We start from the raw sequence: 53,139 nt of genomic DNA, 5'->3' as shown, positions 1-53,139 counted from the left end.
GTCGGGCGGCCGCGCCAAGTGGATTATCGCAGTATTCCTGCGGCGGCCTTTACCCATCCGGAAATGAGCTTTGTCGGCTTGACGGAACCCCAAGCCCGTGAGCTAGGGGAAAAAGAAGGCTTTGAGGTACAAGTGGCACGTACCTACTTTAAGGGCAACTCCAAGGCACTGGCGGAAACGGAAACCGATGGCCTCGCCAAGGTGATCTTCCGTGTGGATACGGGCGAGCTACTGGGGGCGCATATCTTTGGTCTCCATGCTTCGGATTTAATTCAAGAGGCCGCCAATGCCATTCGCGATCGCCAAACCGTGAGCCACTTAGCCTTTAATGTCCACACCCATCCCACCCTCTCGGAGGTGCTTGACGAAGCCTTTAAGCGTGCCCACGAGATGGTGAGCCACCGCTGAACTTGCTACGATAAAGTTTGGAGTCTTTCAGGAGTGGGTGATGACACAGGCCACACAACCCGCCAAGGGAATCATGATGACCGAAGCTGCCCTCAAGCACGTGCTTGAACTCCGCGATAAGCACGGCAAAGACCTATGTTTGCGGGTCGGCGTCAAAGGGGGTGGCTGCTCCGGCATGTCCTACACGATGGACTTTGAAGACCCCGCCAATATCCGTCCCGATGATGAAGTCTTTGACTATGATGGCTTCAAAGTGGTCTCCGATCCCAAGAGTATGCTCTACATCTATGGCTTGGTGCTCGACTACAGCAACGCCCTTATTGGTGGCGGCTTTAAGTTTACGAATCCCAATGCCACCCAAACCTGTGGCTGTGGTACCTCATTTTCTGCCTAAGGAGTTCTGCCCTTGACCACATCTCAACCGGTGAGTGACGTTGAACGTCAATTTGAGGCGGCGATCGCCCGCTACAAAGAAGGGACACCGCCTGGAGAACTGATTCCCACCTTCAAAGAGATTTGCCAGCGTGCTCAAAAAAGTAGCGCCGCTTGGACGTGCTTAGCGTGGCTCTATCTCCTCGATGACAAGCCCCAATCTGCCCTGAAGGCCGCCCAAAAAGCGGTCAAGCTAAATCCTGAAGACCCCCAAGCGCGCATTAACCTTGCGGTAGCGATGCTAGAAACAGGCCAAAAGGGGGTTCGTCCCCACATTGAATTGGCGCAAACTGTGGTTGCTGCTGTCGCTGAGCTACGCCAAGAGGTCATCGATAACTTTGCCGACGGCCTGCAGCGCAAACCCGATTGGGAGACCCTTGCCCGCGTCAAACAGTGGGTATTGGGGGGATAGCTATGGCACGGCTGCGGGACGTGATCAATTGGCTCTTGGTGGCGGATACCTTCTTTGTCTTGGCTAGCTTTGGCTGGTTTGTGGTTGCCCTTGTAGGGCGCTCCTTGGCGCTACCCCTTGGCTTTGATCTCTGGATCAGCCTCTGGGAACCCCTCTTTATGCCTGCGATTGGCATCTTGATGGCCGCCGCACTCATTAACGGTGCCCTGAGTTATGTGCAAAACCGCTGGCTGCTGCGCTCTGTTGGCAGTGACTTGCGATCGCGGGATTAATCCCTAAACTTGCTCTGCTTCCACATCTACCGTGGTGGTGATGTTGGGCGATCGCCGGCTTTTAATCCGCTCCACCAGCAATTGCGTTAGCTCACTGGCAAGGATCACCATGACCGTGACATCATCCAATTGACCGATGATCGGCACTAGATCGGGTGAAATATCCAGAGGACTGAGCAAATAGATCAAGCTGGCGGCAATGATCAACCAGCGATATTTAGGATGCCGCAACACATTCCGATACCAGTTGTAGAAGCCGCTCATGGCGTATCAACCTTGAATCCTGCTCCTATTCTGGCATAGGGACTCAATGGCCCTAGGTGGGGAAAACCGTCCGCGGTTAATCAAAGTAAAAGAGCGTCACCACCTTATGCTGCTCTTCCGCCAGTTCACAGGTTTGCAGCAGTGTGTGGCTATCGTGAAAAGCAAAACAAATCAGTTGCTGGCAGCGGGAAATAATTTCCTGATTGCAGAGGGAACTGGCTTCTGCGAGGGGCAGGTGATCGTTTTCGGGCTTCTCCACCAAGTGCATCACCTTATCCAGTTGTTGGCGGGACTCGCGAGGCTGGCGCTCAAGACTTTGGGGCAAGATCACCGTTAGCAAATTGGGGTCTGCCCGCATGGCTCCCCGAATTGCCGCTGCATTGGTTCCCACCGCACCTGAGGTCATCAAGCGGTTACCCGCCAGCACGAGGGCATAGCTCATCATTTCAATGAGGTGCTGATGTGTAATCGGGACGTGACGCGAGCCAAGGAGCGCAATCCGCTTCGGACCAGAGTCTTGGATTGTCGCTAATTCCTGCAAAAACTCATCAATTTGGGGGGAATCAATGCCCGGAAGATTCGTCGCCTGCGTCAAGAGCGTGTCTCATATGCTACGGAACGACGCTATTTTAGCATTTTGGCCTTCAATTCTAGTAGGGGTGAATCCAGTTACCAACTGCCCGAAGCCCCCCCACCTGAGGAATGCCCACCCTCATCATCACTGCGGCTCGAGTAACTGTCGTCATAGCTGGAGGAACTATTGAAAATAAACTTGACGATCGCAGAAATGATGCTGGAAGGAATAAGAATGATCAGACCAACAATGATGAAGATGCCCGTAATAATGTCCCCGCCGGCAGTGCTGGTGTAAGTTGAGGGGACAGAGCTACTGGAGGTGGTCAACTGATTGGTCCCCAGTTCATTGAGCAGAGCACGCACCCCATTCATGATGCCCTGCGCCATCTGGCCCCGGCGAAAGTCCGGCAGCATATAGCGATCAATCACGGTTTGCATGCGTGGGTTCCAACCACTGCCATAGGCACTGCCCAATTCAATCCGCACCTTGCGATCGCCAGGGGCAACCAACATCATCACGCCATCATTGCGCCAACGGCTACCCACGCCCCGATGGTTAAATAAATCCGTGGCAAAGGCTTCAAAACTTGAGTGTTGGTTGCTGTAATCGCGATAGGAAGGAATCGTTACCAGTAGGACTTGCTGATTCGTGCGTTGATGAAACGCTTGAAGTTCGGAGCGAACCTGTTCCCGCTGAGGATCCTCTAACACCTTCACTAGATCGTTGACGTAGGTATCGGGTAAATCAGGGAAGCGCACATAGGCTTGAATCGGCGACGGCGCCAGCGTCAACATCAAACCGGCCACCACAGAAAGGAGCGGCAACAAAGGGCGGTTTCGCCAGCGCAAAGTCATCATTTTTTTGAAGGGAGTGCGTCTTGAATCACAGTATAGCTTTTCTGCTCAAAAACATTCTCAATAATGTGTGTATTGATGACTAATTTATGACTAAGTTTGGTTTAAGAATAGATTAATTGTTTTTGATAGATAATTGACGCAGGCACTGGTCTGAGAGCATTAGAGAAATTGACAGGGTTGACGAATTGCCTGTGCCAATAACTGCCGATACTCGCGATCGCTGACAACATACGCCCCAAAGCGCTCAAGATGGGGATTTTGCAGTTGGGCATCAAACAGCAGAAAGCCGCGACGCCGCAGATGCTCCACCAGTTTCACCATCGCCACTTTCGAGCCGTCGGGGATGCGATAGAACATGGACTCGCCGATAAATGCGCCGCCAATCACAATACCGAGAATGCCCCCTGCCAGTTCATCGCCCTGCCACGTTTCAAAACTTACTGCCCAACCTGTGCCGTAAAGCAGATGGTACACGTCCTTAAGACGGGGTGTTATCCATGTACTCGGGCGATCGGCACACCCCTCAACCACAGCAGCAAAGTCCCGGTTAATCGCAACTTGAAAGCGATTTTGATTGAGCACTCGCTGCAAAGACTTCGGATAGCAAAACCGCTCATCGAGGGGAATCAATGCCCGCTGGCGGCTGGTGTACCACTCTAGGTGATCGCCTTCCCCCATGAGAAAGTAGCCTTCGGCATAGCCATCATCAATAAAGGTATCGCGTACCCACTCGGCCTCAGAAATCTCCATGCTGATAATCTGAACAATAGACACTTCACATTAACTCTAGTGTTGCCTATGCTACTCTCATTCTCGGCTGTCACGACAACCATTAGCCGTTACTGGCGCTGGTGTGTAGCATTGCTATTGGCCATCCTGTGGATTCTGCTCACCCCCACGGGGGCGATCGCCGAAGATTACACGAAAGAAGCCCTGATCAATATGGATTTTTCCGGGCGGGATCTGCGGGGGTCGGAATTCACAAAAGCCAACCTCTTCCACAGTAACCTCAGCCACACCAATCTTCAGGGGGTAAGCTTCTTTGGTGCCAACATGGAAACGGCTAACCTTGAAGGTGCCGATTTACGCTACGCCACATTGGACACCGCACGGCTGACCAAGGCCAATCTCACCAATGCCATCCTTGAAGGTGCCTTTGCCTTTAATACCAACTTTGACGATGCCATTATCACCGGTGCTGACTTTACCGATGTGGAACTGCGGGAAGACGCCCAACGCAAGCTCTGCAAGGTTGCCAGTGGCACTAATCCTGTGACGGGGCGCAAAACATGGGAAACGCTCCACTGTGAAGACTTTGCCACTTAATCCGTCTGCGTTTGCTCAGGATGATCCCCACGATTGTCCGTAGAACACGCTGCGCGATCGCCCGTGTCGGGAATTCTGATAAAGTATTACAAAAGTTAAGATTTATGACTAGAGTTTTTCATGAACGTTTTTATTGTTGGCGGTACGGGTACCCTAGGGCGGCAAATTGTGCGCCGCGCTTTAGATGAAGGACATCAGGTCTATTGTTTTGTCCGCAGTCCAGCCAAAGCCACGTTTCTGCGGGAATGGGGCGCCACCATTCTTCAGGGAAACCTCTGTGCTGCTGACAGTATTCTTGAGGCATTGCAGTACGCCAAGGCCTCAGTGGTCATTGATGCCTCTGCCACTCGCCCCACCGATACCCTAACCATCGAAGCAGTGGATTGGCAAGGCAAAGTCAACTTGATTCAGGCTGCCCAAGCTGCTGATATTGAGCACCTGATCTTTTTCTCGATTATGGGAGCGCAGGACTATCCCCACGTGCCCCTGATGCAAATCAAACACTGTACCGAAGACTTCTTGCGCGAATCAGGGCTAAACTACACGATCCTGCGTCCCTGTGGCTTCTTTCAGGGCTTGATTGGCCAATATGCGATCCCGATTCTGGAAAATCAATCCATTTGGGTTTTGGGAGAGTCCACCGCCATTGCCTACATGGATACTCAGGACGTGGCCAAATTTGCCGTGCGTGCCATTGATCGGCCTGCCACCTATGGCAAAACCTTTGATCTAGCGGGCACCCGCGCTTGGACAGCCGATGAAATTATTAAGCTATGTGAAAATCTCTCAGGGCAGGAGGCAAAAATTACTCGCTTGCCCATTGGGGTTTTGCGAGCCGCACGGCAGGCCACCCAGTGGTTTCAGTGGACATGGAACATTAGCGATCGCCTTGCCTTTACGGAAGTGATTGCCAGTGGTCAAGTCTTCAATGCCCCGATGGAGGAAGTCTATCGCACCTTTGACCTCGATCCCAGCGAAACCCTGACCCTTGAGGCCTATTTACAGGACTATTTCACCCGAATTCTGCGTAAACTCAAAGAATTGGATTACGAAAAAGCCAAACAGAAAAAATCTGGACGCAAAAAACGCAGTCCCTTTAAGTCCACCCCCTAGGAGTTGCTGTGAAGGCGGGGATCATCTACAACGAAGGCAAACCCCTTGCGGTCGAATTGGCTACCCATGTCCGTCAAATCTTAGAGCTTCAGGGCTGGGAAGTGCACATGGCCACGGGGATTGGTGGCATTCTTGGCTATTCCCGTCCCGATAGTCCCGTCTGCCATACCCCCATTGATCAACTGGTGCCCCCCGGCTTTGATGCTTCCATGGCCTTTGCGGTTGTTCTTGGCGGCGATGGCACTGTGCTTTCTGCCTTTCGCCAGTTGGCTCCCTGTGAGATTCCGCTGCTCACCATCAACACCGGCCACTTGGGCTTTCTCACCGAGGGCTATGTCGCCGATTTAGAACCTGCCCTTGATCAAGTGCTGCGCGGCGACTACACGATTGAAGATCGCACGATGCTCACGGTTCAAGTTCTCCGCGATCAAACCGTTATTTGGGAAGCCCTCTCCCTCAATGAAATGGTGATCCACAAAGAACCCCTGACAGGAATGTGCCACTTTGAAGTGGATGTGGGTGCCCATGCCCGCGTGGATATTGCTGCTGATGGCTTGATTCTCTCCACCCCCACCGGTTCTACGGCCTATGCCCTCTCGGCGGGTGGCCCTGTGATTACCCCCGGTGTGGCGGCTTTACAATTGGTGCCCATTTGTCCCCACTCTTTAGCCTCCCGTGCCCTTGTCTTTGCCAACAGCGAACCAGTGTGGATCTATCCGGCGAACCCCTTCAAGCATCTCATTCTGGTGGTGGATGGCAATGCGGGCTGCTACATTCAGCCGGAGGATCAAGTTTTTGTACAACGTGCCCCCTACCGTGCCCGCTTCATTCGCCTGCGTGCGCCAGAATTCTTCCATGTGCTGCGGCAAAAACTGGGCTGGGGACTGCCCCATGTGGCCAAACCACGCCCCAAGAATAGTCAAGAATAGTCCAAATCCCTGGGGCAAATGGTCTCGAAGGAACCCCCGATGACGACAGCAGCCGAACGGATTCAACAACTGCGGCACCTGCTCCAGCGGGCGAGCTACGCCTACTATGCCCTCGATCAGCCGATCATGGAAGATGAAGTCTATGACCAGCTCTATCGCGAACTGCAGGAACTCGAAGCGGCTCATCCTGAGTACATCACCCCCGACAGCCCTACCCAGCGGGTCGGCGAAGCTCCCGTCAGTCAATTTGAGAGTGTCAGCCATCGCATTCCCCTCTATAGCCTCGAAAATGCCTTTACCTTTGCCGATATGGTGGCGTGGCAGGAACGCTGGCAGCGCTATTGGCGTAGCCTACGGCGAGAGGAGCCAATTCCCCCGACGGAATATGTCTGCGAACTCAAAATGGATGGCGTGGCCCTTGCTTTGACCTATGAAAACGGGTTATTGGTGCGGGGGGCAACTCGGGGCGATGGCCAACGCGGTGAGGATATTACCAGCAATGTGCGCACGATTCGCACCATTCCCCTGCGGCTAGCTATCGAGAACCCACCACCAATCGTTGAAGTTCGTGGGGAAGCTTTTTTGCCTTTGGCGCGATTCCATCAACTCAACCAAGAACGCCAAGCCCAAGGAGAAGCTCCCTTTGCTAATCCCCGTAATGCCGCCGCCGGTACTCTCCGTCAACTGGATCCGCGCATTGTTGCCCAACGCCAACTGGACTTCTTTGCCTATGCGCTGCATTTACCTGAAGGGGGTAGCGTTCCTTGGGATGAGAACCAAGCAGGGGAACCCCAATCGCAGCGGCAAGTGCTCAATGCGCTGCAACGCCTTGGCTTTCGGGTCAATCCCCACAATGCCGACTGCCCTGACCTAGAGGCGGTGAAAGCCTACTACGACCACTGGCAAACCGCCCGCCACCAACTGCCTTATCTGACCGATGGCATTGTGGTCAAGCTCAATGATTTAACGCTGCAACAGACCCTTGGGTTTACGCAAAAGTTTCCCCGCGGCTGTGTTGCTTGGAAGTACGAACCAGAGCAGGCCATTACTGATGTGGTGGCCATTACCATTCAAGTGGGACGCACGGGTGCGCTCACCCCAGTCGCTGAACTGGTGCCAGTGCAATTAGCGGGTACCACGGTATCACGGGCAACGCTGCACAATGCAGACTACATTGCCGAATTGGATTTGCACATTGGCGATAAGGTGGTGATCCACAAAGCCGGCGAAATCATTCCAGAGATTGTGCGGGTCTTTCCCGAATTGCGATCGCCAACGGCTCAACCCTTTACGATGCCCACCGTGTGTCCTGAATGTCATCAGCCGGTGGTGCGCCCTGCCAACGAAGCGGTGAGTCGCTGTGTCAATCCGCGGTGTCCGGCGATCGTGCGCGGCCAAATCCTCCACTGGGCAAGTCGGGATGCCTTGGATATTCAAGGGTTAGGGGAAAAGCTAGTACAGCAATTGGTGGCCAAGGAGTTGGTGCACACTCCGGCGGATCTCTATCGCCTGACGGCAGCACAACTGTTGCGCCTCGAGCGCATGGGTCAAAAGTCCGCTGCTAAATTGTTGCAGGCGATCGCCGACTCGAAAGAACAACCGTGGCCACGGGTGCTCTATGGCCTAGGCATCCGCCATGTGGGGAGTGTCAATGCCCAAGTGCTTGCCGATCAATTCAAGTCTGTTGAGGAGCTGGCCGCTGCTACCGTCGCCGATCTGTGTGGGGTCTATGGCATTGGTCAGGAAATTGCCCAAGCGGTTCACGAGTGGTTCCAAGACCCAGCGCACCAAACCCTCATTGCTGATCTCAAAGCCTTGGGGCTACAACTGGCGGCGGCGATCGCCACTGCACCAACGACTGGACAATCCCTTGCGGGCAAACGTTTTGTGATTACAGGCACCCTGCCCAGCCTCACCCGTGAAGCAGCCAAAACGCTGATCCAGCAATATGGCGGTCAAGTGAGTGAGAGTGTCAGTCGGCAAACGGATTATCTAGTGGTGGGCGAAAAAGCGGGGAGTAAACTGCGACGCGCTCAAGAATTGGGCATCCCCTGCATCAATGAAACAGAACTTATAGAAATGTGTCGTTAGACAAAAAATCAGTGGGAGTGCGGAGCCACGACCCTGAAAAATCTTTTAGCCTAAAAAGTGTGGCTGCTCAGTACCTAACGTTCAAGCACAATAGGGGGCAATTCGCTGATCTATGGTTTCTGTCACGCCGTCTCGACCTGCTGGGAGTGCCAATGCTATGACCCGTGCTCAGGACTATCAGCATCAGTTACACCAAACTCATCCGATGCGCACCAATCACTATAGCTTGCGGGACTATCTGCAATTTGATCGCCAACGGGGCAGCATTACCGACTGGTATGATCAGCGGATCGCTCTAGCGACAGAAGACTTTGTCATTGGCCTAGTGGAAGGTCTCGAAGAGGAAGTTGGCCCTGCCTCTGCCCTCGTCATGTACAAAATTGGCGAAGAGTGGGGCAAACGCGATGCGGTTGTCTTTAAGCAACACTTTGAGCAGGAGTACCAGCGCGAACTACGCAAGGCCGCCTTGACATTTATTCTCGAGGCTTGGTGGTGGCCTTTGACAACCCTAGGCTGGGGCAACTGGGAAGTGGATCTCACGGAGCAAAAGAATGGTTTTATGTTCATCAATATCTTTGACTCCGTGGTGGCGCGCACCCTTGGGGATGTGGGTAAGCCCGTCTGCTACATCTATGCTGGTCTGTTTGCGGGCTTCTTTACGGGATTGATTCAAAAGCCCCTGAGTTGTATCGAGTTGCAGTGCTATGCCATGGGGGAAACCTACTGTAAGTTTCTCGTTGGTAAACAGGATCGCATTGATGCTGCTGCCTTCTGGCAAAACGAAGGGGCTACGGCACGGGATATTGAAAAACGCCTGCGCCAAGGGGAGTTGGTGAAACGATAAGCCACAAGCGAGTGTGTTCATTTATTTTCTAGCGAGGGTTGCCCTATGTTCCGTCAGTTGAATCACTTAACTGTTGTTGCCGATGGTCGCTATGCCCGGGCCGAGGAATTAGATTTTCTGCGGGAGTACTTGGCCTCGGTGGAGAGTCGCATCAGTGCCTACGAAAAAATCCGCACTGAGGCGGAAATGATGGCGGATAAAATTCAATCCATGCAAAAGGCAGAAAATCCCCGCTGCTTCCATTTCATCAATGGCGATCGCTCAGAAATTTGCCGTCGTGATTTAGTGGATACCATTCGTCTGTGTGCCTCGGCCATGCTTTTTGCGGAGTTGGACTTGCTGCGGGATAATTTCTTACTTTGGTACCGCACCATTGTCAAATCCTTTAACTACGAAGCAACTGCCTCCTCCACCTATGGCAAGTACCTGCCGAATATGATAAAGCAACTGCTCACGCCCGAAGAACAACGGGTGATGCAGCCTGTCCTTGCCCTCGGCAGTTCAATTTTGTCAGAATAGAGTTGTTGTGGGGTGGGACTGATGCTGCGTCAACTAGAAAAACTCAGCCTTGAGGCCGATGGCCGCTATGCCAGTGCCAAGGAACTGGAATTTCTCAGAAATTATCTAGCAGCAGCGGAGCAGCGCATTCGTGCCTACGAAAAAATCCGCGATGCTGAAGAGAAAATCCTAGATCAGGTGGAGCAGCAACTGCGCGCCAAAAGTCCCCATATTTTCCGTAAGGGCAATCACGACTATTCCGCCGTGTGTCGGCGCGATCGCAAGCATGTACTACGCCTAGCGGCAGCGGCGATGTTATTTGCCGATTTGGATGCCCTGCGGGATGGCTTCTTGCTGTGGTACCGCACGATCATTAAGGCCTTCAAGGATGAGAAGGTGGCACAAGTAACGTACCAAGTCCTGCCCCAAGTGGTCAATCAAGTGCTCTCGGGTGAGGAAACACCGTTAATGCAGCCTGTGATGGCACTGACCCAGTCCATCCTAGGGGAATAGACTCACCCCACTCAGCAGTGTGGCAAAAATGCGCTAGCCTAGAAGCACCGATTGCACGGGGCAATTTATCACTCCTGCGATCGCCTTTGGCGTACCATTGGTATTCGCCGCTATAGTATTACTAAGATTCATTGGGATACACAAAGGCATGACCATATCGGCGCAATTGCTGCAACGGGCAGATTTGATCGGTACACAGATAATTACCCGTGATACTGGTCGGAAGTTAGGCGTCATTAATCAAGTTTGGGTCGATATTGACCAGCGGCAAGTGGTGGCCTTGGGGGTACGCAATACCCTCTTTACAGGGGAGCAACGCTACATTCTTCTCGACAGTATTCGCCAAATTGGCGATGTCATTCTCGTTGAGCACGATGATGATGTCACCGAAGCTCTCAATACCTACAACTACAGCACACTGATTGATAGTGAGATTGTCACCGAAACCGGCGAAGTGCTGGGTAAGGTACGGGGCTTTAAGTTTGATCCTGAAACGGGCGACATTACGGATTTGATTTTAGCTTCCATTGGCTTGCCTTGGATTCCGGCGCAACTGATTAGCACCTACGAGTTGCCCATTGAGGAAATTGTCAGCACCGGCCCTGATCGCATTATTGTCTTTGAAGGGGCAGAAACCCGCCTGCGGCAATTAACAGTGGGTCTCTTAGAACGGGTCGGCTTGGGGGCACCCCCTTGGGAAAGCGACGAGGACGAGTACTATCAGCCCGTTACGCCGAGCAGTAATCAATTGCCCTCCGGAGCGCGATCGCCCGTCTATCCCCCCCAACGCAGCCGCAGTGATTACGAAGCCGATTGGGAAACCGCTCCCCGGCGTCGGCGTCGCCAGCCCGAGTATGTGGAGTATGAGGAGGAGTATGAGTATGAAGAGCGTCCCCGCTCGCGTCAAGTTAAACCTCCAGCTCAAGCCATGCCCGTAGAACTGCCGGAATCGGAACCCACTGCCGATCCTTGGGAAGAGCAACAACCGATTCGCCTTGAGCAGCGGCAGAAGCAAGAGGAATACGATCACGAATAGTCGGGAATAGTCCACGATGGCCTATGTCCCACTGGCCACGGTACTTCAGCAATGGCAGCAGGCTCCTGAATGGCAGCAGCCGCAGCGGTTCTTGCGTCTCTTGGAGCAGTGGCCGCAGCTCGTGGGGGCGGTCGTCGCTGAGCACGCTGTTCCTGTGGAACTCACCAGTCAAGGGGTTTTGCATGTGGCCGTTGCCAGTAGTACTTGGGCGCACCATCTGATGTTCTCGCGATCGCCCCTCATGGTCAAAATTCAGCAGACCCTTGGCATTGTCCTCAGCGATATTCGCTTTTCCAATCGGGACTGGCACCCCCAACGCTCGGCGATCGCTAGCCATGAGGCCTTACCGAAAGTCGGGCATCTTCCCAATGTGACACCTGCCGCCACTCCCCAAGAGGCTTTTCAACGATGGCAAGCCCAAGTGCGTCAGCGATCGCGAGACTATCCCCTCTGCCCCCGCTGTCAGTGCCCTACACCCATCAAAGAATTGCAGCGCTGGGGACTCTGTGGCCTGTGTTATATGCGGCCAGCCTAGATGCCAGAGCCGTTGAGAAACTCCTCAATGGGGCGATCGCTGAGGCGGCAGGCTTGACCTTGGGAGGCTTGCAAATGTCCTTGCGCCAGAGCAGGCACCTTTTCCTGCTGTTGCAGTGTTTGCACCTGTTTCTCTAGGAGTTCAATGCGATCCAAGAGATAGCGAATTGCTTCGGCCTCAGAGTCTGGCAGTTGACCGTGTTCCAAGGGGGCAATTTTGGCACCTGCACGATAGACAATTCGCCCGGGAATCCCCACCACGGTACAATCCGAGGGCACATCCCGCAGCACCACAGACCCCGCGCCAATGCGCACATTGTCCCCAATCGTGAGGTTGCCCAACACCTTTGCCCCAGCACCGACAACCACATTTTCACCGAGGGTAGGGTGCCGCTTTCCCGTTTCTTTACCGGTACCGCCGAGGGTCACTCCCTGATAAATCAAACAGTAATTGCCCACAATCGCAGTCTCGCCAATGACGACCCCCATGCCGTGATCAATGAAAACGCCCTTGCCAATCGTGGCGCCGGGGTGAATTTCAATCCCCGTCAGCAGGCGAGCAATGTGAGAAATAAAGCGGGGGATAAAGGGAATACCCCGCCGCCAAAGCCAGTGGCTCAACCGATGGAGAACAATGGCCTGAAGTCCGGGATAACAAAAAACAACCTCTAACCAATTGCGGGCAGCGGGATCCCGCTCAAAGATAATTTGGAAATCTGCTTTGAGGGTGCTGAGCACACGCGGCTCCTTGGCAGTGATGCAACCTAAACAGCAGTTTTGATCTTAGCGGATTTTGCCAAGGTCTAAGAGGCTTCAGGAGGCCACCAAAGGGGACGGTTGGGATCGCCGAGTGCGCTGTAGGCCATATTCGAGGGCTTCGGCAACCGCTTGGTAGGAGGCTTCAATGATATTGGCAGAGACACCCACTGTTGCCCAGCGATCGCGCCCATTACTGGATTCCACCAGCACCCGTGTTTTGGCTGCCGTGCCGGCATGGCCATCTAAAATCCGCACCTTGTAGTCCGTGAGGTGAAACTCGGCAATCTCTGGATAGAAGGACATCAAGGCCTTGCGCAGCGCCTGATCCAATGCCGAGACAGGACCATTGCCCTCTGCCGCCGTGAGCATCTCCTCCCCATTGACTTCAACTTTGACCGTGGCCAGAGACTGGCTGCGAATCGTGGCCTCCAGTTGACGTGAATCGGTGCGGCAAAAGACATCAAAGCCCTTGAGGGTAAAGGGTCGCTGGCGTTGCCCTAGAACCTCCTGAATCAGGAGTTCAAAACTCGCTTCCGCCGCTTCAAATTGATAGCCTTCGCTTTCGAGATGCTTAATCCGCTCCAAAATTGTCCGACTCAGGGGATGCTGCCGATCCAACTCAAAGCCAAGTTCACTGGTTTTCGCCAAAATATTGCTGATGCCCGCCTGCTCAGAAATAATAATGCGCCGTTGATTGCCCACCCAATGCGGCTCAATATGCTCGTAGGTACGGGGGTTGCGCTGCACGGCACTGACGTGAATTCCCCCCTTATGGGCAAAGGCCGACAGCCCCACGTAGGGCGCGTGATCATCGGGGGCAAGGTTGACAATTTCACTCACGTGGCGGCTCACTTCTGTGAGGGTTGCCAACTGCTCTGGGGTGACACAGTCATAGCCCAGTTTCAATTGCAGATTGGGAATCAGGGTGCACAGATTGGCATTGCCGCAGCGTTCGCCATAGCCATTGATCGTTCCCTGCACCATTCGCACCCCCGCTTGAACCGCCGCAAGGGCATTGGCTACGGCTGTGCCAGCATCGTTGTGGGTGTGAATGCCCAAGCAGTCCAAGGCACCAAAATGCGCCACCACCTCGGCGACCACTGCCTGAATTTGATGGGGCAGACAACCGCCATTGGTATCGCAGAGAACTAACCAATCGGCACCCGCCGCTAAAGCGGTTTCAAGGGTTTGTAGCGCATAGTCGGGGTTGGCAAAGTAACCGTCAAACCAATGTTCGGCATCGTAGATCACCCGTCGCCCATGGGATTTCAGGAACTGAATGGAATCGGCAATCATGGCGCAGTTTTCGGCCAAGGTGGTCTTGAGGCCGTCGGTGACATGCAGATCCCAAGATTTGCCAAAGAGTGTCACCCAACGGGTACCGGCCGCTAGAATCGGCTCAAACATTGGCTCTTCTGCGGCCTTGCGGCCGGGGCGACGAGTAGCACAAAAAGCAACGATTTCTGCCTGTTGGAGGGGCGTTTCCTGCAACTGCCAAAAAAACTGTACGTCCTTGGGATTGGCGCCCGGCCAGCCCCCCTCAATAAAAGGAATCCCTAGGCGATCCAGTTGACGAGCAATCCGCAGTTTATCTTCGAGGGAGAGGGAAAGACCTTCCCGCTGGGCACCATCACGCAGGGTGGTATCGTACAGCCAAATTTTCACTGTGCTGACTCTCCCTTGGGACGCTCATAGTCATTGGCGTAGGCTTGCAGCAAAGAACTGACTTGGGAAAAGACCTCTTTGCCGGAGGTTTTGCCGATGGCCGATCGCTCCGGATGAAATTGTGGCCGTGCCATGCTGCGGTTAATGGCCTCTTGGACTTGGGCGCGAATCAGATCCATGAGTTCCTCTTCAGCCCGCTGGCGTTGATACTGTGCGCCCTCTTCGGTTGTGGCGTAGAGCGGGGGAAGGCGGTTGAGGGCGTAGGCGGCAATATCTCCCAAATCAAGGGCGCATTCTTGCTCCGCTTCAATGGCGGCAATGCGGGTAATTGCCTCGGTGAGCACCAATTCTTCCATGACGTTGATAAATTGCTTGCGGGGAACCGCCACCACTTGCCCCGTCAAGAGAGCACCCATAAGGCGATCCAACGCCATATAGTCTTCCACGGAGAGTTCGGTGGCTTTGTCGCAAATGCGTCCGACTTCTGCCTCCTGCGTTGGTGTGAGATAACCATTGCGCAGTGCTTGTTCAACAATCTCTTGAATCCCCATACGTGTTTCCGCTGTAATTGCTGTAGGGGCACTCCCCCACTCAAATTTAGTATATGCCGAGGAACTGCCAAGGGCAGGGGCAATTTTGCACTGTAGGTAGTCCATATTTTAGAAAAAGGCGGTAACGCTAAGATAACGATGAGAACTGTTGCAAAGAACTGCCAAATCCTACGAAATCTTCATACCTGTATAGCCAAGTGGTAAAATTGTCGTAGGAAATAATTAAAGGCTAGCAGTCGCCCACATCATTCTCATTTCTTCTTCTGTTGCAGCCTATGGTTGTTTGGTTGTCATCTTTTTTACATACCGTAGAGCCATTACTAGTACCAATTTGTTTTTGTGTTGCTTGGCTGCTGCTGGCAATCATGGTGTGGAATGTGTGGCAATTCACCCAAGAAGGGCTGGCGATCGCCCGCCGTCTGCATCAAATTCCCTGTTCGCGCTGTCGTTTCTTTTCAGGAGACTACCGCCTCAAGTGTTCCCTACATCCCGATTGGGCAGCTACTGAAGCCGCCATTCAATGTCCCGATTATCATTTTGAATAAAGGACTGAGAGACCAAATTTATTCCTACAGGGAGTTGGAAGAGGGATCACCTTGTTACCACAGTATCCACAATTGGTCATCTCCACAGAGGCCAGCACCTATATCGTCCCTCTTACCCAAGGCAATTCATGGGTGATTGGTCGAGGTAAAGACTGCACAATTGTTTTGGCGGATCGCTGGTCTTCCCGTCGCCATGCCATGATTCAGCGTCTGGATAATGATGATTATTATCTCATTGATTTGGGGAGTCGCAATGGCTGTGTGCTGAATGGTCAAATGATTCAGGTGCCGACGCTCCTCAAAACGGGCGATCGCTTTATTATCGGCAAAACAACCCTTGAATTTCGTACCGATGAGGCTGTCTCCACCACCCCGCCGGATGCTCCTCTTGCCCTTCAACCCACCATTCTCATCATTCAACCCCCCGGCATTCAAGTACAAATTTGGCAAGAATTGCTGCGTAGTCAGGGGTTAGAAGTTATCGTTGAATCGGGGCAAATCAATAGCCGCCGCATTATTAGTGATTTTGTGACCGTGATGCAGCGCAACCCTGACCTGTTGCTCCTTGATTCGCAACTGGAAACCCCGGATATTGGTAACCTTTTGAATTGGATCAAGGCAACCTATCCCAAGCTGCGCAGTTTCATTATTGACCGCTACGACAACCACATTTCCCCCATGCAGCGACAATGGGCAGTAGAACATGGGGCAATTGATTGGCTGCCCGCACTGCCCGATGAAAATCTCACCATGTTTGGGGCAGAAATTGCGGCTCAATTACGGCGCATTCTCAAGGCCTTGGGACGCAACAAACTAGAGCAAGACAAGCTCGCAGTGGCTCTCTTGAATCTGCAATTGGCGACCAATGATGATTTGCCCTCCCAGTTGCTCAGTGAGTATGTCAATCGTCCGCCCTTTCCCCCTGAATAGTTGGCAGTTGATCCACCTGAAAATACTGGTGAAAGCGCTCAGTGACTTGGAGGATGTAGGAGCGACTTTGGCTATCCCGCCGCCGCTGAATAAACCCAAGGGTGAGGAGTTCTTGAATGTGTTGGTAGGCACTGGATCCCCGCAGTTCAATCACCTCTGCTTGGCGCATGGGGCCACGAAAAGCAATCAGGGCTAATGTGCGCTGTGCCGCAACCCCCAATTCAACGGGGACAAGGGACTGAACCAATTCTTGAAAGGCGGGCTTGAGTTGCAGGCTGTATCTATCGTCAATTTGGACAATTTCAAGGGCCGTTTGGCGATGGGCATAGTCGTTGAGTAGCTCAATCAGTGCCAGTTCAACGGCCTCAGGAGCAGTGGCGGCGAGGGTTGCTAGTTCAGAAAGGGTGAGGGGCTGCGCCTTCAGGTAGAGAATGGCCTCCACCCGCATCGTTAATGTACGCAGGTCAGTGTCCCTTTGCATAGCTATTGCCAGCGGAACAGGGCAGCTCCCCAAGTTAACCCCGCACCAAAGCCAGCGGTGGCAATTAAGTCTCCGGGTTGAATATGCCCCTGTTGAATCGGAGCCGTCAGGGCAAGGGGAATTGAGGCGGCTGAGGTATTGCCACACTGCCCCACATTGCTAATCACCTTTTCCTGAGGAATGCCCAAACGCTCAGCCACAGCGTCAAGAATGCGTTGGTTTGCCTGATGCAGCACCAGCCAATCAATGTCCTCAGCCGTACAGGCAGCGCGGTGGAGAGCTTTTTCAATCACTTCGGGAACTTGGGTGACGGCAAAGCGATAAACTTCACGGCCATTCATGGCAATGGGGGCAAAGCCCCCTTGGGCGATCGCCAGCTGCTCCCCTAGAGATTGAGGGGTTCCGGCAAAGGCAAGGGTGAGGTGCTCATTGAGACGGCCATCACTGCGCAGCTCAAAGCTCAAAAGCTGATCCACGTCACTCGCTTGCAACACCATTGCGCCGGCGCCATCGCCAAAGAGAATGCAGGTGCGGCGATCGCCCCAATCCACCCAGCGCGACAGAATATCACCACCAATGACCAAGGCACTGCGGTAGGCACCGGTGCGCAAATACTGAGCCGCCGTAACCAAGGCAAAAAGGAAGCCAGAACAGGCAGCCGTTAAGTCAAAAGCCACGGCATTTAGCGCACCAATGCGAGTTTGCACCAAGCAGGCGGTGCCAAAGAGATCATCGGGCGTAGAGGTAGCCAAGATGATTAAATCGACTGCTGTGGGTTCTAGGCCGGCCATCTGTAGGGCTGCGCCTGCCGCTTCGCTGGCCAAATCCACAAGGCGCTGGTCAGGAGCTGCCACGTGCCGTTCTTGAATGCCGGTACGGGATTGAATCCACTCATCAGACGTATCCACAAGGGCACTGAGGTGGGCATTGGTCAAGCATTGACGGGGGATTGCCGCGCCCACGCCGCTAAATTTAACGCCCTGCACAGCCACTAAGCCTGATCCTCAACGGCAACGGCATGCTGGTAACAAGCTTGAATCCGCTCTGAAACGCGATGATCCACCGCTTCTTTGGCCAAGCGAATGGCATTAAAAATCGAAGGTGCTTGGGAACTGCCATGGCTAATGATGCAGATGCCATCCACGCCCAAGAGGAGGCCACCGCCATGTTCGGCATGATCAATGCGCTGTTTAATTTTGCGGAGATTGGGACGCAGCAGCGCCGTACCCAGTTGCCCGCGCCAGCCCCGAGGTAGCTCTTCGCGGAGAATTTGGACGAGGACACTACCCAAGGATTCAGCAAATTTAAGCAGAACATTGCCAACAAAGCCATCACAGACCACGACATCAAATTGTCCCGACAGGACATCGCGGCCTTCGGCATTGCCCAAAAAGGAGATTTGGCGATTTTGCCGCAGCAGTTGATGTGCCTTTAGGGCCAGATCATTGCCTTTGCAGTCCTCTTCGCCAATATTAAGCAAGCCCACCTTGGGATCTTCGACATCCAAGACGTACTGGCTGTAGATCGAACCCATGACCGCAAATTGCTCAAGGTATTTCGGGCGGCAGTCCACATTGGCACCGACATCGAGGACAAGAACGGATTTGCCGGGGATGAGGGTGGGTAAGACGGCACCAATGGCGGGGCGATCAATGCCAGGGAGTCGACCCAAGCGCAATAGCGCCGCAGCCATCGCTGCCCCTGAGTGACCAGCGGAAACAACCGCATCAGCCGCACCCGCTTTGACCAGATCCATCGCCACGTTAATTGAGGCCTTGGGTTTCTTTTTCAGGGCGGTCAGGGGTTCTTCCCCCATTTCCACAACATCACTCGCTTCGACAATTTGGGGCTTGGCTGTGGGGGCATGTTCATTGAGGTAGCGCTGAATGGGCACCGGATCACCCACAAGGAGGATATCGGCGTCTAATTCTTCACTGGCTCTGAGGGCACCGGCAACAATCTCATCGGGAGCATAGTCACCCCCCATGGCATCCACAGCAATCCGTGCACGAGTCATTGGCTGAACTCTTACGAGAAAATCCTTCAGAATTTTAGCAGATGACAGCCCTTTTCCTAAGAATGGCCAACAGCCAACACCGTCGGAATCAGTGTAGGACAGCCTTGGATGCAACTTCTAGGGATGGAACCCTAGATCAGTGCCTGTGCCGTTGTGGACATGGGCCAGTTGTTCATACTTACGGGCATGCTGACGTAGATCGGCGGCCTCAGTGTCACTCACTTCCCGCACCACCTTAGCGGGAATGCCCACAACCAAAGAGCGGGGGGGGACATCTTTGCTCACCACTGCCCCTGCACCGACAATACTGCCCGCTCCAACTCGAACGCCATTGAGAATCACGGCGCCAATGCCAATTAAGCAGCCATCTTCCACGGTTGCGCCATGAATCACCGCGCGATGCCCAACCGTCACCTCTTCCCCAAGGATCGTGGGTTGTCCCGGATCACCATGGAGGATGACGCCATCTTGAACATTGGTGTGGGCACCAATCTCGATGTACGCCACGTCACCGCGTAAAACAGCGCCATACCAAATGCTACAGCCTTCACCCAAGCGGACATCGCCAACAAGGGTGGCATTGGGGGCAATAAAGGCAGCGCGATCGCTGGCAACGGGGGGCCAAAAAGCACTAGGGGTAGTGATTACCATGGTTGATTCCAAGCATCAAAAAGCTAAACGACAGTTGCCAAATTGCGGGTAGGCCTGAAATGGGCTTACGGATTCGGGGTTGCTGGTGTCGTGGGTGCCGGTGAGGGTGTGACGGCTTCGGCGGTGGGGGGCACGGCTTCCTCGCGGGGGGGACGGCGTTCGGGCACTGGTAGATGGAAAAAGATCGCAGCCATGACGGCTAAGCTAGCAGCGCCAATCCCCAAAGGCATCAGTTGTTTGCGCAAAGGCACAGCAGGGGCGATCGCCTGCCGGGGGAGGGAATGGAATGTTGGTATCAGGGTAGGCAGTGTTTGGCTATCACTACAGAGTTGATCCAATGCCTCCACTAAATCCGCTAGCTGCAACCAAGTGAGCTGCACTTCTAGGGTTTCACCAGCGCCATTCTGGGCAGGGGTATCGGCATTTTCTGTAGGCGAGCCTTGCAATAGCTGGCGGGGAATATGCAGCACTACCTGATTAGAGGCCTGAATCTCGACCTGAATCGGGTACTGGGGCGATCGCCGTAACTTAACACCACTCAACCACGTTTGCGCTGCTGCAGGCACACTATTGAGCAATGCCACAAGGAATTCTTTCCCGCCCTTGACCCGCTGATTCTGGCCAATAATCTCCCACTCGCAGAGGGTGACAATATCCAACTGCTCTGCGCCGGCTTGACCACTCAGCCCTTCAATTCGCAGTGTGCAATTGGGCAATGAATACTGGCGTTGCAGCAGCATTAACTTACTTCCCCATCAAATAAACTAAACCAAAGGCGTTCCATGCCCTTTGTGCCTGCACAGAGCAGAAGTTGTGCCAACAGCTTTAGACCCAACTCATTGAGGGCTTGGTTATTTTTGTAGAGAAAGAGACCCGATCGCTGGAGGTTCATGCGTTTGCGAAAATGGCGGCGAAAGCGGTCTAAATACTCCGCCAAGGGGGCATAGGTTTCCGGGGGCAAATTTTGCGCCTGCAATTGATCCAACACCAAAAGTAAATGCCGCAGGATTGCCGTCTGCCGCCGCGCCACTTGCACAACCACTGCGGTGAGTGCCTTTGTTTCCGCTAAGGGCAAGGGGGTACGCTGGGTAATTTGGCGAAAGGGATTGGTGCAGCGAATTTGCCAAAATACGACCCGATTGGGGATCATCACTTGCAGTTGCAGATCTCGCAGCACTTGCAACATCAACTCAGAGGCATGCAAATCAACGCACTCTAGGGCAAGCAACAATAAGTCTAATTGCCAACGTGCCCGCCGAGGACACACACTCACCCCTTGGGGGTCGGGCAGTGCTGCCAACATCGGAGGTAATAGCTCAACTTCAGGGGATTCGATTGTTGCTGGCATTGAGTTTGCCGTTTCCATACTCTCTAGAGTGCTCACTATACAGCAATAATGACAGGACTCATGGTGAAATAGGCCTAAACGATCTTAGCCGTTTCTCCACTGACGACTGCCGCCTCTTTTTATATGTTGCCCACTGCGCTGATTTTTCGAAAAGCAGGCTAGACTTGAGGAGAACCACATGATTGTGAGGTTGCAATGAGTCAAGAGATTCCCCCCCCAGAAGCTTATGTGGTGCTTGGACTCGCTCATTGTTTTGTGCAGGTGGAGGGAAAACTCCAGCCCGTAGAGGTGATTGAGCCGATTCCCTCAGCGGCGTTGGAAGCCTTGCTCCATGGCTTGCCCACTTCTTATAGTGAAGCCCATGCCCTCACCTATGGTACAGCCCAAGATCCGCAGCAAGTGCAGCAGCAGTTTCCCCCCAGTGCCCATCTGTGTGATGACTATGGCGATCGCCTTGCAGCAGCCGCACGCACCTACATTGCCCGTCCCCAAAGTACCCGCCATATTCCCCTTGGCGAGACTTACCGCAACTTTAATACCTCCACAGAACGCAAACGGGTGCTCAACTCCGAGCGTATCGTTACCGCTGCCGACAATGTCAAACAACACGCCTACACCCACCAAGTCCTCTAACAAGTTGTCCTGATTCACGAAAGGAATGACCATGGTCAGTGAAGTGCAGCCCATCCCCGCAGCATCCCTTGACACGCCCCTAGAAAATGCGGTTGAGATTATTGAAACGGTGATTTCTAGTCTCCATCAGGGGGGCGCCCCCCTCGTTGGCCAAACGGACAGTGGCAAAATTTGGATGTTTCGCTATGGCAGTGCCGAGGTCTTTGTGCAGTTGAGTGGCCATACGGCGGAAGACTTTCTCACCATTTGGTCACCGGTACTGCCTCTGCCCGTAGCGGATGAATTGGCACTCTATCGTAAGCTCCTGACGTTGAACTGGCTCACCACCCTCGAGGCACACTTTGCCATTGCTGAAGACCAAGTCCAAGTCGTGGCTACCCGCACCCTAGGGGGGATTACTGCGGGTGAAATTTCCCGCCTAATTACGATTGTGGCGACACTCGCTGATGACTATGATGACGCCCTCAGGGCTGAGTTTAAGAGCTAATGAGGGCTTTCATATCCCGTACGGCTTGCACCATGCCCACAAGAACAGCGCGGCTGATAATCGTGTGGCCAATATTGAGTTCCTCAATGCCTTCAAGGCGGGCAATCGCCCCCACATTGGTGTAGGTCAGGCCATGGCCTGCATTCACCCGCAAGCCTAAGGATTTTGCTTGTTGGACACCATGAGCTAAAATTGCTAACTCTTGTTGTTGCGCCGCTTCCCCCTTGGCTTCGGCATAGCGACCAGTGTGCAGTTCAATAAATTGAGCCGTGGTTTTAGCGGCGGCTTCCAGTTGGGCCGGATCCGCGTCAATGAATAAACTCACAGGAATTCCTGCGCCTTGCAACGTTTGCACCACTTGGGTCAAGGGTTGCCGCTGACCCACCACATCTAGCCCCCCTTCGGTGGTGACTTCTTCGCGCCGCTCAGGTACCAACGTCACGTAATCTGGCCGAATGTCAAGGGCGATCGCCACCATTTCGGAAGTGGCAGCCATCTCTAGGTTCAAATGGGTGCGTACCGTTTGCCGCAGCAGGCGCACATCCCGCTCTTGAATATGGCGACGATCTTCCCGCAGATGTACGGTAATGCCATCAGCTCCCCCCAGTTCTGCCAAAACGGCTGCGGCTACGGGATCGGGTTCAACTGTGCGCCGCGCTTGGCGAATCGTTGCCACATGATCAATGTTGACCCCTAGGGTTGCCACTGCGATCGCTCCTTGTCGGAATAGAAGCCCAACCTTTCGGATAATACACCAAGGCAAGGTGCCATGTCGGTTGTCCGCGCTGGCCGTTTGCAACCTTTTGAGCCAGCCGATAGACTAACCCCCTAGGAGAGACAGGACAGTGGCTGATGACTTGGCGAGTACCCCGACGGCGGACTTTTGGCTGGTTTTATCCATGGCGAGGCGTGGATTGGCTGCTGTTAGGGGCTGTTTGGGCAACCACGGTCATTGGGGCGGTCTTCATCCACAGTAGTCAACTACACCTAGAGGAAAACGATAGTCTCCAGCATTTATTGGTGGGGGGGATGGGTACGATGCTTGCCCTGATCCTTGCCCGCGTTCCGGAATCGGTCTTTATGGGCAGTCATTGGGTCATCTACGGCCTGAGCTGTGCCCTGCTGCTAGCGGTTGATCTCGTGGGGGTCGAGGCCAAGGGAGCAGAGCGCTGGTTGGCGATTGGCGGCTTTAACCTGCAACCCTCGGAGTTTGCCAAAATCTCCCTCATTCTTACCCAAGCGGCGCTGTTGCACCGCATTTCAGGCCACTCTCTGAAGGGCATTCTCAGTGTCTTTGCAGCCACCGCCCCCCCCTTTTTCCTAGTTTTGACGCAGCCGGATTTGGGCACGTCTCTTGTTTTCATTGCCATTACATTGACAATGCTCTACTGGGCGAATACCCCCGGCAGCTGGATTGTCTTGATGCTTTCCCCTTTGGTGGCAGCGATTCTCGTTGCCCTGCCTCTGCCCTACCAACTGAACCTGATCCTCTGGTTGGTGTGGACACTGGCGATGGCCGTCGTCGCTTGGCGGAGCTTGCCCTTGGGCTGGGTCGGCGGCTTGGGGGGGCTGGTGCTCAATCTCGGGGGGGCTGGCTTGGGGCAACTGCTTTGGAGCGTGCTCAAGGACTATCAAAAAACCCGTATTCTCATGTTTCTTGACCCCGACAAGGATCCCCTTGGGGCTGGCTACCACTTGATTCAATCGCGGATTGCCATTGGTGCTGGTGGGCTATGGGGGCGGGGCATTTTTCAAGGCACCCAGACCCAGTTGGGATTTATTCCCGAACAGCATACAGACTTTATTTTTTCAGCGATCGCTGAGGAGACGGGCTTCATTGGCAGTTTAGTTCTCCTATGCCTCTTTTGGTTAATCGGTTTGCGCTTATTGCAAATTGCCAATAGTGCCGGTCATGACTTTGGCTCGTTGCTGGCGATCGGTCTATTTGCCATGATCCTGTTTCAAGTGGTGGTGAATATTGGCATGACCATTGGTCTGCTCCCCGTGACAGGAATGCCGTTACCGCTGGTGAGTTATGGCCGCTCAGCCCTGCTGGCGACCTATCTTGGCTTAGGGATGGTGCTCTCCGTGGCGAATCATCGCCCGCGATCGCGCTACTAACCGAGGCGCTAGCGTCCTAGTTTATTCGGAATGCCCTCACAGCCACCGGGAATCGTTTCACGGGAACGGCTACCACTCCAAGCACAGCAATAGTAGCGTTGTTCTTCGGAGAGGTTCTTGACATTGGTAAAGTTGACATCCTCGACCACTGCACCTGTCTGCGCCCCAGTGCGAAAGTTGGGAGGATGCAGGCGATCGCGGGGGCTGGCCTGATCAGCGGTGCCATAAAAGAAGCGAACCCGACTGAGATCGGCATTGGTGAAATCCGCCCCCTGCAAAATTGCCCCTGCTAGGTTGGCTCGTGTCAAATTACAGTTGCGAAAGAGGGTGCCTGTGAGATTGGCATCACTCAATTCGGTCCAGCGCAAATCGGTACCACTGAGATCAGCGCCCGCTAGCATGCTGCCAAGGTTAATCACCCGCACACCATACTCAATGTCTTCCTCATAGCCACCCAGCCCATCAAAAATCGCCCGTCCCAGTCGGCGATCGCGCTTCAGCGGCGAGAGTAACTTTGCGCCTGACAAAAAGCGAATGATTTTGGCCTTGCCTTCGGCATCGAGCCCCCCCAAGATGGCAGCAGTGCGTCCCTCGGCGATCGCCCGCTCCGGCGGCCAATCCTCCAATAACCCCTCATCGTCAAGAATGAGATCGGCAATCCCTTGGAAATAACTGTCAATCGTTTGCTGTTGGGTAATGCGGTTTTGTTGCGTCGTCAAATCCCGCGAGATCACGTATTGTCGCCAAGCCACATAGGCGGCCAAGAGCGCCACCAAAATCTGTCCCAAAGCACCGAAGCCCTCCGCCAGTGCCCCCACCGCATCCCAATTCGTACCTTGAAAGCGTCCTCGAATCCAGTCCATGGCGCCAGTCATGGCAATGAGTGCCACCACCGTCAAACTCAGGCCCAGTGAGGCCAAAATGAACTGCCGTTGCTGTTCCGTGAGATCTTCAGTAAACCAGTGATAGGTCGAAGTCCAGACCAAGGGGAAACTCAGTCCCCCCAGCACCAAAGCAGCCACCACACCCACCGCATCCCAATCGAGTCCCCAAGCCAGCAAGACAGTGACCATGGCGATCGGCATCAACACCGAACGCAGAGACTGCCAACCCGTGCGCCAACGATTACGAGCGGCTAACACTTTACTGAGACGCAAAGCAGCCGCCGTTTGGTTGTCACGGAGGGTCATTTTGTCTTCGCCCATCAGGATTTGGCCTACAGTTCAGGAATTAACCCAATCATAATCAGATTTTTCTTCGTTACATCCATAGAAAGTTCCCCTTCTCCCCTTAGAGAAGGCTGTACAATAATTCATAAAGTTTTCAGAAAACGTTTTGGGAGGTTATGGGTATGGATTGGCGTGTCCTGATTGTCCTGTTACCTGTCCTACTGGCTGCGGGTTGGGCAGTTCGTAACATTCTGCCCTATGCTGTCAAGCAGTTTCAAAAGCTCCTGCAAAAAGCCAAAGCAGCCTAGGACATTGATACGGCTGTATCCTCTGTGAAATTGTTGGGCAAGCGCTCCCCAAGGAACCAGACCAAGTGTGATCTTGGTTTTACTTCGGGGAGACTTTTTTATAATAGGAAGTATATTGTTAACTTTTGTAAATTAGCTTTCAGGTTACTGCCATGCCTTCCCTCGAACAGCTTGCCCATCAACTGGAAAGTCCCAATTCCCGCGATCGCCTGCTGGCGCTAGCCGCGCTACGGGATGTCCCCTCTGCGGATGCCGTACCCCTGATTAAAAAAGTCCTTTGGGACGAAAATCTACAGATTCGCTCAATGGCTGTGTTTGCCCTTGGGGTTAAATCCACACCGGAGTGCTTTGACATTCTGGTGCAGTTGCTCGAGAGTGAACCGGATTATGGTATTCGTGCCGATGCTGCGGGTGCCTTGGGCTATCTCGAAGATGGGCGTGCCTTTGAACCGCTAGTGCGCGCCTTTTATGAAGACACCGATTGGTTAGTGCGCTTTAGTGCTGCTGTGGCGCTGGGCAATCTTAAGGATCCCCGCGCGGTGGATGTATTGCGCTCGGCGCTGAAAAGTCAGGAAGTCGTGATGCTCCAAGGGGCGATCGCCGCTCTGGGGGAAATTGGCGATCCCAGTGTTGTCGAAGATATTTTGCCCTTTGTGACCGCAGAGGATTGGTTGGTACGGCAACGGCTCGCTGAAGCTCTGGGCAATCTCCCTAGCCCGAAAACCCAAGCCGCTTTGGAATACCTCGCTAAAGATGAGCATCCCCATGTGGCGACGGCAGCCCAGATTTCTTTGCAACGCTTGCAAGAGCGACTTTCCTCCGAAGTTCAGGGCCCTGGCAATTGAGATCAAACTTTTTTGCCCACTGCGGTTTCTGCCACAACTCTCTAAACTGGAAAGAAAGGCGCGGCATCCGCAGTAACCTATCTCTATGTCTATCCGAATTAAATTTCTTCCTTACCTCGTGGCAGTGCTGGTCGGGGTGGTGGGTGCGATTATTCTTTCACAACTACATTTTGCGCTCTGGTGGGAGCCAGACCTGCTGACCCAACCGCCCCCCATTGTCGAGGCAGAACCAGAAACCACTACTGTTCAGCCCTTACCCCCTCCCCAAACGCCAGCCAACCCGCAACCGAATGGGCTACGCATCAGTAATCAAACGGCCTTTCCGGTGCGCGTGGTGTTGCTCGCTGCCCGCGATCGCGCCCATCCTAATGAAGGAGCAGTTCACTGGGATTTTGCCCCCATGGAGGGCAGTATTAAGGGATTACTATTAACGCTGCCAGAGGGCAAGCTGGCACTTCAGTCAGGGGATATTGTCCTTGCTTTCACGCTGGATGGCTCCAAACGCTACTGGGGGCCCTATGTGATTGGTGAAAATAGCGAACTTCAGCGCGATCGCCAGACCCAAGAGTGGCAACTCACCCTCCGCCCCTAGCAGCAGGAAAACCAGAGGCAGAGGGCATCCCTTTTGTGATTGCTGTTTGAGTGTGGTTCTAGGGTGCTGCCTTAGCCATGGGTTTAGCCGCAGGGTGATGATTTTCTTGGGAGGTGGGGCGGGGTTGAATCACCCCATAGCCCCCATGATTGCGTTCATAGACCACGTTAATTTCTCCCGTATCGCGATTGCGGAAGACATAGAAGTCGTGATCCACCATTTCTAGGTGCTCAAGGGCTTCTTGGATACTCATGGGGGGCATGGCAAAGTATTTCATGCGCACCACTTGTTCGGGCAGTTGCGGTGTGCGATCGCCCACTAAGTCGGTCACCACTGCGGGCTCCACCACACTATTGGTGTCTTTAGCGCGGGACTTGTCTTGGCGTTTTTCTTTGAGTTTACGGAGTTTGCGCGCAATTTTGTCGGCAACGAGATCAATACTGGCGTAGAGATTTTCACTGCTTTCTTCGGCGCGAATGATGGAGCCATTGACAAAGAGGGTCACTTCAGCGGTTTGCTTGGGAGCAGTGCTACGGTTACGAGCCACGGACAGATGCACATCAACTTCATTAATCACATTTTGGAAATGATGGGTGGCTCGCTCAATTTTTTGGTTCACATAGCTGCGAATGCCATCCGTAATATCAATGTTTTTACCATGAATCACTAGCCTCATAGGGTTGCCTCCCCTGAGCAAAACAGATACATCTAAGGCTGATCTACTTCCACCCTAACATCTCCGTATCGGCGATTACAGGGTGTGCTGCCGCTCTTCACCTTTATTCGTGTTCTGTGATAATTCTTATCCTCTAGCTCTTGACAATCTGGCACCCCCTATGAAAACTGCCCTTGGTTGGCATTGTGCCTTGGGGATCATTCCCTACCGCGATGCTTGGCGCTGGCAACAGCAACTGGTGGCTGAGCGCTGCCACAATCCCACTGCCCGAGATGTCCTGCTCACTTTGGAGCATCCCCCCATCTACACCCTTGGTCAAGGGGCAACCACCGCCCACCTTCACTTTGATCCTGTGGCTACTGGCATTGAGGTCTTGCGCATTGAGCGCGGAGGCGATGTCACCTACCACTGCCCCGGCCAATTGGTCGCCTACCCGATTTTGAATTTACGCCGCCACCGCTGCGATTTGCATTGGTATCTCCACCAGTTGGAGGAAGTCGTGATTCAAACCCTAGGGCACTATGGCATTAAAGGGGAGCGCGTTGCTGGCCTTACGGGTGTTTGGGTAGAGGGGTACAAGGTGGCCGCAATTGGGATCAAGGTGACCCGCTGGATTACCTTCCACGGCATTGCCCTCAATGTGGTGAACGATCTAAAGGGCTTTGGGCGCATTGTCCCCTGTGGCATTGGCGATCGCCCCGTCGGGAACCTACGGCAGTTTTGTGCCAACATTACCCTAGAGGAGGTGCGCCAGCAGTTTGTGACGGCCTTTGGCCGTGTTTTTGCCCTCGAATTTGCCCCCAAAGCCCTTGCCGATCTCCTGATCCCCATCTCTAGTTGACAAACTTTAATCTTTATTTCAGGAATCGGCTGTTATGAATTGGCAACTTTCGGGGCACAATTTAAGTCTAAGTAGATTAGGATACAGGCCAACTCCCTCTCACCTGCTAGGCTAACGCTATAGGAACCTCAGCTTTATCAGTGCGAGTCGTCATCTTCATCGCGATAAATCTTTTATCTACATTCTTCCTTGCCAAATACTGTTTAGAATCTGTGCTGCTATGATGAACTCCGCTTCCAAAACCCCATCCCCGACACCCACTGTTAGCACCGATATGGTGCGCACCTACCTACAGGAAATTGGACGCGTGCCGCTGCTGACCCATGAGCAGGAAATTATTCTGGGTAAACAAGTGCAGCAAATGATGGCACTGCGGGAAAAACGCGAGGCTCTCACCAAGGAACTGGGACGTGAACCAACCTTTGAAGAATGGGCGGCGGCCTCTCATCTCACGCCGGCGGAATTGCGCAATCTCCTTAAGCGCGGCGAACGCGCCAAGCAAAAAATGATTGAAGCCAACCTACGGCTGGTGGTTTCGGTGGCCAAGAAGTATCAAAAACGCAACCTTGAATTGCTGGACTTGGTGCAAGAGGGCACCCTTGGCCTTGAACGCGGTGTGGAAAAGTTTGATCCCACGCGCGGCTATAAGTTCTCTACCTATGCCTACTGGTGGATTCGTCAGGCCATTACGCGGGCGATCGCCCAACAGGGGCGAACCATTCGGCTGCCCATCCACATTACCGAGAAGCTGAACAAGATCAAACGCACCCAACGCGAATTGGCGCAAAAATTGGGACGGAGTGCAACCCCTGCTGAGGTGGCAGCAGCCCTAGAACTCGAACCGGAGCAAATTCGTGAATACCTGACCCTTGCGCGCCAACCCGTTTCCCTTGATCTGCGCGTTGGGGACAATCAGGACACTGAACTCGGTGAACTGCTCGAGGATGACAGTCTTTCGCCAGAGCAATTTACTACGGTGGAGTCCCTCCGCGATGATGTCAACCTGTGGCTGGCGGAACTTACCCCGCAACAACGGCAAGTCCTCACCCTGCGCTACGGGTTAGGGAATGGCCAAGAGCTGTCCCTTGCTAAGGTGGGTGAACAACTCAACCTCAGCCGTGAACGGGTGCGGCAACTGGAGCGGCAAGCCCTTGATCATCTGCGGCGGCGGCGCCAGCAAATGTATGAATACTTGGCCAGCTAAGGCGTGGATTGAGGCGCTTGATCTGCAACCCCATCCAGAGGGGGGCTATTTCCGTGAGGTCTATCGCTCAGCAGGGAGTATTCCCGCAGCGGTTTTGCCTTCAGGTTTTCAGGGGGGCGATCGCCCCTACTGTACGAGTATTTACTTTTTGCTCCCCTCCACGGCCTGTTCGCGACTGCACCGCATTGCCAGTGATGAACTGTGGCACTTTTACACGGGCAGTAGCCTGACGATTCATGTGATTCTACCAACGGGCGAGTATCAGCCCCTGCGCTTGGGGATGAATATCGATCAGGGGGAGCAATGGCAACAGGTGGTACCAGCGGGAGCATGGTTTGGAGCAACGGTGGATGCGCCAGACAGTTTTAGTCTTGTGGGGTGTACGGTGGCGCCGGGATTTGACTTTCGCGATTTTGAATTGGGCGATCGCCAGCAATTGCAGCAGCAGTTTCCTCAGCACCAGAGATTCATTGAACGCTTGACGCCCTAGACATTAAAGAGCGTTTGCAAGCGGCGACGAATCCACTGCAAGGGGGGCAGGCTTTTGATTTCTTGGGAGTTCACGAGGCCGAGTTCTTGGAGAACCTGTTGTCGTGCCGCTAGCTCGTGGGCAATCTCTTCCGCCAATTGGGGTTGAGCTTGCAGCAGGCGCTGTACCGCTGAACGATGCACCACAAATAGAACTGTTTCTTCTAACGCCCGCACTGTGGCCGATCGCGGCATTCCCGTTAGCACTGAAATTTCGCCAAAGAAATCGCCCTCATAGAGGGTGGCTAAGATTTGATCCAACTGCTCAGAGCGCACTTCCACTGATCCCTCAAGGACAATGTAAAAGGCATCCCCCGGATCGCCCTCAGAGCAGATAATTTCCCCCACACCATAAAATTGACGATTGCCCAACTCAATCAGCATTTGCAATTCCGCATTGGAGCAGCGGGAAAAGCAACTGATATTGCGCAGTAAATCAGCAAGGGAGGGTTCGGTTTTGACCATTTCAGGAGCTACTGGCTCACTCACCGCTGCGGTTTCGGGCACACTGGCCACAGAACGGTGGTAGTAATGAGCCAAGGAGCGCAGTTCCCCCAAGTCGCGCAACCGCAAATCCAACTGGGGAAAAGGCACTTCAATCTGCCGCTGCCGTAATTCCTGCTCAATGAGAAAATTGAGGGCGCTTTTAATGGGTTCAGAATCTTGGGGGCGGTTAATCCACACCAGCAATTCAAAGAGGTAGGCATTCTCGCCAAAACCGCGAAACCAAACGCTGGGGGGTGGGGTGAGCAGGACGCGCGGATCCTGACGGGCGGCACTGAGGAGCGCTTCGGTCACCAGAACCGTATCACTGCCATAGGCGACACTCACAGGGATATGGATACGGCTATCGGGACTACCGTAACTCCAGTTAACGACGTTCTTTTCAATAAAGCGGTTGTTGGGGACAATCACGTACTGGCTATCATTGGTGCGGATAATCGTAGCGCGAATTGAAATTTTCTCCACCGTGCCCAGCAGGCCATCCACTTCAATAAAATCGCCGACTTTAATCGGATGTTCCAACAAAATCGCTAAACCGCTAATAAAGTTACTGGCGAGGGTTTGCAAACCAAAACCAAAACCGATCCCCAAGACCCCCGCTAACACCGTCAGGGAACTGAGGTCAATGCCCGCGGTTTGCAGAACAACAATAAAGCCAATAAAGCTGAGGCTATAGCTAACCACACGGGTGATGGTTTCTTGGCTACCGCGATCCACCCGTAACTGCATGAGAATCCGACTCTTGAGCCACTCGCTCACCCAGCGGGAGGTAAAAATCACTGCGAGGGAGAGAAAGAGAATTAAAAAGAGAAAGTTTAGGGTAATTTGCGTCCGCCCCAACTCCATAAAGGGGGTGTTAAACACCACGGCCACCCGTTCGAGGAGAAACTGAATCGTGCTATCGATGCGCTCATGCCAAGGGGAAAGACTTTGAACCGATTGCAGAATCCAAGATAAAACGAGTGCCCAGAGTAAAATCCGCAGCGTCAGGCGCAATAGACTAGCGCCAAGGGAGAGCCAAGGCTGGGATTGTTGGCTGGCTTTTTGGTCAAGCCGCTGTTGCAGTTGATGAATCCCCAAGTTCAGCAGGAGCCAGTCCGTGAGCATCGCAATGCCAACAATCCCCACAATTTGAGCCGCTTCAATGAACGCGACCCGCAGCCGTTGAGTTCGCGCCAGTTGAGCAATGAGAATACTTGAAGGGGCTGCTGCTAAAAATAAACTGAGGTACTTCATCATGGCCCTAAAGATTGTGCGCGAGCGGCTTTAATGACTGCCACCACGTCGGCATGTTTTCCATCCAACGCCCACACCAAAGCTGTCCAAGAATTTTGATCCTTGGCGTTGAGATCTGCACCTGCTGCAATCAGTTGTTTGACCGTAGCCGTCTGTCCTTTGGCTGCTGCGGCCATTAAGGGGGTCAAACCAAAGGTCGTTTGAGCGTTGACATTGGCACCGGCGGCTAACAGTTTCTCCACAATGGCGGTATGTCCACCGCCGGCAGCAGCCATCAATGGTGTCCAACCCTCGCTGTCCCCTTGGTTAACATCGACGCCAGCGACAATCAGGGCATTGACAATCTCCGTGTGCCCCAGTTCTGCTGCCAGTGCCAGCGCTTCCGTTTTCAACTCGATACCGTTGGCGATCGCCTCCTGGACAGCGGTCAGGTCTCCTTGCTCAATGGCGGTTTCAATTTCTGTCATTCCCTGCGTCATTGCCTGTAGCCTGCCTCTAATAAAGAAAAGATAATCTATCTGAGTTAAAATGAGGTCTGCATTGAGTTCAGGATCGCATGCAATGGATATTATCACGCTCGGTTGGGTGGGTGTTCTCAGTGTCTTTACGCTCTCGATCGCCTTTGTGGTGTGGGGTCGCCACGGCATGTAGCCACCTAGGACTGGGGCAATGACGGTTTCATTGGCGGATCTTCTGGTTCTGGTGGCCTTGCTGCTGCTGATTGTCGTCACTGGTGGCATTGGCTATCTGACTTTTGCGGAGTGGCGCGATCGCCGGCGGCTGCAAGCGGAGCAAAAAGAACAACGACGGGGGCGCAAGCGTTAATGGTTGCTCCTCTACGGCTTTTGGGCGATCGCCTCCTCAGTGCCCTGCAAACCGCACTTCCTTTAGATACCTATCCCCAGCCGCTCCTGCTGCCGGCCAGTCAAGCCAAGTTTGGCGACTATCAATCCAATGTTTGCCTGAGCCTCGCCAAGCAGGTGGGCAAAGCACCCCGTGAGCTAGCCCAAGAGGTGGTGGCACATCTCAATGTTGAGGATCTCTGTCAACCCGTCGAAATTGCTGGTCCGGGCTTTCTCAATTTTCGTCTCAAGCCAGACTTTCTGGCGCGCAGCCTGCAAGCCGCTATTGGGAGCGATCGCTTGGGCATTCCGCCAGCGCGAGAGCCACGCCGGGTGGTGGTTGATTTTTCTAGCCCCAACATTGCCAAGGAAATGCACGTGGGTCACCTGCGCTCCACGATTATTGGTGACTGCATTGCCCGCATTCTTGAATTTCAAGGGCATGATGTCCTGCGGCTCAACCATGTGGGGGACTGGGGAACGCAGTTTGGCATGCTCATTGCCTACCTTGATGAGGTTTATCCCGACGCCCTCACAACCGCCAATGCCCTTGACTTAGGTGACTTGGTGACATTCTACAAAAAGGCCAAGCAACGCTTTGACAGCGATCCAAACTTTCAGCAGAAGGCACGGCAGCAAGTGGTGGCACTCCAGCAGGGAGAAGAACAGAGTCGCCGCGCTTGGCAACTGCTGTGTGAGCAATCCCGCCGCGAGTTTCAAAAGATCTACGATCTGCTGGATATTGAACTCACCGAACGAGGGGAGTCCTTCTACAATCCCTTTTTGCCCGCGGTGATTGAGGACTTAGCCGCTCTTGGCCTCGTGGTGGAGGATCAGGGGGCAAAGGTCGTCTTCTTGGAAGGTTTCACCAATAAAGAGGGGCAGCCCCAACCCTTAATTATTCAGAAGTCCGATGGGGGCTACAACTACGCAACCACGGATTTAGCCGCCCTGCGCTACCGCATTGACAAAGACCGAGCAGATTGGATTATCTATGTTACCGATGTTGGGCAGTCCACCCACTTTGCCCAAGTCTTTCAAGTGGCGCAGCGCGCGGGTTGGGTGCCGCCCCATGTCACGTTAACCCATGTCCCCTTTGGCTTAGTGTTGGGGGAAGATGGCAAACGCTTGAAAACCCGTTCTGGGGAAACGATTCGCCTGATGGATTTGTTGACGGAGGCGATCGCCCGCAGTCGAGCGGATTTAGAACAGCGCCTTGCCACTGAAGGCCGTCGTGAATCTCCAGAATTCATTGACACCGTGGCACGGGCGATCGGTATCGGTGCTGTCAAATACGCAGATCTTAGCCAAAACCGCAACAGTAACTACGTCTTTAGCTACGACAAGATGCTCTCCCTACAGGGGAATACCGCTCCCTATTTGCTCTATGCCTATGTGCGTGTCCAAGGACTGACACGGCGCGGCGACATTGATTGGCGCACCCTCTCACCAGATACCCCCCTCTTCCTAGAGGATGAGACCGAGCAAAACTTGGCCAAGCACCTTGTGCAACTGGAGGAAACCCTCGACCTTGTGAGCGCTGAGCTATTGCCCAACCGCCTCTGCCAATACCTCTTTGAACTGAGCCAGCTTTTCAACCAGTTCTACGATCGCTGTCCCATCCTCTCGGCAACTGAGCCAACGAAGCAATCCCGTCTCACCCTTGCCTATCTCACTGCTCAGACCCTGAAGCTAGGACTATCCCTACTGGGGATTCGGGTTTTGGATCGGATTTAGCGCCTTCTCGCTAGACTGGGGCGCAGCACCACTGTTGTTTCTGGAATTTTCTAGAGTGTGGGAAGCCTGTTCTCTAACCTTTTGCTGGCGGTGATCTTCCTGCTGATATGGCCGCACATGTATCTCATGCAGTGTTATTTTCGGCTATTTCGCCGTGAGTTACCCAACAGCCTAGAACTGGGCGCTTTGTTCATCATGTTCGTCATGGCAGGGGGGACAGGTCTCGGTCTGCTAGGGGGTATCGCCGTGGGTTTGGGCCTATTGCCGTGGCTTTGGCCTGAGTTGGGTCAACTATGGCAAGGGTTAACGGTGGTCGCGATCTATTTTGTGAATTCGCTGATCTGGTTTGAACTCGGCTATCGCTGGGGTCAGTGGGAAGCAAAGCGTTAAGTCTCTTCACAGTGTTGAGCCTGTTTTATTCATGGGAAAAGGGCTGTAAGATACATTGGTTGTTTGTGCGATCGCGACAGCACAATGATTAAAAATGATATTTGGATTCGAGCCATGGCGGCTCAGGGCATGATTCAGCCTTTTGAACCGACACTGGTGCGGCGGGTGGCTGAGCAGCCCGTGATTAGTTTTGGCCTTTCTTCCTACGGTTACGATATTCGCCTCAGCCCGAAGGAGTTTCGTATCTTTCGCCATGTGCCGGGGACGGTGGTGGATCCCAAAAACTTTAACCCGGCAAATCTGGAATCTGCGCCCCTCCATGAAGATGCCAATGGTGCCTTCTTTATTTTGCCCGCCCATTCCTACGGTCTTGGGGTGGCGCTAGAACGCCTACAGGTTCCTGAAAATGTCACGGTTCTGTGTATTGGTAAAAGCTCCTATGCCCGTGCGGGGATTATTGCTAACCTGACACCGGCAGAGGCGGGCTGGCGAGGCCATCTGACCTTAGAATTCTCAAATTCTTCCAGTGCAGACTGTCGCATCTACGCCAATGAGGGAGTGGTGCAATTGCTCTTTTTTGAGGGTGAACCCTGCGATGTCAGTTATGAAACGCGGCGGGGCAAATACCAAGATCAGCCGGAGGCCGTCACATTGGCACGGGTTTGAGTGAGTTGCTGCAACAGCCGTTGGGGTCCATGGTGTCCCCATTGATAGCCTTGCTGAAGATAGGGGTCTAGGCGGCGGCGAATCTGTTGGTAGCCCCAGAAGATCACTCCCCCCTGGAGGACAACAGTCGTATTGACTCCCCAGAGTTCACTGCCGAAGGTCAAGCCTTGCCAACTGGAAAGATAAATCGCCGCATACCACAGTAAGACAAACTGACTCAGACTCCCAAAGGCCGGTAGGGGAAAGGGCACGGCATAGGCTTGGCACGCTTTGCGGATATAGGCAAGGGTACTGATTATCGCCAGCACGACATCGAAAAATCCCCCCGGCAGCAGCAGGCTACCCACCATCTGTGCGGTTAACCAAGACCATGCCGACGTGTCTTGCGTGCCAAGAGCTGCCCCGAGGTTCTGTTCAACTTGGCTGGCTTGGTGGAGAATTCGCAGGGCACGGGCTTGGGGAGCCTCCTGTTGTAACCACTGCTGAAGAAGCTGTCGCAGTTCTGGAATGCCTTGACCTGTTGTGCTGCTCACGGCAATACCTTCGGCCATTGGCGGGTAGAGATCCGCCTTGGTGAGAATGAGCTTGTGGGGAATCCTAAGGGTGTTTAGGCGATCGCGGGCTTGGCATTCGACGGGGGTAAGGCTGTCTTGGGTCACAAAAAGGACAAGATCGGCAGTCTCAACGGCACTCCATGTCATTTTTTCCCGTTCACTACCCGCGACTTCATCCAGCCCAGGGGTATCCGTGAGATCAACGATTTGATCTTGACAGTGCCAGCGAACCGTTCGCGGCCATCGAGTCGTGCCATGAAGGGCGCCCACGGGAAAAATCGCTTCGCCATAGAGGGCATTCAAAAGGGCGGACTTGCCGCGGCTCACCTGACCCAAGACAACAATGTGCCATGCACTCTGGTCGAGGCGATCGCGCAACTCATAGAGGGGCTGCCATTGGGCACTCAATTGCGGATGGTGCACCTGATGCCACGCGAGGAGTTCCTCTAGACATTTAGCCGTTATGTCTAGGATAGGGAGGCTACTCACGGCGAAAGAGCGACCAATTGGAGGCCACCACTAAACCAACCGCAGCAATTAAGACGACAGGAAAGGGAATTACCCACTGCCGTAGGTGCAATACGGCTTCGCTGAGCAGGAACAAAATAATAAAGCTGGCGATCGCAATCCCCATAGGCTAGCGACGGCGGCTGGGTTCTTCTAAAAAGAAGGCCTTTTCCCCACTGGGCAAGGTGGCATCGCGGAATGTCCGTACCCGTGCTAGGCGATCGCGCCCCCCGAGAATCGCATCCACTAACTTTGCCCCCCCGAGAATGGCTCGATCCAAACGGGTGATGAGTAGGCTTGCCCCGCTGAGGTTGGCATTGGTGAGATTGGCCTTCGTTAAATCAGCGTTATTGAGGACAGCCCCGCTGAGGTTGGCGCTGCTCAGGTTGGCACCGCGTAAATTGGCAGCATTGAGGTTTGCCCCCCGCAGATCCGCTCCCTGAAGATTCCGCCCCCGTAAGCGGGCATAGCTGAGATCACAGTTGGGGCAGTTGCCCGTGCGCCGCAGTTGTTCTAAATGGGCTGGATTGGCGGCCCAAGCAGGGGTACTGACTAGGAGCAGGAAAAGGGCAGGCGCAACCTTGGCAATCATCGCACTCTCTCAACGGTGTCTATACTGGACATCCTAACCTACGCCGGTTGTACCAGATTTTCAAGCCCCTCCACCACCTTAGCCGAGAGAATTTTATCCCCTTGGCGCAGTTGCCGCAGGGTTTCTTCTCCCTCCACGACATAGCCAAAGACGGCATAGCGACCATCCAAAAGGTTCAGTCCTGCGGGGGTCAACTCCGGTTCAAAGAGCAAAAAGAAAAACTGCGAGGAACCACCATTGGGATCATCACTAGGTCGCGCTAAGGCAACGGTGCCATAGGCAGCAAACGGCAGCACAGGATGTTCGAGGTAACGACCCGCATCCTCAAGGGTGATGCCATAGAGGGGATACTTGTCGCCCTCCACCAGAATTTCAAGGGGAATGGCACGGTATTGGTTCGTTTCTGGATCAATAAAGCCCACCTCTGGCCCTGGGGGATCCCCTGCTTGCAGCACATAGGATTCCTCAGCACGGGTAAAGGGGAGGCCATCGTAGAAGTGGCGTTGTACTAAATCCACAAAGTTGCCGGCGGTCAGGGGGGCGCTGTAACCATCGACAACAATCGTCAGGTTCCCCTTAGTGGTTTCCATTTCCACGGTGGCACGGCCCAGCAATCGCGGCAGGTGCTCGTAGCCCTTGGGAGGCGTATAGCTCACGTTTTGTACCATCATGGCCTCCAAGTCCCCCACTTTGTCGAGGGCAGCGGCTTTAGCGGGCAAGAGTTGGCTGCGATCTTTGGCTTTGGCGGCTTCCTGAAGTGTATCGAGGGAGGTCTCTAACTCCGCCAAGAGGGTTTTGGCCGCCTCCTGTTTCTCGGCAGGGATACTTTTGAGCAGTTCATCGGCGCGATCGCGAACAATGGCTTTCGCCTTGCTGATGTTACTGGCAATTTTTGACCACTGTTTGCCCCGCACCCAAAAAGAGATTTGTTCTAGATCCTTTTGCAGTTCTCGTACCGTTGGATTGTCAATCGGTAAGGCCCAACGGAGCAGCGCTTTGGGATCAGTAATGGCATTCCCTTGGGGCAGGGCAGCAATTAATGGATGGTCAACAGGCAGCGCGATCGCCAGTGGCGGCAGCAGGAAGGTTCCCAACCAGAGGAGCAGTATCACCAAAACAGCAAGCCAGCGTTTGCGTCGTTTCACCGTTTCTTCCCATGACCGTCTCCCCCCAGTGTATCGGACAGGGCGATCGCCCTCCAAGGGGGAGCTTTTCATTTTTATTTCATTTTCTTGAAGCTTCTGTGTTAGGCTGAGAATTATGAAAGAATTATGAAAATGGAAAATGCAATGCGACAACTGAGTTGGTTATTGGTGGGAGTACTCGTAGTGGGGGGATGTGCCGCTCTTGCGCCTGAGCAGCGGGAAACAACTGGTCAAATGCAAACCGACCGGGATGAACGCCCCTTGGTGCTGACCACGTTTACAGTCCTTGCGGATATGGCGCAGCAGGTGGCGGGCGATCGCCTGCGGGTGGAGTCACTCATTAAAGCGGGAGCGGAAGTCCACGGCTATGAATTCACTCCTAGTGACCTTGTGCGGGGACAGGAAGCTGCCCTCATTTTAGAAAATGGCCTTGGCCTCGAACGCTGGGGCGATCGCTTCTACAACAGCCTACCGAATGTGCCCCGCGTCACGCTCACAGAGGGGATTACCCCCATTCCCATTCAAGAGGATGCCTACCGCGGACAACCCAACCCCCATGCTTGGATGTCACCCCAAAATGCCCTGATTTATGTTGACAACATTCGCAAAGCGCTCACAGACCTCGATCCTGCTGGCGCGGAGATCTATGCCGCCAACGCCGCAGCCTATAAAGCCCAAATTCGCGCCCTTGATCAAGAGCTACGTCAAGCCCTAGCAGCCCTCCCCGCCAACAAACGCTACATCGTCACCTGTGAAGGTGCCTTCTCCTACCTAGCGCGGGACTATGACCTTGAGGAAGTGTATCTCTGGCCTGTGAATGCCGATGAGGAAGGGACGCCGCGACAAATGACACGGGTGATTGACATTGTGCGACGGCAACAGATTCCCGCTGTCTTTTGCGAAAGTACGGTTAATGCCGGTCCGCAACAACAGGTGGCGCGGGAGTCTGGCGCCACATTTGGCGGCATTTTCTATGTGGATTCCCTATCGTCCCCTGAGGGCAATGCCCCCACCTATCTTGAGCTCCTGCGCTACAACATCCACACCCTGATTCGCGGTCTCACCGGGAGGACAGCCTCATGATTTCTAGCCCTGCCATTGATTTACAAGATGTGACGGTGGCCTATCATCGCCATCTTGCCCTCCATGGGGCAACGCTGCAACTGCCCGCCGGCACGATCTGTGGGGTGGTGGGCATGAATGGGGCGGGTAAATCCACCCTTTTCAAGGCCATCATGGGGTTTGTCAAGCCGATCCGAGGTCAGGTGCGCATTCATGGCTTACCCCGACAGCAGGTACAACGGCAGTCCTTGGTGGCCTATGTCCCCCAGAGTGAAGATGTGGACTGGCAGTTTCCGCTGCGGGTTTGGGATGTCGTGATGATGGGGCGCTATGGCAAAATGAACTGGCTGCGCCAACCAACCGCGCGCGATCGCCAGCGGGTACGGGAAAGTCTAGAACAGGTGGAATTGTGGCTCTTGCGGCACCGCCAAATTGGCGAACTCTCCGGCGGACAAAAGAAGCGAATGTTCCTTGCCCGCGCCTTTGCCCAAGAAGCACAGGTGTTGCTCTTGGATGAACCCTTTGCGGGTGTGGATGTAAAAACGGAGAAACTGATTATTGATCTCCTCATGGCGGAGCGGGAGAAGGGGCACACGATTCTCATCTCCACCCACGATCTCTCCTCGATTACCACCTTTTGTGATCAGGTGGTGCTGGTGAACCGCAGCATCCTAGCCTATGGCCGCACCAGTGAGGTCTTTACCCCTGAAAATCTCGCGCGAGCCTTCGAGGGATCCCTGCGGATCCCCCGCCGCTGTGACTAGCCCCGACGAATCGGCGTACCACAGGGATAGGTGGCTACAGGTGCTGCAGGGGGCAGGTCTTTCACCTTGTGCTGAAGTTGCGCTTGCAGGTAGAGCTGTTGGAGGCGTTCGACCATTTCGCCTCGGCGATCGTAGAGGCGTTTGAGGGGACGGGGTTGACAGCGATTGAGGCAGTAGGCGGTAAGGATGGGAAGAGCGATCGTGCTATCGGTGTAGCAGACCACGGTATCCCGCAACCCTTGGGGATCCACCTTGCCCCAACTGACGGCTTCACTGGGCACAGCGCCCGAGAGGCCACCCGTATCCGGCCGCGCATCGGTAATCTGAATAAAGTAATCGTGCCCCCGTTCCTCTAATCCCAAAACCTCGTGGATCTGTGGCTGGGTTTGCAGCAGGAAGTTTTTCGGACTCCCGCCACCAATAATGAGAGCGGCACTCTTACCATTTCCTTCAGCGGCTTCGCGGGCAAAGTAGGCAATCGCAGCGGTTTCATTGACATCAATGGCGGGGTCAATGATCAGTTTCGACCCTTCGAGGGCGATCGCCGCCACATTCATACCAATGGAGCTATCACCGGGGGAGGAGGTGTAAATGGGCACCCCACACTCATAGGCCGTGGCCAAGAGACAGGAATGGGTTTGTCCCCGCTGCACTTCCAGTTCGCGGACATAGCGCCCTAGGTGATAGTGAAACTCGGCGGTGCCCATGCGGCGTTGGAAGGTTTCACTGCGCAGCACTTGCCGCAAAAACGCATCGGTTTCAAGGAGCACATCGTAGTCAAAGATAATGTCATAGATGCGGATTTTGCTTTCCTTGCGCAGTTGCACATCATCGACAAAAGGATGCGCCGCATAGAGATCCATGCCGAGGGCATAGTGAATATCGTGGTAGAGGTTTGCTCCAGTACTGATGATGTAATCAATAAACCCAGCGCGCACCAAAGGCGCCAGAGCCGAGATTCCCAAACCCGCAGGCGTCATCGCCCCTGAGAGGCTCAGACCAACCGTCACTTCTGGCCGAAACACCCGTTGGCTCAACAATTGGCAAATTTCCCGTAGCCGTGCTGAGTTATAGGCGGTGAAGTATTTATCAATGAGTTCTGTCAGGCTGATATTATCGGGAATGGGAGCAGGGGTAATGGGGGTAGCAAATGCAGACATCGGTCGTTCCTCGCAAGCTAATTCCACAGCAGGCGCAGCCGCTCAGGCGGGAACTACCCCAACCATAGCATTGCTTAACCCGCTGAGGGGTGTTTCATGATTTTGAATAGCTAAAAACTTAAAGTGCCGTAACAGGGCGGAACGTGCTCAACACTTCTGATCGACCCAGTTCACAACGGTGTGAACCTCCAGTTGCAGGCCGATCAGCTCATACTCGGTCCTTCGCAATTATCCACAACCGAGAGTGCAGGGATGGCTGCTCGCCGTTGGCGCAACCCCATTTCGAGATACCAAGTGGTGATGTTGGGATAGCCCATCAACGTCAATTGTTTCACTGTTGACAAGTCCCATGCCCTTACATTACGAGATCACTATAACACTTCATTACCTAATTTGCCGTGCGCCGTGCCTATTATGTTTTTGGTACTTGTTTCACCGTCTTCCTCATTCTCTACCTCTTGCGAGGAACCGGTTGGCTGACGATGCTGCCGGGAGGAATTTTCTTAATCCTTGCCATGGCCAGTTGGTTGACGGGACTTTGGTCGCTGCTCACCTTCTTGAAGCAGCGCTATTGACGCTTGGATAGCCTCGCTCTATAAGGCCACCGCTAGTTGCGGGGATTCTAGGGGCAGCGGTTGCAGGGGGACGGTCGTTGGTGTACTTGGCAATAGGGCGGTACGAAACTGGGGTGAGTTTCCATGCCAAAACTCGGCCATAAAGGCAGTGGCGTTGTTGGTAACGACATTGACCACAGGATGCAAGCCCAAAAACATGCCGCCAAAGGTAACGGCTAAATTGGGTAGAGAAATCAAGGCAACATTTTGATAGGTGCGCTCTAGGGCATCGCGGGCAATGGCCATGCCACGGCCAAGGGCAGACCAGTCGCCATCCAAGAGAACGACCACTTTGGCATTGGGGGCAAAGGTAGGGGGCTGCCAGCGAATCGGTAGCCATGTGGCTTCAGGACAGGAGCAGGTGTCACCAAAGCTAATCCAACCCACCCGCCGCCGCTTACCCACGAGGTAGGCCTGCAGATCGGTGAGGCGATCGCTCGTCAGATCGGTGGTGCCCTCAAGGGGCGAGCCTTGATCTTGCAGCAGATAGATATGAAGGCCAAGGTGTCGCAATTGCTGAATCAGGATTTGTGCCCGTTGGGGCTGGGGAAGACCTGCGCGCGCATCAATCACCAAGCTCTCTAGTTGTGCCAGTTGCTCTAAAGTACCAGCGGTGGGTAAATAGATCCCCTGTTGCACAGCAAATACCTGCGCCGAGAGCATTACCGTCCGCAGCGACAGTTGCACACCACTGCCAAAGTCAAATTGTAACGGGGCGATCGCTGGCCCATAGGCTCCCGTAGCCAACCAGAGGGCACCACTGAGGGCAAGGGTTGGCAGCACCGCATGGCGCGCAAATTCCCCCTGTTGGTGGGCAAGGGCACTGTCATAGACCGGTTCAGTGTGTAGCAGATCTGTAATGAGACCAAGGCGCGTTTGCCAACCGGTGCGCATCACCCGCAGCTGGACTTGTCCTGTCAGGATTTGACAGCCGGCATAGAGAGCATCGCCAGGACGACACACCCACACCTGTCGCGAGAATTCAAAATGGGCAGGCTCCACTTCCGCCAATCCAGCAACAACACTGCCATCTACGGGCACAACATCCCCCGGCCGCAGCCACAGGAGATCTCCCACTTGTAACTCCTGACTTTCAATCGTCAGGGAATGTCCTTGGCGTTCCACCGTCAGGTGTTCGTAGTGAGCCATCAAGACACTGGGATATCGATGCAACTGTTGTCGTCGCTGGCGATCGCGCACATCTGCCCGTACCCCCACTAGGGCAGTCTTCAAGGCAGGCGCTAAGAACTGGCCATTGACGGTATGCAGTGCCATCCAGAGGCTATCGAGCAAATCCACATTCGGGGGATGCCCCTGACGCATCTGATGCCCCACCCGCTGAAACCACGGCCAAGCACTGGCCAAGACCGTTGCCCCAACCACCGCGAAGGGCAATTCCAAGGGCACACTGAGGAGCGAGACCCCCAAGGCCACCAAGGGCAGACCCAAGCGTTCCCAATCGGTTTCAAGGCGAGCATCGGCCTCGACTTGTGCTTCGTAATCTTCAAGGGCGATCGCATCCGCAGGAGCCGCACTCTCCGGCAAGGGCTGCGGCATGGCCACCATGGCTTGCTGAAAACAGTGATTCAAACTTTCATAGACCGCCGCTTCATGGAGCAAATGGGGTTGATACTCCACCACCACCGTTGCCGCTTGGGGATTGAGCCGTACCCGCTCGACAATGGCCAAAGACTCCAGCAACTGCACCAATAACTCTCCGTAGGCCGAATCTCGCTGCACACGCGGCACCCGAAATCGCACCCGTCCTGTTGTGGCGTGGACAATTTGCTGCTCCATCAACGCTCCCATGAAGTTCAATCAAGACAGGTGACGCACCGTTTCTCGTGTGGCGTAATCCATAAAGCCATAGGCTAATGTTTCCAAGATCATTTCCCACCCTTCAGGTCTCGACAAATCAATACCTCTAACATCTACGATATAGATTGGATTTCCCTCTCGATCAAAAGCAATTGTATTTTCTTTTTCTGCGAAAATTATTTTCGGTGTTAGGCATCCTGTTACTTTTAATTTGTAGCCCGCTTTTTCACATATTTCCTCAAGTGTATAAATCATTTCATAGGAGTAACACCTTTTCTCATATTTTGGCGGTGGTATAAAAACGCGATATAGTTTTCTCATACTTCTAAATCGAGCAAAATTTGACTATTTTTCTGTGTTGACTTACGTAATGCACTTGCTTGTTGAGAATTGTTTTTGCACATTTCTAGATACTTTGAATTATCACTAATTGCCAATTTAATGAGTTTTATTTTTTCTTGATCTAAGTAGTTTTTCAAAATATCAATTCTTGGACTTTTCATCATGTTTAAGATGCGAATAATATCTCGCTTATCTTTATCCCCTTTTGATGAATGAAACCTGTCAGAATAAGCATCTAACTTAAGAATTAATAGATGCTCTAAACACGCACAGGGCAGATTATCAATAACTATTTTTTCTGCATTGACCTCACAAAAGGGTATAGCGAGATGATTATTTCTTTCAACATAGACATCAAATTCCCATCCATTCTTAATGAGCTGATACTTATTTAAGCGCCGGTTTGGTGTGATCTCTTCCAAATCTCGTAAATCTGCAAAATCAATAAGGGAGATGTAGAAGTCTCCATCATGACTGCTTTCAGCAAGATGCAATAGACCTTGGGATTTGCTATGCAGATAAACTGCGATTCCGCCAATAAAAATCGCACCGTCAGGGAACAGTTCAGCTAATTCTTGGCTGGTTTTAAGCAGTTCGTCCATCAGAAGCTTGCCAAAGGTTGTGGTCGTAATCGTACGCTGAGTAAGTCTACCTGTACGATAGCAAACTTGAGTCAAGCCACAAAGTTTTCCAAATAGCCTGTCAATCAGGAGACCATATCAGAAGGCTGTAGATCACTTCCTAGGTTAGAGGGGAGCACCTGAGATCAAAAACGAGCCATTGTCGCTTGACAAATCAAAGTCATAACGATTACACTTTAGGAAGTAAGGTTATGTAGAGGACTCCACCATGCTACCCAACCGTGAAGGGCAACGTGTTCCCGAAGTCACCTTTCGCACCCGTGAAGGCGATCAATGGGTCAATGTGACTACCAATGATTTGTTCAATGGCAAAACCGTTGTTGTGTTTGCTTTGCCGGGCGCTTTCACCCCTACCTGTTCTTCAACCCATCTCCCCGGCTACAACGAATTAGCACCCCTATTTCGTAACTGTGGCGTGGATGATATCCTCTGCATTTCCGTGAATGATGCCTTTGTCATGAATGAGTGGGGCAAAACCCAGCAAGCCGAGAATGTGCGCCTCATTCCCGATGGTAATGGTGAGTTTACCGCCGGCATGGGAATGCTTGTTGATAAGGAAGACCTTGGCTTTGGCAAGCGCTCTTGGCGTTATTCAATGTTGGTGAAGGATGGCGTCATCGAGAAAATGTTCATTGAACCCGAAGAACCCGGCGACCCCTTTAAGGTCTCGGATGCGGAAACGATGCTCTGCTACCTCAACCCCAGCTACAAGCGGCAATGTGTTTCTCTCTTTACAAAGCGGGGCTGTCCCTACTGCGCCAACGCCAAAACCATGCTGGCGCAAAAGGGCATTCACTACGATGAGATTGTCATCGGTGAGGGGGCTAGCCTGCGATCGCTCCAAGCAGTGACAGGGGCAACAACGGTTCCTCAAGTCTTTATTGACGGCCAATACATTGGCGGTTCGGAGGCACTGGCAGAGTACCTAGCGACCAATTGTTAAGGATCTTCGCTAAAGCAGCGGCAGGCAAGGATTTCACCCAAAAATGGAGAATGAACTGCCTGCATCCCCGCCATCTATGACAAAGCCACGCTTTTGGACACGCTTTTTCCTGTGCCTATTGTTCACTTTTTTACTGGTGGTGGGGCAGGCACAGTGGCCTTTAATGGCGCAAGATGCCCAAGTACCCCCAGCGGCGGCTGAGATTCAGGAATACCTAGTGATCCTCGATGGCGAAGTTTTGTTTGAGGTGCGTGAAGGCATTGGCTCCTTTACCCCCGAGGAACGGGCGGCAGCGATTCAACGCCGTATCCTGCAAGTGGCAGAGGATGAAGATATTCCCGTTGAGAGCATTACCATCAAAAGAGTGGGCGATCGCGACAATGTCAGCGTGGTTCAAGACAACCGCCCGCTCGTCACCATTACAAAAGCCGATGTGGGCGATCGCCTAGAAACGCAAGAAGAAATAGCGATTGAACTCGCCCAGCGCATTCGTGAGGCCATTACCCGTTATCGCCAAGATCGCGTTCCCCAAAACCTGCTCAAAAATACTGTTTTTGCAGTTTTAACAACGATTCTCACCCTGATCCTCTGTTCAGTGATTATTCGCATCTCCGGTAAGATTTTCCCGCCGGTAAGCCGCTGGGGTGGCGAGCGGATTCCCCCTTTACGCCTGCAAAATTTTGAGATTATTTCTCAGGAAACGGTTGAGCTTTGGCTATTGCGGATATTGCAGTTTACGCGGTTGGCGCTGCTGCTATTTATCCTCTATCTGTACCTGACGTTTGTTTTCAGTCTCTTTCCTTGGACACGCGCCTTTGGCAAGAATTTTCTCAATCACTTCTTGGGTTCCCTTGAATTTATTCTCACGAGTATTGGCAACTATCTGCCTAATCTGGTGGCGATCGCCGTCATTGTGGCTATCACCTACTACATCTTGAAAGGGGTGCGGGCGATTTTTTATGCCCTTGAAACCGAGCGTTTGGTCATTCCGGGCTTCTACACCGATTGGGCAAAACCCACCTACAACCTGCTGCAAATTTTAATTATTGCTTTGGCGGCAGTCGTTGTCTTTCCCTACTTACCCGGCTTTGACTCCCCAGCCTTCCGAGGTATTTCTGTGTTTTTGGGGATTCTCTTTTCCTTGGGTTCCACCTCGGCGATCGCCAACGTGGTGGGTGGCGTCATTCTCATCTATACTCGCTCCTTTCAGGTGGGCGACCTCATTCAAATCGGCGATGTTAAGGGGATTGTGGTACAAAAAACGCTCCTTGTCACCCGTATTTGTGCCTTCAATAATCAAGTGATTACAGTTCCCAACTCGTCACTGCTCAACAGCACAGTCATCAATTACGCTGTAGCCATTCGGGAAATGGGTCAGCCCTTGATTTTGCAAACTACGATTACCCTTGGCTATGATGTCCCTTGGCGCGACGTTTATGCAGCCATGATTGAGGCGGGTCGCCGCACTACAAACATCCTCAATGATCCTGCCCCCTTTGTGTTGCAAATTGCCCTCAATGACTACCACATCGCCTATGAGCTGAATGTTTACACCCGTAACTGGAAGGGGCTACGCTATACCATTTCTGAATTGCATCAAAACCTCCAAGACGCCTGCAACGAAGCGGGTATCGAAATCATGTCACCAAGCTACTTGGCACTGCGGGATGGCAACACCAGCACGATTCCCAGCAACTACTTAGGGGATGACTATCTCCCCCCCGGCTTCCGCATTACGCTACCGAAATAGCTCAAGTCATTGAATCCGTTAACAAACTCTAAAACTGGATGGCAATCCCAAAAATCCTGTGCTAGAATCAAGCAAAATTGCTAGTTGTACTTCACTGCTACCATGGAAATCTCTAGTCTTTTGGAGGCTGCTCTCGAACACCTCAAGGCTGTAGATACTGCTGTTAACCAGATTACTAAACGCGATCCACAAATTCTTAACCAGCCTCACTTACAGGCAATACTCCAACAGTTTTACGATACCTACACCGAAGCCAAAGAACGGCTAGAACATCCCACCTTTCGCATTGCTACTATTGGCACTACATCTTCAGGTAAATCTACCCTTGTTAATGCCCTTATTGGTCGTAGAATTGCGCCAATTGAAGCACAGCAAATGAGTGCAGGAATTTTACGCATTCATCACAGCCTTCAAAATAGATTAGTCATTAATCCCACGATTGGTTGGCAAAACCTCACTGATGAGGATATCTACAGTAAGATTAAGGAGTGCATGACTCGTTACCATGAAAGAAAAAAAGTAGAGTCCGACCTTCCCTTCCCTGAAATTGAGGTCTATTGCCCAATTTTGCCAGTCATAGATCGCTTAAAAATTGGACTACCAGAGAGCGTGAACATCGAAATTCTTGACCTACCTGGCTTGGAATCAATTAACGATCAAAAAAACTTAAAGCTTATTCAGGATACCATCAAAGGCTGCTTTAGTATCGTTACAATTAATTATCAAGAAACAGATAGTGATAAACAGGAAACGCTTCTTAAAGAATTAAAAGACATTGTAGAGTGGTTTGGGGGAGACCCCAAAATGATGATTTTCATTCTAAATAAGATAGATAGCCGTACGAGTGAAGACGACTCAATAGAAAAGCGCATTCAGAACTTGAAGGCACAAATACAAACAACCCTAGGGCTAGGCACACCACCTGAAATCATTCCAATGACAGCACTATTCCTCTACTATGCACAGCTAATTCATGCTTACTCAGAATCAGCCTATCAATTGGATATTCTAGAAAACCTGCTGCATGATTGTGCAAACATTTTTACAAGAGAAGAAAAATATAATGAAGAAATAGCTAATTTCTATGATGATCTAAGACGGAAATCTCGTCGTAAAACAGCACTTACATCAGAAGAATCTAAAAAACTTTTAGACTATGCCTTGAATATAAGTGGCAGCAAGATATTTTGGCAAACTTTAAGTAAATACTGTCAGTCATCATTTCGGCAAAGTGTTCTTGCACCCATTTTATTAGATTTCATTAACAAATCTAAAAATCTTCAAGCAGAGATAGGTACTGCTCTTGAAATTAAACGTAAAATCTCAATTGAAGAAATTGAAGAAGAAAAGCAAGAAATCGAAACCAAACAGAAAGAAATTCAAAAAAAGATAGAAGAAACTTTTGAAGAATTCAGTAACAAACTAAATCAGTTAAGTAATGTGATGATATCTAAAAGTACTGAAACTGAAAAAAGAAGCAAGATAAAAGAGTTAAGACTTCCTGAGCAGTGTCAAGGAAATGTTACTAAAACAATTGACTTTCCAAGTGAAGTCAAGACAGATCTATCAATTGAAATTTTAAGTCCTGTAAATCAATACTTGAGAGGCTCTAGAAATTATGATAGCCATAGTTTACCTAAGTCATACGATAATTTAAGGCAAATTCTTCAACCCCATCTATTCAATCGTGTTCTTCAAAATTGCCAAAACCTTAGTGAAGTTATTGACAAAAGCATCGATATTCTAATTAATGTTTTAGATGCGGATGACAACACAAAAAATCAAATAATTAACCAAGTAGAGGAGGCAATTGAGGGAGCTATTATTGTACTTAATTTTGATATAGAAGAAGCTTGTCAAGAACGAACTAGGTTTCTCATTCAAGCCCATCGCTCCACTCTTGAAAACTTTGCTAACTCCTACAGCCAAATTACTCTTGATAACTTGATCCATAAAATAAATGAAATTTTACCTCAATTGAGTATTGCAGAACGTATTAAGACTAGTATTGAAGCTGCTCGATCTTATCCTAATGTAGATGATCTTTTGAAAAACTTGTCAATAGCCAAAAGAATATCTATCCCTATTTCCAATCTTAAAGACACGGGGGAAGCTGCTGCAGGCGGTGCATTCTTGGCAGGAATGACTGGGGCTTTACTAGGTCTAATCTTTGGCCTTACAACTGCAGGGGTTGGTGCAGCTATTGGGTTTGGCTTAGGTGCAGCAGCTGGCTCTAGTATTGATCGTGACAATAGAATAAAAGAAATCAAAGATTTAAAACTAACAATTATTAACAAGCTTTATGAAAATTGGGAATCATCATTAGGGGCGTCTGAATTTAACAATAAAGTTGTTGAAGCGATCACAAGATGGGTTACAGCAATAATAGATGACTTAAGAGAAAGGATTCAAGAAACAGTAAAACAAGTTTCCGAAACATCAATAGAATACTTAGATAGCCAACGTCATGAAATAGAGCAAAAAAGACAAAAAAATGAAGATGAGTTAGATTACTTAAATCAGCAGAATAATTTGATAATTGATAATCTGACTAAATTAAAGAAAATAGCTGGGGTTGAATCTGTGTAATCTGAGTTTAGCTTATCTACTGTCTTATGAAGGTTAAGGGTATGAATTTTTTCAGTTTTAGTCTCAATCTTTTAGTGATTAGTGCAGGTGTAGTATTAGTTTTAGTTGCTGGGAGTATTTTATTAGATATCATAAAAAACAACTTGCCTTCTGAAAGAAATCTATTTCTGATTTTAGCAATTCGCGAATCAGATCGTAAATTTATTGAGAATATTAGTAAATCTCTAGATAAGCAAAGTTGCAACCTTCTCCTTCGGAAAGTGAAATATATCTATAGCTGTTCTAACCAAGATTGCGATATAATTTGGACAAATAAAAAAATAATAAATGAAAAAGACTGTAGGGAAACAGATTTCTTTTTAGTCAAAATCAAGCTAGATCCTAGTGTTTCCTCGATTGATTTCAGAAATAAAGCAAAAAGCTTGATTGATTTAGAAGAAGCACTTTCTCAGTTAGTTGGTAATGCAACGGTAGAAGAGATTTCAAAAGCAGTTGATCCTGAAATCATTGATCGGTACTTTACTAAGGTAGGGTAACATCATACAATTTCCGCTCACAGTCACTTTTGACGTTACTCCAGACATTCTGAATGGGCTTTTTAGTGGTGAGTTGCTACGCACAGGAGGAGTGATCTGTGAGGCTGCAATGGGTCAAATTGCCAAACACTTGAGTCACAACTGTTACTGAAGCAAGGTTCCCTAGCAGTGGTTCAAGAAGCGCACGAGCGCACGCTCTTCTTCAGGAGCAGATACCTCAGTGTCGAGAAATCGTTCAGCAGTGGTGCTTAGCGCTGCTTCCTACAGAGCGACCTCAACTCTACAGGGCCTATGCCTACCAAGCACCACAGTTCCAAAAGGAAATTCCAGCCGAGAGGGTGCAGCGACTCCTGCGCCTTTCCCCCCAAGATAATGCACTTACACCCCAACAGCGCTACAACCATGAACGGGATGTGAGAGTTGAGTTTGCGATGACCTATTTTGGACAACTGCCACCGTCATGGTTCCAGACTCAGATTGCCTATGCAGAATTCCTCGACTGGCTACTTGCTAGGCTAGGCTTAGGTAATGTTTAGAGCAGCGGATCATGAGTCTTCTTGGCAATATCATTTGGTTGATCTTTGGCGGCTTCCTGACGGGCATTGGCTATATGCTGGGCGGTGTGACGCTGTGCCTGACGATCATTGGCATTCCCTTTGGGATTAAAGCGATTCAACTGGGTTGGAGTGCTCTATTGCCCTTTGGAAAGCAAATTGTTGAAGCGCCCGATGCCAACAGCACCCTAACGATGATCTTTAATATCCTGTGGCTTTTGGTTGTGGGCTGGGGCATTGCCCTCAATCACCTCTTTTGGGGGTTGCTCTTGGCGGTGACGATTATTGGCCTGCCCTTTGCGCAGCAGCATTTCAAGCTGATGATTTTAGGATTACTGCCCTTTGGCCGTGAGTTGAAGTGATTACCAGTAATGGGGGGCTAGGGTGCCCCCTCGATGCTTACGCAAGCTTCAATTGCTGCAACGCAGACTGAAGCGGAAACAGATTGGGTCAGCCAACTGGAAGAAGATTCAACAGAAAGTGGCAAAGCTGCATGAACAGATTGCCCGCACCCGCAGGGACTTTCACTAGCGGGATGAGCGTCACTTGAGGATGCCAAAGTAGTAGGCGGCAACCAAGAAGTTAATGGCCAACAGCAGCACAGCCCAAAAGGTACGGAAAGCGTAGGTGGGTTTTGCAGATTTTGTTGCCATAGTTGACATCCTCTGGATAGGAAACGGCAATCCTATTATACGCCGATAGTCTCCTGTATGCCGAGGGCGACGTGATATACTGCAAATCAAACCTAGCCGCGAGCTAGACTGCCTAGGGTATCAAAAAATAATCTAAAGCCCAAGATTGGTCTAAAGGTTGCTAGAGTATATTTTTAAGGCTACAGATTCGTTATAAGGGTTCTGTTTATGTCCAGTGCATTGTCCGTTACAGATACCACCTTTGAAGAAGAAGTATTAAATAGTGATATTCCTGTACTGGTGGACTTTTGGGCGCCTTGGTGTGGACCCTGTCGCATGGTGGCTCCCGTTGTTGACGAAATTGCCAATGAGTATCAGGGCAGGGTCAAGGTTGTCAAGGTGAATACCGATGAAAACTCTAAGGTGGCCACCGACTACGGTATTCGCAGTATCCCAACACTGATGATTTTCAAGGGCGGTCAAAAGGTGGATATTTTGGTGGGTGCAGTACCCAAAACCAAAATTGAAGCAACCCTTGCCCAGTTCCTCTAAGCTGGATACGCCCCTACTGCTATGGTTCCTGTTGAGCCAGCGATCGTCATCCATGTCAATGGCACTCCTTGCACCCTGAGGCGATCGCTCTCGATTCTAGAACTCTGTGACCTGCTCAACATTCACCCCCGCCTTGTTGCCATTGAATACAATGGTGAGATTTTACATCGGCAGTTTTGGGAAACCACTTATGTGCAGGCGGGCGATCGCTTGGAAATTGTCACGATTGTCGGTGGCGGCTGATGCGCGGGTGGCGATGGCCTCTAATTGCGCTACTGGTTTGTCTATGCACCCTCAGCCTCGGAAGCTGTGCTGGCCTAATTACGCCGCGTGGCAACCAATTGGTGACCGCCGTCACCTCAGACCCAAAAACCTTTAACTATGCCCTGAGCCAAGAGTCCCCCAATGTCTTTAGCTACCTTTATACAGGGTTAATTCAAGAAAATGGCCTCACGGGTGAGCTGGAGCCAGCCCTCGCTGAATCTTGGCAAATTAAGCCTGAAACCCTCGAGATTGTCTTTCAACTCAAGCCGAATCTGAAATGGTCGGATG

Annotated in this window: 68 protein-coding genes (2 of these 68 only partly in view); 40 read left to right on the top strand and 28 right to left on the bottom strand. The window is 52.3% G+C overall.

Translation table 11 applies throughout. The features are described from left to right. The 4 genes in view from lpdA to RHJ02_RS05635 are tightly spaced (at most 40 nt apart) and all read left to right on the top strand, a layout consistent with a single transcriptional unit that may run on beyond the window. Positions 1 to 408, top strand: partial view of a dihydrolipoyl dehydrogenase gene (gene lpdA / locus RHJ02_RS05650; protein ID WP_302676517.1) — the 3' end only. 1,029 nt of this gene lie to the left of the window's left edge; only the last 408 of its 1,437 coding nucleotides appear in the window; the start codon falls outside the window, past its left edge; its stop codon occupies positions 406 to 408. A 40-nt stretch (positions 409 to 448) separates the two neighbouring features. Continuing rightward, complete coding sequence (locus RHJ02_RS05645; RefSeq protein ID WP_206201439.1) at positions 449 to 802, top strand: iron-sulfur cluster assembly accessory protein; 354 nt, start codon at positions 449 to 451, stop codon at positions 800 to 802. A gap of 12 nt (positions 803 to 814) precedes the next feature. Further along, complete coding sequence (locus tag RHJ02_RS05640; RefSeq protein ID WP_310743500.1) at positions 815 to 1,252, top strand: tetratricopeptide repeat protein; 438 nt, start codon at positions 815 to 817, stop codon at positions 1,250 to 1,252. A 2-nt stretch (positions 1,253 to 1,254) separates the two neighbouring features. After that, the gene (locus RHJ02_RS05635) at positions 1,255 to 1,524 is read left to right on the top strand and encodes a hypothetical protein (protein ID WP_206201438.1); all 270 of its coding nucleotides are present in this window, start codon (positions 1,255 to 1,257) and stop codon (positions 1,522 to 1,524) included. 3 nt (positions 1,525 to 1,527) lie between these two features. Here RHJ02_RS05635 and RHJ02_RS05630 read toward each other — a convergent pair whose 3' ends face one another. The 4 genes from RHJ02_RS05630 to aat all read right to left on the bottom strand — a co-directional run bounded on the left by RHJ02_RS05630 (position 1,528) and on the right by aat (position 3,972). Further along, complete coding sequence (locus tag RHJ02_RS05630) at positions 1,528 to 1,788, bottom strand: YkvA family protein (RefSeq protein ID WP_206201437.1); 261 nt, start codon at positions 1,786 to 1,788, stop codon at positions 1,528 to 1,530. A gap of 76 nt (positions 1,789 to 1,864) precedes the next feature. Next, entirely contained in the window at positions 1,865 to 2,383 is a 519-nt protein-coding gene (locus tag RHJ02_RS05625; protein WP_024125793.1) for a hypothetical protein, read from the bottom strand. Positions 2,384 to 2,457: 74 nt separating this feature from the next. Then, a complete protein-coding gene (locus RHJ02_RS05620) occupies positions 2,458 to 3,192 on the bottom strand; it encodes a TPM domain-containing protein (RefSeq protein ID WP_310453437.1) in 735 nt (244 codons plus the stop codon). Positions 3,193 to 3,381: 189 nt separating this feature from the next. Beyond that, positions 3,382 to 3,972 (bottom strand): leucyl/phenylalanyl-tRNA--protein transferase, encoded by a 591-nt coding sequence (gene aat / locus RHJ02_RS05615; RefSeq protein WP_206201435.1) that lies wholly within the window; start codon positions 3,970 to 3,972, stop codon positions 3,382 to 3,384. Between the two features lie 48 nt (positions 3,973 to 4,020). On the opposite strand from aat, the gene RHJ02_RS05610 reads away from it, so the two are divergent. The 9 genes from RHJ02_RS05610 to RHJ02_RS05570 all read left to right on the top strand — a co-directional run bounded on the left by RHJ02_RS05610 (position 4,021) and on the right by RHJ02_RS05570 (position 12,107). Then, a complete protein-coding gene (locus tag RHJ02_RS05610; RefSeq protein WP_225901668.1) occupies positions 4,021 to 4,548 on the top strand; it encodes a pentapeptide repeat-containing protein in 528 nt (175 codons plus the stop codon). Positions 4,549 to 4,668: 120 nt separating this feature from the next. Beyond that, a complete protein-coding gene (locus tag RHJ02_RS05605; RefSeq protein ID WP_149817603.1) occupies positions 4,669 to 5,661 on the top strand; it encodes an NAD(P)H-binding protein in 993 nt (330 codons plus the stop codon). An 8-nt stretch (positions 5,662 to 5,669) separates the two neighbouring features. Next, the gene (locus tag RHJ02_RS05600) at positions 5,670 to 6,590 is read left to right on the top strand and encodes an NAD(+) kinase (protein WP_206201433.1); all 921 of its coding nucleotides are present in this window, start codon (positions 5,670 to 5,672) and stop codon (positions 6,588 to 6,590) included. Between the two features lie 18 nt (positions 6,591 to 6,608). Beyond that, the gene (gene ligA / locus RHJ02_RS05595) at positions 6,609 to 8,681 is read left to right on the top strand and encodes an NAD-dependent DNA ligase LigA (protein WP_206201432.1); all 2,073 of its coding nucleotides are present in this window, start codon (positions 6,609 to 6,611) and stop codon (positions 8,679 to 8,681) included. A 112-nt stretch (positions 8,682 to 8,793) separates the two neighbouring features. Beyond that, positions 8,794 to 9,525, top strand: a complete 732-nt coding sequence (locus RHJ02_RS05590) for a V4R domain-containing protein (RefSeq protein ID WP_399378953.1) — start codon at positions 8,794 to 8,796, stop codon at positions 9,523 to 9,525. Positions 9,526 to 9,570: 45 nt separating this feature from the next. Beyond that, complete coding sequence (locus RHJ02_RS05585) at positions 9,571 to 10,044, top strand: allophycocyanin (protein ID WP_302676524.1); 474 nt, start codon at positions 9,571 to 9,573, stop codon at positions 10,042 to 10,044. A 21-nt stretch (positions 10,045 to 10,065) separates the two neighbouring features. After that, positions 10,066 to 10,536: an allophycocyanin gene (locus tag RHJ02_RS05580; RefSeq protein ID WP_302676525.1), complete on the top strand. Its 471-nt coding sequence runs from the start codon at positions 10,066 to 10,068 to the stop codon at positions 10,534 to 10,536. Between the two features lie 148 nt (positions 10,537 to 10,684). Next, positions 10,685 to 11,572, top strand: coding sequence for a PRC-barrel domain-containing protein (locus RHJ02_RS05575; protein ID WP_225901667.1), 888 nt, complete (start codon positions 10,685 to 10,687; stop codon positions 11,570 to 11,572). A gap of 16 nt (positions 11,573 to 11,588) precedes the next feature. Further along, positions 11,589 to 12,107: a DUF721 domain-containing protein gene (locus RHJ02_RS05570; protein WP_302679064.1), complete on the top strand. Its 519-nt coding sequence runs from the start codon at positions 11,589 to 11,591 to the stop codon at positions 12,105 to 12,107. Here the strand turns inward: RHJ02_RS05570 and cysE are convergent. The 3 genes from cysE to RHJ02_RS05555 all read right to left on the bottom strand — a co-directional run bounded on the left by cysE (position 12,104) and on the right by RHJ02_RS05555 (position 15,081). Beyond that, positions 12,104 to 12,844 (bottom strand): serine O-acetyltransferase, encoded by a 741-nt coding sequence (gene cysE / locus RHJ02_RS05565; RefSeq protein ID WP_149817618.1) that lies wholly within the window; start codon positions 12,842 to 12,844, stop codon positions 12,104 to 12,106. The genes RHJ02_RS05570 and cysE overlap by 4 nt on opposite strands. 75 nt (positions 12,845 to 12,919) lie before the next feature. Continuing rightward, on the bottom strand, positions 12,920 to 14,530 hold the full coding sequence (gene cimA / locus RHJ02_RS05560) for a citramalate synthase (RefSeq protein ID WP_206201427.1): 1,611 nt from the start codon (positions 14,528 to 14,530) through the stop codon (positions 12,920 to 12,922). Continuing rightward, positions 14,527 to 15,081, bottom strand: a complete 555-nt coding sequence (locus RHJ02_RS05555) for a late competence development ComFB family protein (RefSeq protein WP_206201625.1) — start codon at positions 15,079 to 15,081, stop codon at positions 14,527 to 14,529. The genes cimA and RHJ02_RS05555 overlap by 4 nt, the downstream gene beginning before the upstream one ends. Before the next feature lie 365 nt (positions 15,082 to 15,446). Between RHJ02_RS05555 and RHJ02_RS05550 the strand changes: the two genes are divergently transcribed. Then, positions 15,447 to 15,626, top strand: a complete 180-nt coding sequence (locus tag RHJ02_RS05550; protein ID WP_255521510.1) for a hypothetical protein — start codon at positions 15,447 to 15,449, stop codon at positions 15,624 to 15,626. A 51-nt stretch (positions 15,627 to 15,677) separates the two neighbouring features. Next, on the top strand, positions 15,678 to 16,556 hold the full coding sequence (locus RHJ02_RS05545; RefSeq protein ID WP_225901666.1) for an FHA domain-containing protein: 879 nt from the start codon (positions 15,678 to 15,680) through the stop codon (positions 16,554 to 16,556). Here RHJ02_RS05545 and scpB read toward each other — a convergent pair. From scpB to RHJ02_RS05515, 6 genes are all read right to left on the bottom strand, one after another. Then, the gene (gene scpB, locus RHJ02_RS05540; RefSeq protein WP_206201425.1) at positions 16,528 to 17,037 is read right to left on the bottom strand and encodes an SMC-Scp complex subunit ScpB; all 510 of its coding nucleotides are present in this window, start codon (positions 17,035 to 17,037) and stop codon (positions 16,528 to 16,530) included. The two genes, RHJ02_RS05545 and scpB, sit on opposite strands and share 29 nt — an antisense overlap. A gap of 2 nt (positions 17,038 to 17,039) precedes the next feature. Further along, on the bottom strand, positions 17,040 to 18,029 hold the full coding sequence (locus RHJ02_RS05535; protein WP_206201424.1) for a beta-ketoacyl-ACP synthase III: 990 nt from the start codon (positions 18,027 to 18,029) through the stop codon (positions 17,040 to 17,042). After that, the gene (gene plsX, locus RHJ02_RS05530) at positions 18,029 to 19,054 is read right to left on the bottom strand and encodes a phosphate acyltransferase PlsX (protein WP_149817628.1); all 1,026 of its coding nucleotides are present in this window, start codon (positions 19,052 to 19,054) and stop codon (positions 18,029 to 18,031) included. The genes RHJ02_RS05535 and plsX overlap by 1 nt, the downstream gene beginning before the upstream one ends. A gap of 117 nt (positions 19,055 to 19,171) precedes the next feature. Then, positions 19,172 to 19,705 (bottom strand): gamma carbonic anhydrase family protein, encoded by a 534-nt coding sequence (locus RHJ02_RS05525; RefSeq protein ID WP_206201422.1) that lies wholly within the window; start codon positions 19,703 to 19,705, stop codon positions 19,172 to 19,174. Positions 19,706 to 19,770: 65 nt separating this feature from the next. Next, entirely contained in the window at positions 19,771 to 20,445 is a 675-nt protein-coding gene (locus tag RHJ02_RS05520) for a DUF4335 domain-containing protein (RefSeq protein WP_206201421.1), read from the bottom strand. Beyond that, positions 20,445 to 21,053 (bottom strand): DUF3038 domain-containing protein, encoded by a 609-nt coding sequence (locus RHJ02_RS05515; protein WP_225901665.1) that lies wholly within the window; start codon positions 21,051 to 21,053, stop codon positions 20,445 to 20,447. Before RHJ02_RS05515 ends, RHJ02_RS05520 begins: the two co-directional genes overlap by 1 nt. Before the next feature lie 195 nt (positions 21,054 to 21,248). Between RHJ02_RS05515 and RHJ02_RS05510 the strand changes: the two genes are divergently transcribed. After that, positions 21,249 to 21,686, top strand: a complete 438-nt coding sequence (locus RHJ02_RS05510; RefSeq protein ID WP_206201420.1) for a hypothetical protein — start codon at positions 21,249 to 21,251, stop codon at positions 21,684 to 21,686. Between the two features lie 25 nt (positions 21,687 to 21,711). After that, positions 21,712 to 22,173 (top strand): YbjN domain-containing protein, encoded by a 462-nt coding sequence (locus tag RHJ02_RS05505; RefSeq protein ID WP_206201419.1) that lies wholly within the window; start codon positions 21,712 to 21,714, stop codon positions 22,171 to 22,173. On the opposite strand, the gene RHJ02_RS05500 is transcribed toward RHJ02_RS05505, so the two are convergent. Beyond that, entirely contained in the window at positions 22,163 to 22,879 is a 717-nt protein-coding gene (locus RHJ02_RS05500) for a pyridoxine 5'-phosphate synthase (protein WP_206201418.1), read from the bottom strand. The two genes, RHJ02_RS05505 and RHJ02_RS05500, sit on opposite strands and share 11 nt — an antisense overlap. Positions 22,880 to 23,025: 146 nt before the next feature. Between RHJ02_RS05500 and rodA the strand changes: the two genes are divergently transcribed. Beyond that, positions 23,026 to 24,294, top strand: coding sequence for a rod shape-determining protein RodA (rodA, locus tag RHJ02_RS05495; RefSeq protein ID WP_206201417.1), 1,269 nt, complete (start codon positions 23,026 to 23,028; stop codon positions 24,292 to 24,294). An 8-nt stretch (positions 24,295 to 24,302) separates the two neighbouring features. Here rodA and RHJ02_RS05490 read toward each other — a convergent pair whose 3' ends face one another. Further along, positions 24,303 to 25,484: a pentapeptide repeat-containing protein gene (locus RHJ02_RS05490; RefSeq protein WP_255521508.1), complete on the bottom strand. Its 1,182-nt coding sequence runs from the start codon at positions 25,482 to 25,484 to the stop codon at positions 24,303 to 24,305. A 155-nt stretch (positions 25,485 to 25,639) separates the two neighbouring features. Here RHJ02_RS05490 and RHJ02_RS05485 point away from each other — a divergent pair, with 155 nt between their 5' ends. The 3 genes from RHJ02_RS05485 (at position 25,640) to RHJ02_RS05475 (ending at position 27,208) form a co-directional block, all read left to right on the top strand. Further along, positions 25,640 to 25,771 (top strand): photosystem II protein Y, encoded by a 132-nt coding sequence (locus tag RHJ02_RS05485; RefSeq protein ID WP_149817644.1) that lies wholly within the window; start codon positions 25,640 to 25,642, stop codon positions 25,769 to 25,771. Positions 25,772 to 25,923: 152 nt separating this feature from the next. Next, positions 25,924 to 26,616, top strand: a complete 693-nt coding sequence (locus RHJ02_RS05480; RefSeq protein WP_310800545.1) for a HEAT repeat domain-containing protein — start codon at positions 25,924 to 25,926, stop codon at positions 26,614 to 26,616. An 85-nt stretch (positions 26,617 to 26,701) separates the two neighbouring features. Further along, positions 26,702 to 27,208 carry a hypothetical protein gene (locus RHJ02_RS05475; protein WP_302679059.1) on the top strand — a complete coding sequence of 169 codons (507 nt, stop codon included), beginning with the start codon at positions 26,702 to 26,704 and terminating at the stop codon, positions 27,206 to 27,208. A 58-nt stretch (positions 27,209 to 27,266) separates the two neighbouring features. On the opposite strand, the gene hpf is transcribed toward RHJ02_RS05475, so the two are convergent. After that, positions 27,267 to 27,884 (bottom strand): ribosome hibernation-promoting factor, HPF/YfiA family, encoded by a 618-nt coding sequence (gene hpf, locus RHJ02_RS05470; RefSeq protein ID WP_302679058.1) that lies wholly within the window; start codon positions 27,882 to 27,884, stop codon positions 27,267 to 27,269. 160 nt (positions 27,885 to 28,044) lie between these two features. Between hpf and lipB the strand changes: the two genes are divergently transcribed. From lipB to RHJ02_RS05455, 3 genes are all read left to right on the top strand, one after another. Beyond that, positions 28,045 to 28,725, top strand: coding sequence for a lipoyl(octanoyl) transferase LipB (lipB, locus tag RHJ02_RS05465; RefSeq protein WP_206201412.1), 681 nt, complete (start codon positions 28,045 to 28,047; stop codon positions 28,723 to 28,725). Positions 28,726 to 28,945: 220 nt separating this feature from the next. Then, positions 28,946 to 29,929, top strand: coding sequence for an RNA polymerase sigma factor, RpoD/SigA family (locus RHJ02_RS05460; protein ID WP_315862901.1), 984 nt, complete (start codon positions 28,946 to 28,948; stop codon positions 29,927 to 29,929). Continuing rightward, a complete protein-coding gene (locus RHJ02_RS05455; RefSeq protein ID WP_206201411.1) occupies positions 29,910 to 30,419 on the top strand; it encodes a cupin domain-containing protein in 510 nt (169 codons plus the stop codon). The genes RHJ02_RS05460 and RHJ02_RS05455 overlap by 20 nt, the downstream gene beginning before the upstream one ends. Here RHJ02_RS05455 and RHJ02_RS05450 read toward each other — a convergent pair. Then, on the bottom strand, positions 30,416 to 32,200 hold the full coding sequence (locus RHJ02_RS05450) for a mechanosensitive ion channel domain-containing protein (RefSeq protein ID WP_310744932.1): 1,785 nt from the start codon (positions 32,198 to 32,200) through the stop codon (positions 30,416 to 30,418). The two genes, RHJ02_RS05455 and RHJ02_RS05450, sit on opposite strands and share 4 nt — an antisense overlap. Beyond that, on the bottom strand, positions 32,197 to 32,664 hold the full coding sequence (locus RHJ02_RS05445; RefSeq protein ID WP_310744931.1) for an ankyrin repeat domain-containing protein: 468 nt from the start codon (positions 32,662 to 32,664) through the stop codon (positions 32,197 to 32,199). The genes RHJ02_RS05450 and RHJ02_RS05445 overlap by 4 nt, the downstream gene beginning before the upstream one ends. Positions 32,665 to 32,758: 94 nt before the next feature. On the opposite strand from RHJ02_RS05445, the gene petN reads away from it, so the two are divergent. The 5 genes from petN to dcd all read left to right on the top strand — a co-directional run bounded on the left by petN (position 32,759) and on the right by dcd (position 35,832). Beyond that, positions 32,759 to 32,848, top strand: a complete 90-nt coding sequence (petN, locus tag RHJ02_RS05440) for a cytochrome b6-f complex subunit PetN (RefSeq protein WP_011056671.1) — start codon at positions 32,759 to 32,761, stop codon at positions 32,846 to 32,848. Positions 32,849 to 32,866: 18 nt separating this feature from the next. Continuing rightward, on the top strand, positions 32,867 to 33,022 hold the full coding sequence (locus tag RHJ02_RS05435) for a hypothetical protein (protein ID WP_149817663.1): 156 nt from the start codon (positions 32,867 to 32,869) through the stop codon (positions 33,020 to 33,022). Beyond that, the gene (gene argS, locus RHJ02_RS05430) at positions 33,022 to 34,776 is read left to right on the top strand and encodes an arginine--tRNA ligase (protein ID WP_310800544.1); all 1,755 of its coding nucleotides are present in this window, start codon (positions 33,022 to 33,024) and stop codon (positions 34,774 to 34,776) included. The genes RHJ02_RS05435 and argS overlap by 1 nt, the downstream gene beginning before the upstream one ends. Before the next feature lie 57 nt (positions 34,777 to 34,833). Next, entirely contained in the window at positions 34,834 to 35,166 is a 333-nt protein-coding gene (locus RHJ02_RS05425) for a hypothetical protein (RefSeq protein WP_310743493.1), read from the top strand. Between the two features lie 84 nt (positions 35,167 to 35,250). After that, positions 35,251 to 35,832: a dCTP deaminase gene (gene dcd, locus RHJ02_RS05420; RefSeq protein WP_181496856.1), complete on the top strand. Its 582-nt coding sequence runs from the start codon at positions 35,251 to 35,253 to the stop codon at positions 35,830 to 35,832. On the opposite strand, the gene RHJ02_RS05415 is transcribed toward dcd, so the two are convergent. The 4 genes from RHJ02_RS05415 to RHJ02_RS05400 are packed head-to-tail and all read right to left on the bottom strand — an operon-like array spanning position 35,799 to position 38,702. Next, positions 35,799 to 36,875 (bottom strand): Era-like GTP-binding protein, encoded by a 1,077-nt coding sequence (locus RHJ02_RS05415; protein ID WP_310800543.1) that lies wholly within the window; start codon positions 36,873 to 36,875, stop codon positions 35,799 to 35,801. The two genes, dcd and RHJ02_RS05415, sit on opposite strands and share 34 nt — an antisense overlap. Beyond that, entirely contained in the window at positions 36,868 to 37,020 is a 153-nt protein-coding gene (locus tag RHJ02_RS05410) for a hypothetical protein (protein ID WP_310800542.1), read from the bottom strand. Before RHJ02_RS05410 ends, RHJ02_RS05415 begins: the two co-directional genes overlap by 8 nt. 3 nt (positions 37,021 to 37,023) lie before the next feature. Further along, entirely contained in the window at positions 37,024 to 37,485 is a 462-nt protein-coding gene (locus RHJ02_RS05405) for a pentapeptide repeat-containing protein (RefSeq protein WP_206201404.1), read from the bottom strand. 38 nt (positions 37,486 to 37,523) lie between these two features. Then, positions 37,524 to 38,702 (bottom strand): peptidylprolyl isomerase, encoded by a 1,179-nt coding sequence (locus RHJ02_RS05400; protein WP_206201403.1) that lies wholly within the window; start codon positions 38,700 to 38,702, stop codon positions 37,524 to 37,526. Positions 38,703 to 38,762: 60 nt separating this feature from the next. Here RHJ02_RS05400 and RHJ02_RS05395 point away from each other — a divergent pair, with 60 nt between their 5' ends. Next, the gene (locus RHJ02_RS05395; RefSeq protein ID WP_225901664.1) at positions 38,763 to 39,713 is read left to right on the top strand and encodes a metal ABC transporter substrate-binding protein; all 951 of its coding nucleotides are present in this window, start codon (positions 38,763 to 38,765) and stop codon (positions 39,711 to 39,713) included. Further along, the gene (locus tag RHJ02_RS05390; RefSeq protein WP_206201402.1) at positions 39,710 to 40,456 is read left to right on the top strand and encodes a metal ABC transporter ATP-binding protein; all 747 of its coding nucleotides are present in this window, start codon (positions 39,710 to 39,712) and stop codon (positions 40,454 to 40,456) included. The genes RHJ02_RS05395 and RHJ02_RS05390 overlap by 4 nt, the downstream gene beginning before the upstream one ends. Here the strand turns inward: RHJ02_RS05390 and speY are convergent. Next, entirely contained in the window at positions 40,453 to 41,616 is a 1,164-nt protein-coding gene (gene speY / locus RHJ02_RS05385) for a homospermidine biosynthesis protein (protein WP_286649814.1), read from the bottom strand. The two genes, RHJ02_RS05390 and speY, sit on opposite strands and share 4 nt — an antisense overlap. A gap of 203 nt (positions 41,617 to 41,819) precedes the next feature. Beyond that, on the bottom strand, positions 41,820 to 41,951 hold the full coding sequence (locus RHJ02_RS05380; RefSeq protein ID WP_255451698.1) for a hypothetical protein: 132 nt from the start codon (positions 41,949 to 41,951) through the stop codon (positions 41,820 to 41,822). Between the two features lie 63 nt (positions 41,952 to 42,014). Here RHJ02_RS05380 and RHJ02_RS05375 point away from each other — a divergent pair, with 63 nt between their 5' ends. Then, positions 42,015 to 42,191 (top strand): hypothetical protein, encoded by a 177-nt coding sequence (locus RHJ02_RS05375; RefSeq protein WP_302679048.1) that lies wholly within the window; start codon positions 42,015 to 42,017, stop codon positions 42,189 to 42,191. An 18-nt stretch (positions 42,192 to 42,209) separates the two neighbouring features. Here RHJ02_RS05375 and RHJ02_RS05370 read toward each other — a convergent pair whose 3' ends face one another. From RHJ02_RS05370 to RHJ02_RS05360, 3 genes are all read right to left on the bottom strand, one after another. Further along, positions 42,210 to 44,027: an HMA2 domain-containing protein gene (locus RHJ02_RS05370; protein ID WP_310438423.1), complete on the bottom strand. Its 1,818-nt coding sequence runs from the start codon at positions 44,025 to 44,027 to the stop codon at positions 42,210 to 42,212. A 21-nt stretch (positions 44,028 to 44,048) separates the two neighbouring features. Further along, the gene (locus tag RHJ02_RS05365) at positions 44,049 to 44,303 is read right to left on the bottom strand and encodes a hypothetical protein (RefSeq protein WP_206201399.1); all 255 of its coding nucleotides are present in this window, start codon (positions 44,301 to 44,303) and stop codon (positions 44,049 to 44,051) included. Positions 44,304 to 44,365: 62 nt separating this feature from the next. Next, complete coding sequence (locus tag RHJ02_RS05360; RefSeq protein ID WP_206201398.1) at positions 44,366 to 44,992, bottom strand: hypothetical protein; 627 nt, start codon at positions 44,990 to 44,992, stop codon at positions 44,366 to 44,368. A gap of 247 nt (positions 44,993 to 45,239) precedes the next feature. Here RHJ02_RS05360 and RHJ02_RS05355 point away from each other — a divergent pair, with 247 nt between their 5' ends. The 5 genes from RHJ02_RS05355 (at position 45,240) to RHJ02_RS05335 (ending at position 51,765) form a co-directional block, all read left to right on the top strand. Next, entirely contained in the window at positions 45,240 to 45,974 is a 735-nt protein-coding gene (locus tag RHJ02_RS05355) for a glutathione peroxidase (RefSeq protein WP_302679045.1), read from the top strand. 76 nt (positions 45,975 to 46,050) lie between these two features. Continuing rightward, entirely contained in the window at positions 46,051 to 47,724 is a 1,674-nt protein-coding gene (locus RHJ02_RS05350) for a mechanosensitive ion channel family protein (RefSeq protein WP_310438424.1), read from the top strand. 102 nt (positions 47,725 to 47,826) lie between these two features. Then, positions 47,827 to 50,313, top strand: a complete 2,487-nt coding sequence (locus RHJ02_RS05345) for a dynamin family protein (RefSeq protein ID WP_302679043.1) — start codon at positions 47,827 to 47,829, stop codon at positions 50,311 to 50,313. Between the two features lie 41 nt (positions 50,314 to 50,354). Beyond that, positions 50,355 to 50,849: a hypothetical protein gene (locus RHJ02_RS05340; RefSeq protein WP_302679042.1), complete on the top strand. Its 495-nt coding sequence runs from the start codon at positions 50,355 to 50,357 to the stop codon at positions 50,847 to 50,849. Positions 50,850 to 51,396: 547 nt separating this feature from the next. Then, on the top strand, positions 51,397 to 51,765 hold the full coding sequence (locus RHJ02_RS05335) for a YccF domain-containing protein (RefSeq protein ID WP_206201395.1): 369 nt from the start codon (positions 51,397 to 51,399) through the stop codon (positions 51,763 to 51,765). Between the two features lie 180 nt (positions 51,766 to 51,945). Here RHJ02_RS05335 and psaX read toward each other — a convergent pair whose 3' ends face one another. Continuing rightward, positions 51,946 to 52,056, bottom strand: coding sequence for a photosystem I protein PsaX (gene psaX / locus RHJ02_RS05330; RefSeq protein WP_081711791.1), 111 nt, complete (start codon positions 52,054 to 52,056; stop codon positions 51,946 to 51,948). A 207-nt stretch (positions 52,057 to 52,263) separates the two neighbouring features. On the opposite strand from psaX, the gene trxA reads away from it, so the two are divergent. The 3 genes in view from trxA to RHJ02_RS05315 are tightly spaced (at most 21 nt apart) and all read left to right on the top strand, a layout consistent with a single transcriptional unit that may run on beyond the window. Then, positions 52,264 to 52,587, top strand: coding sequence for a thioredoxin (gene trxA, locus RHJ02_RS05325; RefSeq protein WP_310438425.1), 324 nt, complete (start codon positions 52,264 to 52,266; stop codon positions 52,585 to 52,587). 21 nt (positions 52,588 to 52,608) lie between these two features. Next, positions 52,609 to 52,830, top strand: coding sequence for a sulfur carrier protein ThiS (gene thiS / locus RHJ02_RS05320; protein WP_310438426.1), 222 nt, complete (start codon positions 52,609 to 52,611; stop codon positions 52,828 to 52,830). Beyond that, a protein-coding gene (locus RHJ02_RS05315; RefSeq protein ID WP_302679040.1) for an ABC transporter substrate-binding protein crosses the window boundary here: on the top strand, positions 52,830 to 53,139 show its beginning. The gene runs 1,439 nt beyond the window's last position; the window shows 310 of its 1,749 coding nt (coding positions 1-310); the start codon lies at positions 52,830 to 52,832; its stop codon lies off the right edge, out of view. The genes thiS and RHJ02_RS05315 overlap by 1 nt, the downstream gene beginning before the upstream one ends.

This window comes from Thermosynechococcus sp. TG215 (assembly GCF_031583455.1).
In the GTDB taxonomy this organism is placed as follows: domain Bacteria; phylum Cyanobacteriota; class Cyanobacteriia; order Thermosynechococcales; family Thermosynechococcaceae; genus Thermosynechococcus.
Note: the sequence above shows the minus strand (reverse complement) of the source record. Positions and strands in the feature narration are given on the sequence as shown.

What these genes read in the sequence shown, in the direction of transcription:
- RHJ02_RS05350 (WP_310438424.1), top strand. Translation starts at nt 46,051, where the DNA reads ATGACAAAGCCACGCTTTTGGACACGCTTTTTCCTGTGCCTATTGTTC.
- RHJ02_RS05455 (WP_206201411.1), top strand. Translation starts at nt 29,910, where the DNA reads ATGAATACTTGGCCAGCTAAGGCGTGGATTGAGGCGCTTGATCTGCAA.
- RHJ02_RS05345 (WP_302679043.1), top strand. Translation starts at nt 47,827, where the DNA reads ATGGAAATCTCTAGTCTTTTGGAGGCTGCTCTCGAACACCTCAAGGCT.
- RHJ02_RS05445 (WP_310744931.1), bottom strand. Translation starts at nt 32,664, where the DNA reads ATGACAGAAATTGAAACCGCCATTGAGCAAGGAGACCTGACCGCTGTC.
- hpf (WP_302679058.1), bottom strand. Translation starts at nt 27,884, where the DNA reads ATGAGGCTAGTGATTCATGGTAAAAACATTGATATTACGGATGGCATT.
- RHJ02_RS05395 (WP_225901664.1), top strand. Translation starts at nt 38,763, where the DNA reads ATGGAAAATGCAATGCGACAACTGAGTTGGTTATTGGTGGGAGTACTC.
- RHJ02_RS05575 (WP_225901667.1), top strand. Translation starts at nt 10,685, where the DNA reads ATGACCATATCGGCGCAATTGCTGCAACGGGCAGATTTGATCGGTACA.
- RHJ02_RS05460 (WP_315862901.1), top strand. Translation starts at nt 28,946, where the DNA reads ATGATGAACTCCGCTTCCAAAACCCCATCCCCGACACCCACTGTTAGC.
- RHJ02_RS05590 (WP_399378953.1), top strand. Translation starts at nt 8,794, where the DNA reads ATGGTTTCTGTCACGCCGTCTCGACCTGCTGGGAGTGCCAATGCTATG.
- RHJ02_RS05580 (WP_302676525.1), top strand. Translation starts at nt 10,066, where the DNA reads ATGCTGCGTCAACTAGAAAAACTCAGCCTTGAGGCCGATGGCCGCTAT.
- plsX (WP_149817628.1), bottom strand. Translation starts at nt 19,054, where the DNA reads ATGACTCGTGCACGGATTGCTGTGGATGCCATGGGGGGTGACTATGCT.
- RHJ02_RS05365 (WP_206201399.1), bottom strand. Translation starts at nt 44,303, where the DNA reads ATGATTTATACACTTGAGGAAATATGTGAAAAAGCGGGCTACAAATTA.
- RHJ02_RS05550 (WP_255521510.1), top strand. Translation starts at nt 15,447, where the DNA reads ATGGTGTGGAATGTGTGGCAATTCACCCAAGAAGGGCTGGCGATCGCC.
- RHJ02_RS05485 (WP_149817644.1), top strand. Translation starts at nt 25,640, where the DNA reads ATGGGTATGGATTGGCGTGTCCTGATTGTCCTGTTACCTGTCCTACTG.
- RHJ02_RS05450 (WP_310744932.1), bottom strand. Translation starts at nt 32,200, where the DNA reads ATGATGAAGTACCTCAGTTTATTTTTAGCAGCAGCCCCTTCAAGTATT.
- aat (WP_206201435.1), bottom strand. Translation starts at nt 3,972, where the DNA reads ATGGAGATTTCTGAGGCCGAGTGGGTACGCGATACCTTTATTGATGAT.
- RHJ02_RS05340 (WP_302679042.1), top strand. Translation starts at nt 50,355, where the DNA reads ATGAATTTTTTCAGTTTTAGTCTCAATCTTTTAGTGATTAGTGCAGGT.
- RHJ02_RS05515 (WP_225901665.1), bottom strand. Translation starts at nt 21,053, where the DNA reads ATGCCAGCAACAATCGAATCCCCTGAAGTTGAGCTATTACCTCCGATG.
- RHJ02_RS05610 (WP_225901668.1), top strand. Translation starts at nt 4,021, where the DNA reads ATGCTACTCTCATTCTCGGCTGTCACGACAACCATTAGCCGTTACTGG.
- ligA (WP_206201432.1), top strand. Translation starts at nt 6,609, where the DNA reads ATGGTCTCGAAGGAACCCCCGATGACGACAGCAGCCGAACGGATTCAA.
- RHJ02_RS05480 (WP_310800545.1), top strand. Translation starts at nt 25,924, where the DNA reads ATGCCTTCCCTCGAACAGCTTGCCCATCAACTGGAAAGTCCCAATTCC.
- speY (WP_286649814.1), bottom strand. Translation starts at nt 41,616, where the DNA reads ATGTCTGCATTTGCTACCCCCATTACCCCTGCTCCCATTCCCGATAAT.
- RHJ02_RS05570 (WP_302679064.1), top strand. Translation starts at nt 11,589, where the DNA reads ATGGCCTATGTCCCACTGGCCACGGTACTTCAGCAATGGCAGCAGGCT.
- RHJ02_RS05400 (WP_206201403.1), bottom strand. Translation starts at nt 38,702, where the DNA reads ATGAAAAGCTCCCCCTTGGAGGGCGATCGCCCTGTCCGATACACTGGG.
- RHJ02_RS05645 (WP_206201439.1), top strand. Translation starts at nt 449, where the DNA reads ATGACACAGGCCACACAACCCGCCAAGGGAATCATGATGACCGAAGCT.
- scpB (WP_206201425.1), bottom strand. Translation starts at nt 17,037, where the DNA reads ATGCAAAGGGACACTGACCTGCGTACATTAACGATGCGGGTGGAGGCC.
- dcd (WP_181496856.1), top strand. Translation starts at nt 35,251, where the DNA reads ATGATTAAAAATGATATTTGGATTCGAGCCATGGCGGCTCAGGGCATG.
- rodA (WP_206201417.1), top strand. Translation starts at nt 23,026, where the DNA reads ATGACTTGGCGAGTACCCCGACGGCGGACTTTTGGCTGGTTTTATCCA.
- RHJ02_RS05410 (WP_310800542.1), bottom strand. Translation starts at nt 37,020, where the DNA reads ATGGGGATTGCGATCGCCAGCTTTATTATTTTGTTCCTGCTCAGCGAA.
- RHJ02_RS05510 (WP_206201420.1), top strand. Translation starts at nt 21,249, where the DNA reads ATGAGTCAAGAGATTCCCCCCCCAGAAGCTTATGTGGTGCTTGGACTC.
- RHJ02_RS05555 (WP_206201625.1), bottom strand. Translation starts at nt 15,081, where the DNA reads ATGGGGATTCAAGAGATTGTTGAACAAGCACTGCGCAATGGTTATCTC.
- RHJ02_RS05630 (WP_206201437.1), bottom strand. Translation starts at nt 1,788, where the DNA reads ATGAGCGGCTTCTACAACTGGTATCGGAATGTGTTGCGGCATCCTAAA.
- RHJ02_RS05390 (WP_206201402.1), top strand. Translation starts at nt 39,710, where the DNA reads ATGATTTCTAGCCCTGCCATTGATTTACAAGATGTGACGGTGGCCTAT.
- RHJ02_RS05635 (WP_206201438.1), top strand. Translation starts at nt 1,255, where the DNA reads ATGGCACGGCTGCGGGACGTGATCAATTGGCTCTTGGTGGCGGATACC.
- RHJ02_RS05355 (WP_302679045.1), top strand. Translation starts at nt 45,240, where the DNA reads ATGCTACCCAACCGTGAAGGGCAACGTGTTCCCGAAGTCACCTTTCGC.
- lipB (WP_206201412.1), top strand. Translation starts at nt 28,045, where the DNA reads ATGAAAACTGCCCTTGGTTGGCATTGTGCCTTGGGGATCATTCCCTAC.
- RHJ02_RS05520 (WP_206201421.1), bottom strand. Translation starts at nt 20,445, where the DNA reads ATGCTGCTGCAACGCCAGTATTCATTGCCCAATTGCACACTGCGAATT.
- RHJ02_RS05605 (WP_149817603.1), top strand. Translation starts at nt 4,669, where the DNA reads ATGAACGTTTTTATTGTTGGCGGTACGGGTACCCTAGGGCGGCAAATT.
- petN (WP_011056671.1), top strand. Translation starts at nt 32,759, where the DNA reads ATGGATATTATCACGCTCGGTTGGGTGGGTGTTCTCAGTGTCTTTACG.
- RHJ02_RS05505 (WP_206201419.1), top strand. Translation starts at nt 21,712, where the DNA reads ATGACCATGGTCAGTGAAGTGCAGCCCATCCCCGCAGCATCCCTTGAC.
- trxA (WP_310438425.1), top strand. Translation starts at nt 52,264, where the DNA reads ATGTCCAGTGCATTGTCCGTTACAGATACCACCTTTGAAGAAGAAGTA.
- RHJ02_RS05435 (WP_149817663.1), top strand. Translation starts at nt 32,867, where the DNA reads ATGACGGTTTCATTGGCGGATCTTCTGGTTCTGGTGGCCTTGCTGCTG.
- RHJ02_RS05475 (WP_302679059.1), top strand. Translation starts at nt 26,702, where the DNA reads ATGTCTATCCGAATTAAATTTCTTCCTTACCTCGTGGCAGTGCTGGTC.
- argS (WP_310800544.1), top strand. Translation starts at nt 33,022, where the DNA reads ATGGTTGCTCCTCTACGGCTTTTGGGCGATCGCCTCCTCAGTGCCCTG.
- psaX (WP_081711791.1), bottom strand. Translation starts at nt 52,056, where the DNA reads ATGGCAACAAAATCTGCAAAACCCACCTACGCTTTCCGTACCTTTTGG.
- RHJ02_RS05525 (WP_206201422.1), bottom strand. Translation starts at nt 19,705, where the DNA reads ATGGTAATCACTACCCCTAGTGCTTTTTGGCCCCCCGTTGCCAGCGAT.
- RHJ02_RS05405 (WP_206201404.1), bottom strand. Translation starts at nt 37,485, where the DNA reads ATGATTGCCAAGGTTGCGCCTGCCCTTTTCCTGCTCCTAGTCAGTACC.
- RHJ02_RS05370 (WP_310438423.1), bottom strand. Translation starts at nt 44,027, where the DNA reads ATGGAGCAGCAAATTGTCCACGCCACAACAGGACGGGTGCGATTTCGG.
- RHJ02_RS05360 (WP_206201398.1), bottom strand. Translation starts at nt 44,992, where the DNA reads ATGGACGAACTGCTTAAAACCAGCCAAGAATTAGCTGAACTGTTCCCT.
- RHJ02_RS05335 (WP_206201395.1), top strand. Translation starts at nt 51,397, where the DNA reads ATGAGTCTTCTTGGCAATATCATTTGGTTGATCTTTGGCGGCTTCCTG.
- RHJ02_RS05585 (WP_302676524.1), top strand. Translation starts at nt 9,571, where the DNA reads ATGTTCCGTCAGTTGAATCACTTAACTGTTGTTGCCGATGGTCGCTAT.
- thiS (WP_310438426.1), top strand. Translation starts at nt 52,609, where the DNA reads ATGGTTCCTGTTGAGCCAGCGATCGTCATCCATGTCAATGGCACTCCT.
- RHJ02_RS05490 (WP_255521508.1), bottom strand. Translation starts at nt 25,484, where the DNA reads ATGACCCTCCGTGACAACCAAACGGCGGCTGCTTTGCGTCTCAGTAAA.